General features: G+C 70.4%; 77 protein-coding genes and 2 pseudogenes (1 of these 79 only partly in view). 6 read left to right on the forward strand and 73 right to left on the reverse strand.

Going from position 1 to position 51,249, the window contains the following annotated elements:
- From ABEA26_RS36260 to ABEA26_RS03585, 23 genes are all read right to left on the reverse strand, one after another.
- Positions 1-339: hypothetical protein (locus ABEA26_RS36260; protein WP_425587780.1), on the reverse strand; the 339-nt coding region annotated here is incomplete at its 3' end.
- A gap of 56 nt (positions 340-395) precedes the next feature.
- A complete protein-coding gene (locus ABEA26_RS03480; RefSeq protein ID WP_345589066.1) occupies positions 396-803 on the reverse strand; it encodes a hypothetical protein in 408 nt (135 codons plus the stop codon).
- Complete coding sequence (locus ABEA26_RS03485) at positions 800-1,261, reverse strand: hypothetical protein (protein WP_345589068.1); 462 nt, start codon at positions 1,259-1,261, stop codon at positions 800-802. Before ABEA26_RS03485 ends, ABEA26_RS03480 begins: the two co-directional genes overlap by 4 nt.
- Positions 1,262-1,348: 87 nt before the next feature.
- Positions 1,349-2,188, reverse strand: coding sequence for a helix-turn-helix domain-containing protein (locus ABEA26_RS03490; RefSeq protein ID WP_345589070.1), 840 nt, complete (start codon positions 2,186-2,188; stop codon positions 1,349-1,351).
- A gap of 9 nt (positions 2,189-2,197) precedes the next feature.
- Positions 2,198-2,929: a DUF6879 family protein gene (locus ABEA26_RS03495; RefSeq protein WP_345589072.1), complete on the reverse strand. Its 732-nt coding sequence runs from the start codon at positions 2,927-2,929 to the stop codon at positions 2,198-2,200.
- A 120-nt stretch (positions 2,930-3,049) separates the two neighbouring features.
- Positions 3,050-3,310, reverse strand: a complete 261-nt coding sequence (locus ABEA26_RS03500) for a hypothetical protein (protein WP_345589073.1) — start codon at positions 3,308-3,310, stop codon at positions 3,050-3,052.
- The gene (locus ABEA26_RS03505) at positions 3,310-3,573 is read right to left on the reverse strand and encodes a hypothetical protein (RefSeq protein ID WP_345589075.1); all 264 of its coding nucleotides are present in this window, start codon (positions 3,571-3,573) and stop codon (positions 3,310-3,312) included. The genes ABEA26_RS03500 and ABEA26_RS03505 overlap by 1 nt, the downstream gene beginning before the upstream one ends.
- 16 nt (positions 3,574-3,589) lie before the next feature.
- On the reverse strand, positions 3,590-4,501 hold the full coding sequence (locus ABEA26_RS03510) for an N-acetylmuramoyl-L-alanine amidase (RefSeq protein WP_345589077.1): 912 nt from the start codon (positions 4,499-4,501) through the stop codon (positions 3,590-3,592).
- Positions 4,502-4,565: 64 nt separating this feature from the next.
- Positions 4,566-5,060 (reverse strand): hypothetical protein, encoded by a 495-nt coding sequence (locus tag ABEA26_RS03515; RefSeq protein ID WP_345589080.1) that lies wholly within the window; start codon positions 5,058-5,060, stop codon positions 4,566-4,568.
- A gap of 9 nt (positions 5,061-5,069) precedes the next feature.
- Positions 5,070-8,876 (reverse strand): hypothetical protein, encoded by a 3,807-nt coding sequence (locus tag ABEA26_RS03520; protein WP_345589082.1) that lies wholly within the window; start codon positions 8,874-8,876, stop codon positions 5,070-5,072.
- 3 nt (positions 8,877-8,879) lie between these two features.
- A complete protein-coding gene (locus ABEA26_RS03525; RefSeq protein ID WP_345589084.1) occupies positions 8,880-11,339 on the reverse strand; it encodes a phage tail tape measure protein in 2,460 nt (819 codons plus the stop codon).
- Positions 11,340-11,344: 5 nt separating this feature from the next.
- Complete coding sequence (locus ABEA26_RS03530) at positions 11,345-11,512, reverse strand: hypothetical protein (RefSeq protein WP_345589086.1); 168 nt, start codon at positions 11,510-11,512, stop codon at positions 11,345-11,347.
- A gap of 32 nt (positions 11,513-11,544) precedes the next feature.
- Entirely contained in the window at positions 11,545-12,066 is a 522-nt protein-coding gene (locus tag ABEA26_RS03535) for a DUF7426 family protein (RefSeq protein ID WP_345589088.1), read from the reverse strand.
- 1 nt (position 12,067) lies between these two features.
- Positions 12,068-12,553 carry a phage tail tube protein gene (locus tag ABEA26_RS03540; protein WP_345589090.1) on the reverse strand — a complete coding sequence of 162 codons (486 nt, stop codon included), beginning with the start codon at positions 12,551-12,553 and terminating at the stop codon, positions 12,068-12,070.
- An 11-nt stretch (positions 12,554-12,564) separates the two neighbouring features.
- Positions 12,565-12,999, reverse strand: a complete 435-nt coding sequence (locus ABEA26_RS03545) for a minor capsid protein (RefSeq protein ID WP_345589093.1) — start codon at positions 12,997-12,999, stop codon at positions 12,565-12,567.
- Positions 12,996-13,346, reverse strand: coding sequence for a hypothetical protein (locus ABEA26_RS03550; protein ID WP_345589095.1), 351 nt, complete (start codon positions 13,344-13,346; stop codon positions 12,996-12,998). The genes ABEA26_RS03545 and ABEA26_RS03550 overlap by 4 nt, the downstream gene beginning before the upstream one ends.
- Positions 13,347-13,358: 12 nt before the next feature.
- Positions 13,359-13,676, reverse strand: a complete 318-nt coding sequence (locus tag ABEA26_RS03555) for a hypothetical protein (protein WP_345589096.1) — start codon at positions 13,674-13,676, stop codon at positions 13,359-13,361.
- Positions 13,673-14,368: a hypothetical protein gene (locus ABEA26_RS03560; RefSeq protein ID WP_345589097.1), complete on the reverse strand. Its 696-nt coding sequence runs from the start codon at positions 14,366-14,368 to the stop codon at positions 13,673-13,675. Before ABEA26_RS03560 ends, ABEA26_RS03555 begins: the two co-directional genes overlap by 4 nt.
- Complete coding sequence (locus ABEA26_RS03565; protein ID WP_345589099.1) at positions 14,368-16,221, reverse strand: hypothetical protein; 1,854 nt, start codon at positions 16,219-16,221, stop codon at positions 14,368-14,370. Before ABEA26_RS03565 ends, ABEA26_RS03560 begins: the two co-directional genes overlap by 1 nt.
- A gap of 18 nt (positions 16,222-16,239) precedes the next feature.
- Positions 16,240-16,698: a hypothetical protein gene (locus tag ABEA26_RS03570; protein WP_345589101.1), complete on the reverse strand. Its 459-nt coding sequence runs from the start codon at positions 16,696-16,698 to the stop codon at positions 16,240-16,242.
- Between the two features lie 69 nt (positions 16,699-16,767).
- Entirely contained in the window at positions 16,768-17,148 is a 381-nt protein-coding gene (locus tag ABEA26_RS03575) for a hypothetical protein (protein WP_345589103.1), read from the reverse strand.
- Positions 17,145-18,095 carry a major capsid protein gene (locus ABEA26_RS03580; RefSeq protein ID WP_345589105.1) on the reverse strand — a complete coding sequence of 317 codons (951 nt, stop codon included), beginning with the start codon at positions 18,093-18,095 and terminating at the stop codon, positions 17,145-17,147. The genes ABEA26_RS03575 and ABEA26_RS03580 overlap by 4 nt, the downstream gene beginning before the upstream one ends.
- Before the next feature lie 22 nt (positions 18,096-18,117).
- Positions 18,118-18,906 (reverse strand): hypothetical protein, encoded by a 789-nt coding sequence (locus tag ABEA26_RS03585; RefSeq protein WP_345589107.1) that lies wholly within the window; start codon positions 18,904-18,906, stop codon positions 18,118-18,120.
- A gap of 159 nt (positions 18,907-19,065) precedes the next feature.
- Here ABEA26_RS03585 and ABEA26_RS03590 point away from each other — a divergent pair, with 159 nt between their 5' ends.
- Positions 19,066-19,272, forward strand: coding sequence for a hypothetical protein (locus ABEA26_RS03590; protein ID WP_345589109.1), 207 nt, complete (start codon positions 19,066-19,068; stop codon positions 19,270-19,272).
- Here ABEA26_RS03590 and ABEA26_RS03595 read toward each other — a convergent pair whose 3' ends face one another.
- The 16 genes from ABEA26_RS03595 to ABEA26_RS03670 form a co-directional block, all read right to left on the reverse strand.
- Positions 19,273-20,388, reverse strand: a complete 1,116-nt coding sequence (locus tag ABEA26_RS03595) for a phage minor capsid protein (RefSeq protein ID WP_345589111.1) — start codon at positions 20,386-20,388, stop codon at positions 19,273-19,275. It abuts the gene before it with no gap.
- Between the two features lie 13 nt (positions 20,389-20,401).
- Positions 20,402-21,919 (reverse strand): phage portal protein, encoded by a 1,518-nt coding sequence (locus ABEA26_RS03600; RefSeq protein ID WP_345589113.1) that lies wholly within the window; start codon positions 21,917-21,919, stop codon positions 20,402-20,404.
- Positions 21,919-22,083 carry a hypothetical protein gene (locus ABEA26_RS03605; protein WP_345589115.1) on the reverse strand — a complete coding sequence of 55 codons (165 nt, stop codon included), beginning with the start codon at positions 22,081-22,083 and terminating at the stop codon, positions 21,919-21,921. The genes ABEA26_RS03600 and ABEA26_RS03605 overlap by 1 nt, the downstream gene beginning before the upstream one ends.
- Positions 22,083-23,381, reverse strand: a complete 1,299-nt coding sequence (locus tag ABEA26_RS03610) for a PBSX family phage terminase large subunit (protein ID WP_345589117.1) — start codon at positions 23,379-23,381, stop codon at positions 22,083-22,085. The genes ABEA26_RS03605 and ABEA26_RS03610 overlap by 1 nt, the downstream gene beginning before the upstream one ends.
- 10 nt (positions 23,382-23,391) lie before the next feature.
- Entirely contained in the window at positions 23,392-23,883 is a 492-nt protein-coding gene (locus tag ABEA26_RS03615; RefSeq protein WP_345589118.1) for a helix-turn-helix domain-containing protein, read from the reverse strand.
- 76 nt (positions 23,884-23,959) lie between these two features.
- Positions 23,960-24,376 (reverse strand): hypothetical protein, encoded by a 417-nt coding sequence (locus ABEA26_RS03620; RefSeq protein ID WP_345589120.1) that lies wholly within the window; start codon positions 24,374-24,376, stop codon positions 23,960-23,962.
- A 112-nt stretch (positions 24,377-24,488) separates the two neighbouring features.
- The gene (locus ABEA26_RS03625) at positions 24,489-24,674 is read right to left on the reverse strand and encodes a hypothetical protein (RefSeq protein ID WP_345589121.1); all 186 of its coding nucleotides are present in this window, start codon (positions 24,672-24,674) and stop codon (positions 24,489-24,491) included.
- A 63-nt stretch (positions 24,675-24,737) separates the two neighbouring features.
- Complete coding sequence (locus ABEA26_RS03630; protein ID WP_345589122.1) at positions 24,738-25,559, reverse strand: hypothetical protein; 822 nt, start codon at positions 25,557-25,559, stop codon at positions 24,738-24,740.
- Positions 25,556-26,131 (reverse strand): hypothetical protein, encoded by a 576-nt coding sequence (locus ABEA26_RS03635; RefSeq protein ID WP_345589124.1) that lies wholly within the window; start codon positions 26,129-26,131, stop codon positions 25,556-25,558. Before ABEA26_RS03635 ends, ABEA26_RS03630 begins: the two co-directional genes overlap by 4 nt.
- A complete protein-coding gene (locus ABEA26_RS03640) occupies positions 26,128-26,691 on the reverse strand; it encodes a hypothetical protein (protein WP_345589126.1) in 564 nt (187 codons plus the stop codon). The genes ABEA26_RS03635 and ABEA26_RS03640 overlap by 4 nt, the downstream gene beginning before the upstream one ends.
- Positions 26,688-27,101, reverse strand: a complete 414-nt coding sequence (locus tag ABEA26_RS03645; RefSeq protein ID WP_345589128.1) for a hypothetical protein — start codon at positions 27,099-27,101, stop codon at positions 26,688-26,690. Before ABEA26_RS03645 ends, ABEA26_RS03640 begins: the two co-directional genes overlap by 4 nt.
- Positions 27,102-27,278: 177 nt before the next feature.
- Positions 27,279-28,379 carry an SLC5/6 family protein gene (locus tag ABEA26_RS03650; RefSeq protein WP_345589130.1) on the reverse strand — a complete coding sequence of 367 codons (1,101 nt, stop codon included), beginning with the start codon at positions 28,377-28,379 and terminating at the stop codon, positions 27,279-27,281.
- Positions 28,380-28,448: 69 nt separating this feature from the next.
- Positions 28,449-28,670, reverse strand: coding sequence for a hypothetical protein (locus tag ABEA26_RS03655; protein WP_345589131.1), 222 nt, complete (start codon positions 28,668-28,670; stop codon positions 28,449-28,451).
- Between the two features lie 53 nt (positions 28,671-28,723).
- A complete protein-coding gene (locus tag ABEA26_RS03660; protein ID WP_345589133.1) occupies positions 28,724-28,921 on the reverse strand; it encodes a hypothetical protein in 198 nt (65 codons plus the stop codon).
- Positions 28,921-29,103, reverse strand: a complete 183-nt coding sequence (locus ABEA26_RS03665) for a hypothetical protein (protein ID WP_345589135.1) — start codon at positions 29,101-29,103, stop codon at positions 28,921-28,923. Before ABEA26_RS03665 ends, ABEA26_RS03660 begins: the two co-directional genes overlap by 1 nt.
- 130 nt (positions 29,104-29,233) lie before the next feature.
- Entirely contained in the window at positions 29,234-29,512 is a 279-nt protein-coding gene (locus tag ABEA26_RS03670; RefSeq protein ID WP_345589137.1) for a hypothetical protein, read from the reverse strand.
- Positions 29,513-29,651: 139 nt separating this feature from the next.
- On the opposite strand from ABEA26_RS03670, the gene ABEA26_RS03675 reads away from it, so the two are divergent.
- The 3 genes from ABEA26_RS03675 (at position 29,652) to ABEA26_RS03685 (ending at position 31,278) form a co-directional block, all read left to right on the forward strand.
- On the forward strand, positions 29,652-30,251 hold the full coding sequence (locus tag ABEA26_RS03675) for a hypothetical protein (protein WP_345589139.1): 600 nt from the start codon (positions 29,652-29,654) through the stop codon (positions 30,249-30,251).
- On the forward strand, positions 30,244-30,693 hold the full coding sequence (locus ABEA26_RS03680) for a DUF6221 family protein (protein ID WP_345589141.1): 450 nt from the start codon (positions 30,244-30,246) through the stop codon (positions 30,691-30,693). Before ABEA26_RS03675 ends, ABEA26_RS03680 begins: the two co-directional genes overlap by 8 nt.
- A gap of 180 nt (positions 30,694-30,873) precedes the next feature.
- Positions 30,874-31,278 (forward strand): hypothetical protein, encoded by a 405-nt coding sequence (locus tag ABEA26_RS03685; RefSeq protein ID WP_345589143.1) that lies wholly within the window; start codon positions 30,874-30,876, stop codon positions 31,276-31,278.
- Here the strand turns inward: ABEA26_RS03685 and ABEA26_RS03690 are convergent.
- From ABEA26_RS03690 to ABEA26_RS03845, 32 genes and pseudogenes are all read right to left on the reverse strand, one after another.
- Positions 31,268-31,480: a hypothetical protein gene (locus ABEA26_RS03690; protein WP_345589144.1), complete on the reverse strand. Its 213-nt coding sequence runs from the start codon at positions 31,478-31,480 to the stop codon at positions 31,268-31,270. The genes ABEA26_RS03685 and ABEA26_RS03690 overlap by 11 nt on opposite strands.
- A complete protein-coding gene (locus ABEA26_RS03695) occupies positions 31,477-32,235 on the reverse strand; it encodes a hypothetical protein (protein WP_345589146.1) in 759 nt (252 codons plus the stop codon). The genes ABEA26_RS03690 and ABEA26_RS03695 overlap by 4 nt, the downstream gene beginning before the upstream one ends.
- Positions 32,236-32,328: 93 nt before the next feature.
- On the reverse strand, positions 32,329-32,532 hold the full coding sequence (locus tag ABEA26_RS03700) for a helix-turn-helix transcriptional regulator (RefSeq protein WP_345589148.1): 204 nt from the start codon (positions 32,530-32,532) through the stop codon (positions 32,329-32,331).
- Positions 32,533-32,644: 112 nt separating this feature from the next.
- Positions 32,645-32,866, reverse strand: coding sequence for a helix-turn-helix domain-containing protein (locus ABEA26_RS03705; protein WP_345589231.1), 222 nt, complete (start codon positions 32,864-32,866; stop codon positions 32,645-32,647).
- A gap of 2 nt (positions 32,867-32,868) precedes the next feature.
- Positions 32,869-33,600 carry a hypothetical protein gene (locus tag ABEA26_RS03710; protein ID WP_345589150.1) on the reverse strand — a complete coding sequence of 244 codons (732 nt, stop codon included), beginning with the start codon at positions 33,598-33,600 and terminating at the stop codon, positions 32,869-32,871.
- A 163-nt stretch (positions 33,601-33,763) separates the two neighbouring features.
- Positions 33,764-33,988, reverse strand: coding sequence for a hypothetical protein (locus ABEA26_RS03715; RefSeq protein WP_345589152.1), 225 nt, complete (start codon positions 33,986-33,988; stop codon positions 33,764-33,766).
- Positions 33,985-34,353 (reverse strand): hypothetical protein, encoded by a 369-nt coding sequence (locus ABEA26_RS03720; protein ID WP_345589153.1) that lies wholly within the window; start codon positions 34,351-34,353, stop codon positions 33,985-33,987. Before ABEA26_RS03720 ends, ABEA26_RS03715 begins: the two co-directional genes overlap by 4 nt.
- Positions 34,350-34,709 carry a hypothetical protein gene (locus tag ABEA26_RS03725; RefSeq protein WP_345589155.1) on the reverse strand — a complete coding sequence of 120 codons (360 nt, stop codon included), beginning with the start codon at positions 34,707-34,709 and terminating at the stop codon, positions 34,350-34,352. The genes ABEA26_RS03720 and ABEA26_RS03725 overlap by 4 nt, the downstream gene beginning before the upstream one ends.
- The gene (locus ABEA26_RS03730; RefSeq protein WP_345589156.1) at positions 34,709-34,945 is read right to left on the reverse strand and encodes a hypothetical protein; all 237 of its coding nucleotides are present in this window, start codon (positions 34,943-34,945) and stop codon (positions 34,709-34,711) included. Before ABEA26_RS03730 ends, ABEA26_RS03725 begins: the two co-directional genes overlap by 1 nt.
- Entirely contained in the window at positions 34,942-35,247 is a 306-nt protein-coding gene (locus ABEA26_RS03735; RefSeq protein WP_345589158.1) for a hypothetical protein, read from the reverse strand. Before ABEA26_RS03735 ends, ABEA26_RS03730 begins: the two co-directional genes overlap by 4 nt.
- Positions 35,244-36,155 (reverse strand): hypothetical protein, encoded by a 912-nt coding sequence (locus ABEA26_RS03740; protein ID WP_345589160.1) that lies wholly within the window; start codon positions 36,153-36,155, stop codon positions 35,244-35,246. The genes ABEA26_RS03735 and ABEA26_RS03740 overlap by 4 nt, the downstream gene beginning before the upstream one ends.
- 40 nt (positions 36,156-36,195) lie before the next feature.
- Positions 36,196-36,810, reverse strand: a complete 615-nt coding sequence (locus ABEA26_RS03745) for a hypothetical protein (RefSeq protein WP_345589161.1) — start codon at positions 36,808-36,810, stop codon at positions 36,196-36,198.
- Between the two features lie 54 nt (positions 36,811-36,864).
- Positions 36,865-37,062, reverse strand: a complete 198-nt coding sequence (locus ABEA26_RS03750) for a hypothetical protein (RefSeq protein ID WP_345589162.1) — start codon at positions 37,060-37,062, stop codon at positions 36,865-36,867.
- Complete coding sequence (locus tag ABEA26_RS03755; protein ID WP_345589164.1) at positions 37,059-38,963, reverse strand: AAA family ATPase; 1,905 nt, start codon at positions 38,961-38,963, stop codon at positions 37,059-37,061. The genes ABEA26_RS03750 and ABEA26_RS03755 overlap by 4 nt, the downstream gene beginning before the upstream one ends.
- A 12-nt stretch (positions 38,964-38,975) precedes the next feature.
- On the reverse strand, positions 38,976-39,293 hold the full coding sequence (locus ABEA26_RS03760) for a hypothetical protein (protein WP_345589165.1): 318 nt from the start codon (positions 39,291-39,293) through the stop codon (positions 38,976-38,978).
- Entirely contained in the window at positions 39,290-40,093 is an 804-nt protein-coding gene (locus tag ABEA26_RS03765; RefSeq protein WP_345589167.1) for a DUF2303 family protein, read from the reverse strand. The genes ABEA26_RS03760 and ABEA26_RS03765 overlap by 4 nt, the downstream gene beginning before the upstream one ends.
- A gap of 3 nt (positions 40,094-40,096) precedes the next feature.
- Positions 40,097-40,462, reverse strand: coding sequence for a hypothetical protein (locus ABEA26_RS03770; RefSeq protein WP_345589169.1), 366 nt, complete (start codon positions 40,460-40,462; stop codon positions 40,097-40,099).
- Positions 40,459-40,662, reverse strand: a complete 204-nt coding sequence (locus tag ABEA26_RS03775; protein WP_345589171.1) for a transcription factor WhiB — start codon at positions 40,660-40,662, stop codon at positions 40,459-40,461. Before ABEA26_RS03775 ends, ABEA26_RS03770 begins: the two co-directional genes overlap by 4 nt.
- A gap of 380 nt (positions 40,663-41,042) precedes the next feature.
- A pseudogene (locus ABEA26_RS03780) lies at positions 41,043-41,321 on the reverse strand (WhiB family transcriptional regulator); the annotation flags it as partial.
- Complete coding sequence (locus ABEA26_RS03785) at positions 41,318-41,950, reverse strand: hypothetical protein (protein ID WP_345589173.1); 633 nt, start codon at positions 41,948-41,950, stop codon at positions 41,318-41,320. The gene ABEA26_RS03785 and the pseudogene ABEA26_RS03780, both read right to left, overlap by 4 nt.
- Entirely contained in the window at positions 41,947-42,216 is a 270-nt protein-coding gene (locus ABEA26_RS03790) for a hypothetical protein (protein ID WP_345589175.1), read from the reverse strand. Before ABEA26_RS03790 ends, ABEA26_RS03785 begins: the two co-directional genes overlap by 4 nt.
- Positions 42,213-42,632: a hypothetical protein gene (locus ABEA26_RS03795; protein WP_345589177.1), complete on the reverse strand. Its 420-nt coding sequence runs from the start codon at positions 42,630-42,632 to the stop codon at positions 42,213-42,215. The genes ABEA26_RS03790 and ABEA26_RS03795 overlap by 4 nt, the downstream gene beginning before the upstream one ends.
- Positions 42,632-43,366: a 3'-5' exonuclease gene (locus tag ABEA26_RS03800; RefSeq protein WP_345589179.1), complete on the reverse strand. Its 735-nt coding sequence runs from the start codon at positions 43,364-43,366 to the stop codon at positions 42,632-42,634. Before ABEA26_RS03800 ends, ABEA26_RS03795 begins: the two co-directional genes overlap by 1 nt.
- Positions 43,366-44,520 carry a recombination directionality factor gene (locus tag ABEA26_RS03805; RefSeq protein WP_345589181.1) on the reverse strand — a complete coding sequence of 385 codons (1,155 nt, stop codon included), beginning with the start codon at positions 44,518-44,520 and terminating at the stop codon, positions 43,366-43,368. Before ABEA26_RS03805 ends, ABEA26_RS03800 begins: the two co-directional genes overlap by 1 nt.
- Positions 44,520-45,398 carry a hypothetical protein gene (locus tag ABEA26_RS03810; RefSeq protein ID WP_345589183.1) on the reverse strand — a complete coding sequence of 293 codons (879 nt, stop codon included), beginning with the start codon at positions 45,396-45,398 and terminating at the stop codon, positions 44,520-44,522. Before ABEA26_RS03810 ends, ABEA26_RS03805 begins: the two co-directional genes overlap by 1 nt.
- 59 nt (positions 45,399-45,457) lie before the next feature.
- Complete coding sequence (locus ABEA26_RS03815) at positions 45,458-45,916, reverse strand: hypothetical protein (RefSeq protein WP_345589185.1); 459 nt, start codon at positions 45,914-45,916, stop codon at positions 45,458-45,460.
- Complete coding sequence (locus tag ABEA26_RS03820) at positions 45,913-46,296, reverse strand: hypothetical protein (protein ID WP_345589187.1); 384 nt, start codon at positions 46,294-46,296, stop codon at positions 45,913-45,915. Before ABEA26_RS03820 ends, ABEA26_RS03815 begins: the two co-directional genes overlap by 4 nt.
- Positions 46,293-46,418: a hypothetical protein gene (locus ABEA26_RS03825; RefSeq protein WP_345589189.1), complete on the reverse strand. Its 126-nt coding sequence runs from the start codon at positions 46,416-46,418 to the stop codon at positions 46,293-46,295. Before ABEA26_RS03825 ends, ABEA26_RS03820 begins: the two co-directional genes overlap by 4 nt.
- Positions 46,415-47,353: a hypothetical protein gene (locus tag ABEA26_RS03830; protein WP_345589190.1), complete on the reverse strand. Its 939-nt coding sequence runs from the start codon at positions 47,351-47,353 to the stop codon at positions 46,415-46,417. The genes ABEA26_RS03825 and ABEA26_RS03830 overlap by 4 nt, the downstream gene beginning before the upstream one ends.
- Positions 47,350-47,685 (reverse strand): hypothetical protein, encoded by a 336-nt coding sequence (locus ABEA26_RS03835; RefSeq protein ID WP_345589193.1) that lies wholly within the window; start codon positions 47,683-47,685, stop codon positions 47,350-47,352. The genes ABEA26_RS03830 and ABEA26_RS03835 overlap by 4 nt, the downstream gene beginning before the upstream one ends.
- A gap of 85 nt (positions 47,686-47,770) precedes the next feature.
- Complete coding sequence (locus ABEA26_RS03840; RefSeq protein WP_345589195.1) at positions 47,771-47,962, reverse strand: hypothetical protein; 192 nt, start codon at positions 47,960-47,962, stop codon at positions 47,771-47,773.
- Positions 47,959-48,201, reverse strand: coding sequence for a helix-turn-helix domain-containing protein (locus tag ABEA26_RS03845; protein ID WP_345589196.1), 243 nt, complete (start codon positions 48,199-48,201; stop codon positions 47,959-47,961). The genes ABEA26_RS03840 and ABEA26_RS03845 overlap by 4 nt, the downstream gene beginning before the upstream one ends.
- A 237-nt stretch (positions 48,202-48,438) precedes the next feature.
- Between ABEA26_RS03845 and ABEA26_RS03850 the strand changes: the two genes are divergently transcribed.
- Positions 48,439-48,885: a helix-turn-helix domain-containing protein gene (locus ABEA26_RS03850; RefSeq protein WP_345589197.1), complete on the forward strand. Its 447-nt coding sequence runs from the start codon at positions 48,439-48,441 to the stop codon at positions 48,883-48,885.
- A gap of 147 nt (positions 48,886-49,032) precedes the next feature.
- A complete protein-coding gene (locus tag ABEA26_RS03855; RefSeq protein ID WP_345589199.1) occupies positions 49,033-49,458 on the forward strand; it encodes a hypothetical protein in 426 nt (141 codons plus the stop codon).
- Here ABEA26_RS03855 and ABEA26_RS03860 read toward each other — a convergent pair.
- Positions 49,343-51,022 carry a recombinase family protein gene (locus tag ABEA26_RS03860; RefSeq protein WP_345589200.1) on the reverse strand — a complete coding sequence of 560 codons (1,680 nt, stop codon included), beginning with the start codon at positions 51,020-51,022 and terminating at the stop codon, positions 49,343-49,345. The genes ABEA26_RS03855 and ABEA26_RS03860 overlap by 116 nt on opposite strands.
- Before the next feature lie 41 nt (positions 51,023-51,063).
- Positions 51,064-51,249 (reverse strand): annotated as a pseudogene (locus tag ABEA26_RS03865) (DUF779 domain-containing protein); its annotated part runs 78 nt beyond the window's last position; the annotation flags it as partial.

The following is a 51,249-nucleotide window of genomic DNA, read 5'->3' on the forward strand; positions in this document are numbered from 1 at the left end:
CTGACTTAGGATGATCTTCGTCAGACGGTTTGTCGAGTGCACGCACCCGACGACGACGCTTGGCTTCATGAGCACAGCCGTGTCCTCGGCCAGCGCATCCGCACCGAACGCCGCGCCCGGCGGATGAGTCAGGAGCAACTGCACCTGGGTGCTGGCATCAGCCGGAACGTCCTTCAGAAGATCGAATCCGGCCGTCAGAACCCGACCTACTTCACGCTGCTCCGAATCGCGCGCGTCCTCGACGTGCCCCTCGCCGACCTTGTGCGATGAGCGGCCCGCCCCCGACGGGGAGCGGGGAACGGGCCGCTCGGGGCCACCGGCGTGATCGGCGAACAGCACACGCCGGTGACGGTAGGCCCGCTGGTGCCACGCTCGCCCTGTGGCACCAGCGGGGGTCAGATGCGCTTCCCCACGGCGATCGTCTTGTTCCCATTGACCTTGAGGATGGCCCGCAGGAGGACCATCAGGCGGCGCTCGTCCAGCTTGCGAGCAGCAGACAGGGGATCCATCCCGACACCGAGCAGGGACAGCACGAGCCCGAAGAATGCCCGCTGTTCCTCGTCCAGACCCAGGCCGTACTGGCGGCCGAGCAGCCCTTCCCACCGGCACGTCCATACGCCGTCGTCCTCGGTCAGTAGGCAGCTCCTGACCGAGTTGAGTTCGAGGATGGTCTGTTCCTCGATCAGGGCCTGTGCTACGGCGCGCTCCCGAGGGCCCTTGGCCCCCTTCCGGAGGATCGTGGCTACCGAAGGCTCTGCCGCCTCTTCGGGAACCGGGGCGGTCTCGGGCTCGGTGATCGTCATGCTGGGACCTCCGTAGGTAGTCGGGTCCCACCCGGACCGAACGCGGCGCCGAGCAGGACCGGATCGGTGAGCCGGCCGGTACCGTCCGGCCGCTCCAGCCACGTCCGCCCGCCCAGTAGGGAGAGCACGGGCGGGCACTTGAGGACCCACCCGGCCGGCCGGACGGTGAGCTGACGGATGTCGTCCAGCTCGTCGTCCAGCTGCGAGTGGACGAGCCACCAGGCAAGGTCGGTCTCCGCGTCGGCAAGGACGGGGCCGAGCCGCGCCGACCCGATACGGCGCATGGCGTGGAGCGTCATCAGGAGCGGTGCCTCCACGACGCGCCAGTGGGTGCCCGTATCGAACGGGGCAAGCCGGTCCGCGTTCCAGGCGCGGCGCACGCGGGTGGGCTGGTCAGTGCAGGCGAGGAGCCATTCCTGACCTGCGTCCCGAAGAGATCGAGCGGGCTTGGTGGCCATGACCAGCACGGTAGGAACGAACGAGAATCAACGCCCAGCCTGATTCGCGAATATTCGACTGCCGCCTGCGACGATTCGCCGTGATGCTCAGGGAAGGTCGGCGAAGTGCGCCCGGGCCCGCGCGATCAGGCGCCGCGCCTGGGTGCCGTACACGGCCGACTGCTCGAGGGTCTCCCAGACCCGGCGGTACAAGGCCACGCTGTCAGCGTCGTCCAGCCACAGCTCCGCGTGCCAGTCCTCCACGATCGCCATACGGTTGTCGTACAGCCAGAACGCGTTCGCCGGCGGGATGCCGAGCTGCGCGCCGAACGGCACGATCCCGAGCCGTACCGTGTCGAGGCCGATCACGCTGCCGAGCCGATCGAGTTGCGCGGCGAGGACGTCCGGCGGCGCCACGGCGGCGTGCAGGGCGGCCTCCCACATGACGACGTGGAACGTGCGGCCAGGCTGGTACAGCAGCTCTTGGCGGCGGACGCGGGCCCGCACTGCCTCCTCGATGTCGCGGGGCGCCTGGTGCAGCTCGGCGTAGCGGGCGAACACGGAGCGCGCGTAGTCCGGGGTCTGGAGCATGCCGACGACCATCGCGCCCTCCCACGCTCGCAGCGCGCTGGACCGCTCGTACTCGATGGTGAGGACGTCCTGCACCGGGCGGTGGCCGGCACTGAGCTGGCGACGCCACGACCGGGTGTGGGTCTCCACGCCCTGCAGCCGAGCGACGAGTTCCTCGGTGGCCGCGGGGTGCCCGGTGGCCTTGGCCCACGCCATGGCGTCCTCTGGCGTGGCCGTCTGGCGGCCGGTCTCCAGCTTCGAGACCTTGGCCTGCGGCCAGCCCAGCAGGTCCGCCAGGGCGCGCTGCGTGAGCTGGCCGCGTAGCTCACGCAGCCGCCGTCCGAGTGCCGCGCGGGCCTGCTGGAAGTCCGTGGTCACACAGGGAAGTTACCGCCTGGCCTGGTCGTAAGGCACGGAATGGTGCCAGGCAGCCTCGCGGGCCTGAGCGTAGCGGAGGACTTCCACCGGGTTGGTGATCAGCTCCACGCCAGTCATCTCGTCGTCCTGGTCGAACACGAGGCGGGCGACGACGCGGGTGTCGAAGAGCCAGAAGTCCTCGCGCGGCAGGCGCAGGCCGTCGGCCTGGCTGCGGGTGAGGATGTGGATCTCCTCGCCTGCGGCGGTGTTGCGGCGGGCGTTGTCGAGGAGGTAGCACTGGCCTTCGGTGGGCGGCTCGTCGAGGATTCGGACCCGGCGGAAGGTCTTGCCGAGAGCGGTCTGCTCTCGCCGTTCCTGGCACCAGGGGTCATCGAGGTCCCAGTCGACGCGGTCCTGCTCGAGGAACTCGCGGTACGTGTCCTGCTGTTCGTCCCACGCGTACCGACTGCGGGTCTCCAGGCGCCATGCCGAGTGGCGCAGGCTGGTGAACATGCCGTCGAACTCGTCGAAGCTGATGGTCTGGGGCATGTCGACGGTGTCCTTCGGGCCGAAGTTCGCGAGCAGCTCGTGCGGGACGGTGACGGCGGCTTCTCCATCATCGAGGTCGAGCTGCTTCAGCTCGGCGGGATCGGTGACGGGGTCTCCCTGGACGACGTAGGTGCCGCCGCCGGGCTGGCTGTAGAGGGTGGGGCAGCCGTTGTTTCCCGAGTTCGTGCCGACCTTCCAGAAGCGGCGGGTCATGGTGGTCCCCTTCGGTAGATGTGGGCCGCACCGTAGTCCCCCAGGGCACGGGGGCAACAGGGCGCCCGGACATGACGAAGCGGCCCCGCCCTCCCACGAAGGGGAGGGCGGGGCCGCGGGTTATCGGGCGAAGAGGGCGATGGCGCCGGTGGCGGCGCCGGCCACACCGGCGAGGACGCCGATCGTCGGCATCGGCCAGCGGGCGCGTTCGAGGGTGCGGATCCTGAGTTCGTGGTCGGCGATGTCGGCGCGGATGTCCTTGGTGTCGTCGAGGATGCCGTCGATCTTGGACTCGATCCGGCTGACGGTCTGAGCCAGGTCCCTCACCTCTTGGTACATCTGGCCAGTGCTGATGTACACGCCCGGGTCGGGCGTCGTCATCAGACCCCCTTGGCGAGACTCGCGGAGTTCTTCGTGCCGAACGCCCGGGCCAACATCCCCTTCACCAGGGACCCGGCGGCCGCGATGCCAGCCGCGGCCATGGTCTCCCAGAAGGAGGCGCTGAACATGTCGGCGGGGCCCGCGGCGACGGCGACACCGCCGGCCGCGACGACGGCGGTGGCCAGGGTGCGCTCGGCGAGATCGCGGGCGTAGGCGGTGCCGGTCTTCACGACGGTCTGGCCGTCGAAGTGGAGCTCGGGCATGGGGTGGTCCTTCCGATCAGGAGGTGACGGTGAAGCCGTGGCGGTCGCCGAGGCGTTCGAGGGAGGTGCGGCCGGGGATGCCGTCGGCGTCCTGGCCGCGGTAGCCGAGGCGGCGCTGCCACGCCGCGTAGGCGGTGACGGTGGTGGTGCCGAAGTGGCCGTCGCTGTAGGCCTTGCTGAGCAGGCCCTCGTCGACGAGCGCGGCCTCCACGGTGCGGACGCCGGCGTAGGTGACGGGCTGCCCCTGAGCGGACGGGTTCGAGCGGGCCGCGGCGCGCAGCTGGGACAGGTCGACGACCGGCCGGGACGGTGTCGGCCGCGGCGCGGTGGCCGGCTTCCCGCCGAGGCGCTTCGTGACGCGGGCCTCGATGTCGTCCCAGTCGATCCCGCGCGGGTCGACCTTGCCGGGCTGCCAGTCCAGGTGCCGGAGCGCGCTGCGGGCGTTCCAGCCGTGGTGACGGCAGACGGCGGTGATCGCGCGGACGATGGCCTCGAGCTGGGCGTCCGGCCAGGGGTCGTCGCCGTCGCCGAGGTTCTCGCACTCGAAGCCGTAGAAGTGCCGGTTGCCGTCGGTGCTGGCCTCGTTGTCGCCGGGCAGCTGGCGCTCGGCGATGACCGCGCGGAGGACGTCCGGGTCGCCGAGCCCGGCGTGGTTCGCGCGGCCGTAGCCGACGAGGTGCACGCGGCCGTCCTTGGTGATGACGCCGTGGCAGAGCGGGCCGGGCAGCCCGCTGTAGCCCTTGCGGCAGATGTTGACGGTGTGGGCGGAGTCCCGGGTGACGGTGTGGTGGATCATCACGCCGTGCACCGGGCCCCAGGGGCCCTTGTGGTTGCGGTTGTGGTCGCGCCAGTCGTCGACCTCGACGACGGTCAGGCCCTCTGCTTTCAGTGCCTTGAGGAAGCTGTTCGCGGACATGGGTGAGGCCATGGGCCCTCCAGGCATGAGGAAAGCCCCGGCCGGGATGGCGCGGGGCGGACGAGACGGATGTGGATTACGAGCGCTGGTACTGGCCACTGCCTCGAATGGAGTGGTCAGCGGCCCAGGCCCACGGAGAAACAGCGTCGGCGATACCGCCAGTGGTAACTGCTGACCCGTCAACCTTGCCCGACGAGATCTCCAGAGCGACGTCGCCGGTAGTGACACACCGACCGCGCGCCACCACCCGCACATCCACCGAGGCGTTCAACTCGAAGAAGCCGATACAGGACGGCAGACCGGAGGCGCTCACCGGCAAGCTGAAGAGCCAGTTGTCGCCGCCTCCGCCCCCGCCGAAATTCGTGGTGGCCCCGAAAATGATCTCCATCCGCCAAAACACCGTGCCAGCCGACTCGGCATACGCACAATCGATGGACGCATCTCCGAACGAGGGCAGATGCGCGCCGCTGCTGGTAGTCCAGCTGGGGGTCCAGGCCCGCCACGTCGGCGAGATCGACGCCATCCGGTCGGCGGTCAGGATCATGCCCGGCTGCCAAGGCTCATAGGCCACAGGGTCCTCCTACAGAGCGAGTCGAGTCGGGGTGGCGAGCCGCACGTCCGTGCCCGCGGCGTGAGTCTTGGTGATGCTGTTGACGGACCGCGTGACGGTCATCCGCTGTGGCGTCACCAGCCGTACAGCGTCGAAACGGATCTGCGGGTTGACCACCGTGCTGCTGACGTCGGCGAAGGAGCGGGTACCAAGCTGCCCGTCCCCGATGGCCGAGTCGGTGGCCCCTACCTGCCACACCGTCGGCTCCGAGGCCGAGGCCCGCCAGACCTTCGCCGCCAACGAGGCGCCCTCTGCCCGCAGCCGGACCCGATACCAGGTCCCGGCGGTGTGGGTGAGGCCGCTGGTGTACGTCCCGAGCTGGGTCTCCACGTCGTTTACGCGCCTGCGCAGGGTGAGCACGATGCCGGCCGTGGGGGTGAATTCCAGCCGGGCCATGTAGAACGACGTGTTGCCGTCAGCGCGGACGATCGGCCCGGCGAACAGGCTGCCGCCCGCGGCCAGGACACTCGTCGCGACGTCCACGTACAGATCCACGTCCGGGCCCGGCGCAGGCACCTGGGTGATGTGCGCGATGCCCGTGACCGGATGAGTGACCGCCCCGTACCCGGAGCCGACGCTGAAGTCGGCCGGAGCGCCGCCCAGCGTCCAGTCCTGGCCGGTGTCGGCGGTGCCCCAGCCGCCGACAACGGTCCGCTGGAAGGTATCCAGGACCGCGGGACTTGCGTCAGCCACCCGGACGATCTCCCCGCCGAGACGGAGGTCGTAGGGGAACTCGCGCGCGTACTCCCCCTTCGCGCCGGTGCTGAGGAGGATGACGTCCGCCAGCAGCACGTGTGAGGCGGGCGGTGTGGAGGTCAGCGTGGGCACGATCTCCGCTGTGGCAGCCCCGGCCGGGGCCGTGACGGTGCCGGTGGGCTGTGTCCACGTTCCGGCCGTGACCGGCACGGTGATCGCCGACGTCGTCAAGTACGCGCCGGCGGTGTCGAACCAGTTCACGTTCAGGCCGACTGCCCTGGACACTGCGCAGCGCAGCCATCCGTACGGCACGTAGGTGGCCCCGGCGGTGACCGGTACCGCAGCCGACGACACGTACGCGAGCGCGGCCACCCCGGTGGGGGTGAGCTGCATGCTCCAGTCCCCGCCGAACGGCGCCGGTCTCGGCGTCGGCACACGAGCGAGGGTGCCGCCGGTAGCCGTCCAGCCCGCAAGGTCCGTCTCGAAGTCCGGGTTGGCGGTGAGCCGGTCGAGGGACGTGATCCACGGCCGTGGCGGCAGCGCCCCCTGCGGCGGCGTGTGCACCAGCAGCTCGCCATCAGCCGTACCCGCACCGGCGGCCAGCACAGACCCGTCCGTGTCCACCCGGCCCAGCAGTCCGTCACCGACTGCACCGGTCTGCCAGGGCCCGGCCGGCGTGCAGTCGTAGGTGATAGTCCACGTCCGGGGCAGAAGCGTCTCCTTCAGGCCCATGACCATCAGGTCGACGTCGTCCGGGGCGACCCAGGTCGGCATGTTCTTCAGCTGGATGACGTCGCCCTCGCGCAGGGCCAGCACCGCGGGGATCAGCGCGGGGTGCCGGTGCAAGTTGATCGTGACGTCCGGGTAGCGGGGCTCGTCCCACGTGCCCAGATGCAGCTCCCAGAACGCGCGCGGACCGGTCTGGGTGTCGGTGGCCAGGGACAGGGTGATGGAGTCGTCGTAGACGCCGACGCCGTCGGGCGGGTCCTGCACCGACAGCGAGCCTTCAGCGAGGACGACACGGGCCGAGGATCCCCCCTCCCGGGTGACGGTGACGTCATTGCGGATGCTCGTGTCGTCGTCGACCGGATCCAGCGGCGCGGCGATCTGCCCCAGCGTGTAGTCCAGGACCAGCGCGGGCTCCTGCGAGTACAGCGTCGACCGCGGCCGGTACATGATCCGCAGCGCCGTCTGGTCCTCCGTGAGCAGGCCGCCATCCGCGTCAGCCGCCGTCCGCACCAGGGCGAGCACAGCTGCCATGTCCTGATAGCCCACCGGCTCCGTCGAGGCCGACGGCCCGGTCAGCGTGACAGGAAGGCTTTCCTCGGCGGACAGGCGCAGCATCCGGGCGCCCGCCGTCTCGCCGGTCCAGGCGTTCATGGCGTTGTCGTAGGCGACGGTGTCGTACTCAGTCCACGCGGAGATGTGCCCGATCGCCATGCCGTTGAGGTCGGAGTGGAAACCGCCGGGCGGTGAGCTGACGCCGGTCGGTCTGCCGATGACGCCGGGCAGCGTGTTCTCGTAGTGGATCGCGTCGCCGTTGATGTCCTGCCACACCAGGATGTAGCGGACGTTGCCGCCCTCCTGCTCGATGGAGAACCTGGCTTTGATCCACTTGCCGAAGATGACGTTCGAGGGGGTCAGGATGATCCGGTCGACGAGCGTCTCGCCCTCGTAGCCGAGGCCGAGGAGCCTCGTGTTGTCCGGGCCCATCTGCACGTACCAGTCGCGGACGGTACCCGTGGACCGGATCAGCATGAACGTCCGCCGGGACGCCGGTACCCGCGGCATGTGGTACATCCAGATCACAGACCACACCGGCACGGGCGCCCACGAGAGGTTCCGGATCATGCCGGACATGTGTGAAAGGTTCCCGGTCTGCGCTGCGATCGTGGGCAGCGGCGCGGACGACGGGAGGCTGCTGTCGGCGCCCCACTGCACGTTCGTGAAATACAGCGGGTCCATTCCGGCGATCGGCGTGGACGCTCGGTCGGCATCCTGCCCTTCCTCCATCGGCCAGTACGCCAGAGGCTCGTACGACGGGATGCGGCGACGGAGCGCACTGTCCAAGGCCTTGGTGCCCTGGCCGAGGCGGCGCAGGATGCCAGCGGCCTGCACGGGCACCCACGCGTCCGCGCCCGACGGAACCCATTTCTGCGGCCACTCGCTGATCTCGCCGGTGAATCGCGGGACGCGGTCACTGATCTCGGCGTCTCCTGCCAGCGACCAGGGCAGATCAGTGGCGTCGGCAAAGGCGGTTGTACCTGGCGGCAGGGTGGTGAAGTCGACGTCGGCGACGACGGGGCCGTCGATGCCGTTGCGGAGCTGGAAGCGGTAGACGTCGCCCTCGGGTGAGTCATAACCGATAGTCGCCACATTGCCGACCTCGAGCGGGGCGGACGACTGGTACAGGCTGCCGGTGGTGCCGGGGGTCGACGGGGCTCCGAGGACTGTCCAGGGTCCGTCGATGGTCGGGGCGGTGTAGTGCGTGTAGATGCCAGTGGTGCCGTCCCAGGTGGAGCGCAGTGCGGTGCGTCCGGACGGGGAGCTGTAGATCGGTTCCTGCGAGGTGAATTCCTTGATGCTGACACCGTCGAGGCTGCGTCGGAAGGTGATCCCTCCAGTTGCGGCGATCATCATCAGCCACGAGCGGCCAGCGTTGAGCAGGTCGTACTTTCCGCACAGCTCGACGATCGTGCCGGCGGTCCAGTTGGCGATGTTGACTTCGATACGGACGTCGATGCTGGTTGTGATGTCCAGGGCAGCTGTGTCGGGGGTCCAGGCGCGTCCGGCGCCGCCGTGAGGCAGGAGCATGCGCGGGGTGCCGCCGGGGAGGCTGAGGCGGACGGGGGTGTTGCGGCCGATCTTCCCGTAGTACGGGCTCATCGGATTGCGCGGACTGTACTTGCCGTTCTTGTTGTTGATCGTCATCGGCACGGCCGCCGGGTCAGCGGTCCTGCCCTGGTTGCGGATGCCCCGCTGGTGGGTGATCGGGTCTCGGGTGTATAGGGGAAGCTTCTCCCACTGCCCGTCGACCAGGATCTCTGCGAGCAGCCCCAACGGGTCCTCCGGGAACGCCACCGTCTACCTCCCGAGCACGAATTGAACGTCGCCGCCACTGATGCCGACGCGCTTACGGATAGTGCTGATGATCATGTCGCCCCACTCGTCGCCACCGGTGATGCGTACCGTCGGGATGGAACCCGAGCCAGCTCGCCCACCCGCTCCCACGGCTGAGCCAACGGCGCCGGCGTACGACGCGGACGGAGTCGGCGTGGACACCAGACCGGCCATCGTCCGGTCGACCTCGCCCTGCGTCGACTCGATACCGGCGACGATGCCCCGCGGAATCCACCGGCCGACGGTCTTGGCCATGACTTTGGAGGGGCTCGAGATACTGAGGGCCTTGGCAATCGGCCCCGGGATCATGTTCTTCGCGAAACTGATCAGCCGACCACGGAGCCAGCCACCCATGCTCTGGACACCGCGCAGCAGGCCCCGGACCACGTCCTGTCCCTTGCCGTACAGCAGGGAGCCCACGTTGCCGAAGGCGCCCGCGATCCTGCGCGGCAGGCCCCGCACCCACGACACGACGCCGAGAGCCCGCTGGACGGTCGCGTCCCGGAAGGATCGCCAGGCTGAGACGGCCCGGAGGGTGACCGCCGCACCGAGCCCTGCCAGGGCACGGCTCGCCCGACTGGGCAGCCCCTGCACCGAGGCAATGAACGACGCCCAGGTCCGGGACACGGGCCCGGACACGTACGTCGACCACAGGCCGCCGAACCAGTTGCCGACCGCCGACCCGAGCCGGGGCAGGTTCTCGCCCGCCGAGCTCACCAGCCTCGACACGAAAGCGACCATCATCGTCACAGCGGCCGCGCTGAACGCGAGCGCCACCAGCGCGGGCAGCGCCAGCAGCGCGATGGTGATCGCCGCCGCGATCGCAGTGGCCTTGAAGAGCTGCGTCGGGTTGGCCATCACCCACTCGGCGACCGCCTGCCCAGCCCCCGTGAGCCCCTCCACGATTCTCGGGGCCAGCTCGCGGGCCTTCTGCGCGAGCCGCTGACCCAGGATCGGCAGGAACGCGACCACCCGGTCAGCGAACGCCTGGGTATCCGCAGCCTGCCCGGCCTCCGACCAGATACCGCCGAGCGCCTTCCGGAAGGTGTCGATACCCGGGATCACGACGCCCCCGAGGAAGTCGACGACACCCTGCTGCAAACCCCGCTGGAAAGCCTTCACCTTCGTTCCCGCGTTGTCCCGCAGCGTGTTGCCCAGCTCGTCAGCGGCCCCTGCGGTGTCCCCCATGGCGTTGCGGGCCTCGTGCAGATTCAGCTTGAAAAACGCGGCACCGAGATCCTCACCCGGGCCGCCGAACAAATCCTGAACGGCCTTCTTTGCGACGTTCGACTCCGGCCCTAGCTCCACGATCGCGTCGTGAATCTTCGTCATGGCTTCCTCGCCACGCTGGCCGCCGGCCGACAGAGCTTCGATCATCTCGTCGGCGTTCAGGCCGATCGACTTCAGAGCATCGACCTGCGCCTTTCCACCACCGGTGACGCGCAGCTCCAGCTCCTTGAAGGCGTCCGCGAGCTTGTCGGTGTCCTTCCAACCGGCCTGGATCGCCTGACGCATCAGACCGACCGCTGTACGCCCGGACAGACCGGATTTGGCGAACTGGACGCCGTACTCGCTGATGGTCTCCAGCAGGTCCTCGCCGTCCTTGCCGAGTCCCACCATGCCCTTGGCGATCAGGTCGAACGCCTCGGTGGAATCCTTCGCGAGCCCCGTCTTGACCGCGATACCGGCGGCCTGCGCTGCCTCCGACACATCGACATCGAAGACGTTGGCAAGGTCGGCGGCCTTGGTCGCAATGGACTGAAGCTGCGCGTTCGTCGCCCCCGGCGGGAACAAACCCGCACCGGCCGTCGCCCGGATCGCGTCAGCGGCGCCCTGGAAGTCGTCCGTGATCGCCGAGGAGTACAGCTTGCCTGCGATCTGCCCGTACTTCTTGGCCTCAGCCGGCGTCTTCCCCAGCTGTGCGCCGAGCCGTGCGGTGATCCGGCTCTGGTCCAGGGCCTCGCCGAAGGACGCCATGAGGAGAGCGCCCGCCGCCGCGCCGACCCCGGCCGCGGCCATCTTCAGCGCGCCCAACTTTTCGCCCATGCCGCCAACGGCCTCGTCCGCGCCCTGCGCGCCCGCATCACCGAGCCCGTCACCGACGGCGTCCCCCGCATCGCGGCCGGCCGCCACAAACTGGCCGCGGGCGTTGCGGAGGCGACCGTCGGCACCGCGGACGATGCCGTCGCCGAGTTCCTCCCCGGCCTGACGGCCAGCCCGCGCGGCTTCGTCCTGCACACCGGACAGGCCGTCGGCGACACCGTCACCGAGCTGCTGCCCGGCCCGCTGCCCAGCCCGCTCGGCGTCGTCGCCCATGGTCTGCCCGGCCGTGCGCATGGCGCGTTCGGCCTGGGTGAGACCGCGGGTGACGCCTTCCGCGTCGAGGCTGATGACGCCGGTGAGTTCGCCTACGACGAGAGCCACGGCGGCTACCTCCTACGTTGCTTGGGGGGTGGAGGTGCGAAGTGCCGCGCGATGCGGGAGTCTGCCGAGACGAGGCCGTAGAGGCGGGTCTGGAACCAGCGCCACGATCGGCGTGCGAGCAGCTGCTCGTCGTCGAGGTCGAGGCCGTAGGTGTCCTGGAAGTCCGCCTCCACCAGCGGCCACTGCTCCAGCAGATCGGTGCGGGTTACCCGCTTGCCCTGGGACCGCGCCTGCGACGCTGGCGGGAGCCCGCCCTCGTACCACTCGTAGAGCCCCGTTGCTTCATCGAGCTCGCCGCGGCCGATGCCGAGGGCTGAGACCTCGGCTGCCGACGGGCCGCCCGATTCGGGGCCAAGAGAGAAGGGTCGCCACCGCTGGACCAGAATTTCGCGGCGGTGTCGCGGTCGTTGAGGACCCACACCATCGTGGTCATGGCGACGTGCCGGAATCGGGTCCAGCTGAGGTCGGCGGCGATTTCGTCGTGCACCGGGCCGAGGACGAGGCGGAAGAGGTCCTTCTCCTCGTCGTCGTTGAGCATCTCCGCGTCGGGTTCGACGCCGCCGAGGAAGAGCTGAGCCGCCGCCTTGGTGATGGCCTCGACGCGCAAGCCCGCCTCGGCGGTCGGCGACGGAATCCGGTAGACGCGAGTCTGCCCGTCCCCCACGGAGACGGGCAGTTCCAGGTAGTCGTCGAGGAAGTCCCCGAGCGCTTCGAACTGCGCAGCCATATCAGGGGGTCACCACGAGCGGGTTTTCGATCGCCGTGCGCGGCCCGTCACCCGTGAACGTGATCTCCACCTCGCCCAGCGCGGAGTACTCGCCGCCGGCCGGAGCCCACGTCGGGATGGCCTTGCCCTCGTACGCCTCCGGGAGGCCGTTGCGGTTCATCCATCGCAGGTGCACGAGGTTGGCGTCGCCGTACTCGTCGGAGGCGAGACGAATGGCCTCGTGGACGTCGTTGTACACCTTGGAGGTCTTGTTGGCCTTGCGGCGGATGGTGACCGTGATCTCCCAGGCCTGCGCGGTCTTGGTGTTCCCGGCCCAGCCGTCCGAGTCGTAGTCGCTGGAGTCCTCGATGTTGGGCTCGGCGGACGGCTGGAACTCCCTGACACCAGGGCAGAGCTGCCAGTCTGGGAGCTCAGCCGTGCCGATGTTCACTTCGAGGCGCCACTCACGGGCCAGCTCGTTCTCGTTGGTCTCGACGGGTGTCGACATAGTCCTTCTCCTCAGTCGCTCTGGCGGGGTCCGGTCCGCACGGTCCGGAAGTAGTAGTTGCCGACCAGCTCCATGCGGCCGTGCGTGTCCTGGCCGATCCACGCCTGGCTGTTACGCCAGGAGATTTCCACCCGCACCCCGCGCAGCAGGTAGTTACGGCGGTTGTGGAGGACGTTGAAGACGTCGTCAGCGAGCTGCACCAGGCCAGCCGCGTCCGTGCCCCAGCGCATGCGGGCCTGAATGCCGGTGACCGAGTCGGTGCTGTCGTCGTCGGCGACGGGATACGGGGTGAGGCCCAGCACCCGGTCGGGGCCGTCCGGGCTCTTGCCGAGGACGATGCCGGTGACGTCGGCCGGGAGGACCGCGTCTGGGGCGTAGGTGCCGATGCCCTCTGTGTCGAGGAGCTCGGCGACGCCCTGGAACAGGTCGGCGTCGTGCGTGCTCACCGCAGGGCCCGCCTCATCTCGGCTGCGATGAGCCGCTGTACCGGGCCGCGGTTCGCGTTCAGCGGCTGTTCCAGGTACTTGGCCTGCCTGCCGGGTGCGTGCCGCCAGTCCAGCTCCTCGTGCTGCCGGACGGCGTACGGGCCGTCAAAACTCACGGCGGCGGTGAGGTCGCCTTCGTCTACGGAGGCGGTGCCGGTGGACTGGAGGTATCCCTCGTCGAGCGGGACGACGTCTTGGGCCTCGGTCAGGACGTGCTCTGCGGCGAGGAGCAGGCCGCGAGCGGCGGCGGCGCGGAGCTCCCGCTCGACGCCTGCTCCGTTGAAGTCGAGTCGGAAACGCTGCGCCACGACAGCCTCCTTCTACTGGAGTTGGATTTCCACGTGGTCCGGTGTCGGAAGGCCCCCGCCATCGCGGGGCAGCGCGGCGATCACCGTGGTCTTCCGGCCGGACGGCAGAGTGACCCGGGACAGGGGCGGCGCAGCCGTGCCCGGCCGGGCGTAGGCAGTCGACGAGGACGTCACGTTCTCCCCGCCCGGGGAGACCACCGCGCGGGTCTGCTCGTCCACGAAGGCGCGCACCTCGGCAGGCGGGCCGTAGACCGGGCCCGTGCTGGAGTCGCCCTGGTAGGGCTCGATGGTGATGCGGTGGCGCAGCAGCCACCCGGGGATGGCGCTCACCAGGGCACCGTCACCGCGCCGACGAACAGCTTGTCGTGCAGAGATGGCGCCCTCAGCTCGTCCCACACCTGCGGAGCGATCTGCCGGGCCGCAGCGTCTCCGCCGGATGCCGACGCCGATGCGCTGCCGGTGGTTCGGCCCAGGGCGACGGAGCCGATCGACACGTTGCCGTACCCGGCTCCGGCGGCGCCGGTGTGGTCGCCGATCTCGTCCCACCAGGCGACTTGAGCGCACACCGCTCGGCCGATCGCCGCGGCGACGTCCAGGTCGGTGGGCATGCTGGCGTCGTCCACGTCGTATCGGCAGTACGCGAGGACCATCGTGTCGAGCATCCGTGAGGCGTCCGCCAAGAGGCCGGCCGCATCCAAAGGCGGCGCGGCGCGCAGGTAGTTCGCCAGGTCAGTCGTTGTGGCGTAGGACCGGTACCCCGGCCCGGTCCCTGGGGTGGGGGCCACGGAGACCTGCTCGTTCTCCACCGAGGAGCCCGTGCCCGTCACCGTCCACCGCAGCAGCCACACCCCGGCCGCCGTGTACGTGAGCGGCGCCGTCCACGTCTGCCCGCTATCCACAGTCGCCGTGACCGGTGTGGATGTGGTGCCGTCCGGTGCGGTCACCGTCAGCGTCGCGACCGTCGTCGCGTCGTACGGGGTCACCAGCAGCTGCGCGGTGACCACGTCTCCCACGTCGGGCATCAGCCACCTCCAGTGAATGTTGCGACCAGGCTCGGGCCGACAGTCGAAGCGGTGAGAGTGGGTCCAGCCGACGAGGCCGTCAGCACCGGCCCGGCCGTGCTCGGCGTGAGCTGGTAGGCCGGCCGCCGCTTCTGCCACGGAATCGCGGCCGCTTCCTCGAGGGAGCGCGCGGCGCGAAGGCGGCGGGTCTGGAACGGCTGCCGGATCTGGCCGGCGCCATCCGGGGCCGTCGCCGCCCGAAGGCTGCTGCGCTTCGCCGGCGTGATCGTGCGTGCCTGCTCGGTGCAGCGAGCCACGCCGAGGGAGCGGCCCTTGCCCTGCGCGAGTGGCGCCGCTCGGTCGACCGTATGGGCTGGACCGAGCCGTACGGTGTGCCCTGCTGTCAGTGGGCGGCTGGTCTCTGCAGCGGTTGCGGCGCCGAGGATGCGCCGCTTGCCACCGGTCAGCGGGGCGGCTCCGTCGGTGGTCCAGGCGGCGCCGAGTTCCCCGGCTGCCTGAGCGCGGAGCACGCGGGCTGTGCTCGCGTCGCGAGCCGCGCCCAGGACGTGCCGTTTCCCGCCGGTGAGCGTGCCCGCCTGTGTTCGCTCGTGGGCGCCCGCCACCGGTGCCGTCCGTCCAGCGGTGAACGGCTGAGCCTCTTCCCTCGCTGGGGCTGCCCCGATGGGCTGGTCCTTGGCTGCGGTGACCGGCAGCGCATCGTCCACGGCCGCCGCCTGGCCGGTGGAGGTGGTCTTACTGCCGGTCACCGGGCGCCCGCGGTCCGTGGCGCGGGCGTCTGCGATCCGGGTGTCCCCGGCCGCCATGAAGCTGCCAGCCTGTTCCGCGCTCGCCGTCGTCCCGAGCGCGAGCCGCTTCGCCCCGGCGAGGAGCTGGGCCTCGTCGACGACACGCGCCGAGCCGACCGGTCCGCTCTTCGCAGCGACGACCGCGCCCGCAGCAGCCTGGTCGGAAGCCGTACCGAAGACTGCCGTCCGCGCGCGCCCGATCAGGCCGGCCGCCGACGTCTCGTGCGCCGCCTCCAGCTGGACACTGCGCGCCGCCGTCAGCCCGCCAGCAGCCTCCGCCGACTGAGCCGCGCTCACCGGAGCGGCCTTCGCTGCGGTCCACGGCCCGGCGGCGTCGGCCGTTCCGGCGCCCGCCATGCTGGCCGACCGTGCCACGCCCACCAGGCCAGCAGCGGATGCCTCGCCCGCGGGGCCGAGCGGCACCACGGTGATGATCGGCGTGACGTTGGCGTCGTCGAACTGCGCTACGTCTGGGGTGCCGTCGTCGCGGTGGGCGATGAGCTGGACCTGGAGCGTCGGATCCGACGCCCAGGCGGGTGCGGCCACCGTGCGGCGGACCACCCAGGCGACGCCGTTCGGGCTTGTCTCCCACAGCAGGTCCGTGCCGGTCTGCCGGATCCGGAGGTAGGCGTGGGCGTCCGGGTCGTACGGGATCGCCGTGTAGTCGGGGTCGACGTAGCCGACGCGGAGGGCCATGCCGAGGGTATCGGCGACCGCGTTGTGCTCGATGACGACGTCGGTGCCGGGCGTGGTGGTCTGGATGAGGACCTGCGACCAGCATGCGATCAGGGAGTCGCCGAGCGGTGCCGGGTACATCCGGCAGGAGAACTGGCTGCCGCGCAGGGTGTAGATCGTGGCGGAGGCGTACGCGGCGTAGTCCAGCCCGCACGGCACCTGGGCGCGGCCGCCGGCCTCGGTGATGCCGCCGTACGAGTCGGGCCACAGCACGGTGTCCACGACGTTGTCGTTGAAGTCGTCGGCCAGATCGACGGCCGGTGTGGCGATCCTGCCGGGCAGGGGCGCGGCCGTGGCCGTCTCCGGGGCAGTCCCGAGTGCGATGACGGGCACGACCTCGCCCCCTTCCCCCTATGCGGCGTTCTCGGAGACGGCGATGCCGCCTGCGCCGACGGACGCGGTGATCGACGTACCGTCCGGGGTGACCGCGAAGTCGTGCACGGTCAGCGGGATCAACTGGGCGTCCGTTCCGGCCCCGGTGGAGTCGAAGCAGATGGCGATCTTCCCTGTCGGGTTGCCGGTGGCGTCCGCCCACACCAGGTCCCCGGCCGTCCACGACGCCATGTTGCCGACGTCGTCCACGGTCACCGTGACCCCGGTCAACGCCTTCCGGCCCATCGTCACCTGCTCGTTGCTGGCCCCCGCCAGCAGCGCCGCCAGAGTGTCGTAGTCCTGGAGCGCGTCGTCCGCCTCCAGGCCCGTCGCCTCCAGCACCACCGCCCGCAGCACCGCCCCGCCCGTACCGGCCTCGGCGACGCCGGCGTAGTACACGTGCCGGCCCTTGCCGATGTTCGTCACGAGATCAGCCATGCGGCCTCCCTCCTATGGACATGCGAGAGGGAGGCCACCATGGGGCCTCCCTCGCTCGCGACGAACCGATCAGGTGGCCGGGTTCTCGCCGTACTTCGCGACGAGCACCGACTTGGTCAGGGACGGGATCTCCGTCCGCTCCTCGTCGGACACGGCACGCTTCAGCGCGTACTCCACCCACGTGTCCTTCGACGCGGAGCGGTCCGGCGGGTCCCCGGCGTCCTCCTGCTGCTCCTTGTACTCCTCCTCGACGGCCGCGCGCGGGCCCTCGGTGGAGGTGAGCGCGACGCCCGGGGAGGCCTGCGGCCGCTGGAGGACGCTGTCCGGGGAGGGCGCCTCCGGGGTCTCGTCGCTGTCGAGGCGCTCCCAGTTGGGAAGCATCTCCAGTCGGGCGTCCTCGTGCTCACGCTCGACGACGTCACCCGTGTTGGTGTTGTGGTAGCGGATCATGCGGCAGCAGCTCCCTGGATGAGCACGGCACGGTTGGCGTCGAGCGTCTTCGTCCCGTACAGGCAGTCGACCGAGACGACGGTCTGCTTGTACTTGATGTCGTAGTCGTAGACCACGCGCAGGGCGAACCCCTTGTAGTTCATGATCGTGGCGTCCTGCGCCCCGGGCGGAACCTCCAGCGTGCGGGTCACCAGCGCGAACGCCGTCTTGTGGAAGGCGACGTCGACCTCGGTCGTCGGCTCGCCCGTGGTCGGGACCTCGGCCGGGCCCGCGATGTTCTGCGTCATGTACGGCGTGAAGCCGGACGCCCGGGCGCCGAACTGGGCCTCGGTCAGACCGACCGTGGAGCCGCGCTCGTTGGCCGCGCGCCAGATCTTCTCCGCGACCCACCTGGCCTTCGTGCGCGGGCCGACGACGACGTTGCGGTCCGCCTGCGGCACGTTCTTCGTGTCCAGGACCGCGCCGGCCTCGATGAGGACCCGCGAGTCGGACCACGGGTAGTGGCCGTCGGTGTAGTTGTGGTTCTCGCCGAGCGGGTCCTCGGCGACGGCGCCGACGGTCTGCGTGACGTCGTCGCGCAGCGCCAGCAGGTCGCGGTCGATCTTCTGGGCGATGGCTTCCATGGCCGGGTCGAGGAGCTGCTCGCCGAAGTCCTGGATCTCCAGGTTGAGCTGCTCCGTCGTCACCGTGAAGCTGACGTCGGGCAGGTGGTTGAGGACCACCGGGAAGCCACTCTCGGTAGCGTTCTGCGGGACGATGCCCGTCGCCCGGTTGAACTCGTTGGCGACGAACGTCGCGGGCTTGCGGACGGTGATCGTGTCACCGACGCGGCCCGCGAAGTCGGCCTCGTAGTCGCGGTGGACGAGCTGCGCCATGTGCGTGGTCTCGTACAGCGTGGCCAGGGCCCGGCGGGCGATGGTGTCGGGGGTCAGGAAGGTGTTGGCCATGGGGCCCTCTCTTCTGCGGAGGTCAGCCGCCGCGCGCCTTTCGGCGTGCCTCGCGGTGAGCGTCGATGGAGTCGTCGTTCTTGGGGCGGCCTCCGGAGCTGCCGGAGAAGTCGCCGCTGGTGCGCGCGGGCGCCTGGCTCGCGGCCTTGAGCTTGGGGTTATCCGCGACCGCGGCCTTGATGGCGGCGGACACGGCCTTCGCGAACCCCTCGTCGGACGGGTCGAGGTCGTCGATGGACGTGAGGAAGGACCGAGAGTCGGTCAGGGCCGCAGCGTCCGCGCCGTACTTGCCCGCGCTGCGGAACACGGCCAGCTCGATCGCGGTCTCGCGGTGCGCCTTCTGCGTCCGCTCGATCTCGGCCGTGAGCTTCGCCGGATCCGGTGCCTCGTCCTTGTCGTCCTTGACCAGACCGAGCGCCTTGCCCATCTCCTGGACGAGCTGCGCCTTGGCCTCCTCGGCCGCCTGCTTCTTCGCCCCAGTGCGGGCCTTGGCCGCCTCCGAGTTGGCCTGCTTCAGCTCCTTACGGAGCCGCTCCAACTCGGCCGCCGGGTCCTCGTCCTTCTTCGCGGGCGGCTTCGGCTTGGGCTTGTCGCCCTTGGCCGCGTCGTCGTCCTGGTCGTCGTCGCCGGTCCCGCCGGCATCGTCGTCCTGGTCGTCGTCCGTGCCCGTGTCGTCACCGCTGCCGCCGTTGTCGGATCCGGAGTCGTCTCCGTCCCCGCCGTCGGCGTACAGGTACGGCGCGAAAGGGCCGTGGCCGTAGGGGTGTGCCCAGCCAGCACTGGCCTGCCGGGGAAGGGTTCGCTTCTGCATGCGTGCACTCCTGGTGCGCGTCGGGTGGTGTCGGCCCCGCGCCTGGCGGGGGTTGTGCGATCCGGCCCGCGCCAGGCGGGCGGAAGTCTGTGGTGCCGCTGACCAGCGACAAAGGAGGCAGGGGGAACATCCGCTGCCGAATGGCCTTACGGTCTGCTCATGACTGAGAACAAGAGCGAGCCTCAGCTCGCAGACCAGGTCCGTATCGAACTGCTCAACGCCATCGGTAGCGCTGCAGAAGCTGGCCACGGTGAGAACGCGCGCTACCTCGCCGAGGCTTACGCGATCGTCACCTCGAACGCGCCCACCGAGGCGAAGCCTGGCCCGTCCATCGCAGGCGGGTCGCCCTTGGCTGGGCGCCGGTAGTCAGCGTGCGGTCGTGAGCTGCTCGCGGTGACGCTTGCGAGGCAGGCCCGTCTCCGCGACCAGCTCACGCACCCGCGCCTGATACGCGCGCACCCGCGCCCGCGTCAACGTCCGTCGCGCATCGTCCATGGCTGCGGCCTCCAGCCGCTTCCACTTTCGGATCTGCCGCTCGTAGTACCGCTGCCGCTGCGAGTCCTCGTACGTCCCCCGCGACGGCTGTGCCTTCGGAATCCGCGAGATGCCCGGCAGGTAGGCGGACACCGTGTGCCGGCAGTTCGGGTGCATCAGACCCGCCGATCGGGCCTCCGGCAGCGACCCGGCCACCCTGACGGTGACCATTTCGCCGTCCTCCGTCGCGTGCTCCACCTGCACCGACCGCTTCCCGGGCTGCCCAGTACGAGTGAGGATCTTCCGCTCCCACGGACGACACAGCTCGCACTCCTCCGGCGCCTGCGACACGATCACCAGCACCACGCCGGCCGCGCCGAGCCGATCCGTGTGCGCCTCGACGGCCGCGCGGCCGACAGCGGAGCGCATCGCCATCTCGACGTAGGACCGCAGCTCCCAGGAGCGGCCCCGGGAGTCGACGAAACCCTTCACGCCGCGGCCGGCGAAGTCGTCCAGCGCCGACTGGGCGGCCTGGCGTCGGGTCTGAGCGCCGAGCACGGGCGCAGCGGCGGCCCGGGAGACGACGTCCCGGTAGGCGTCCATCGAGGCCCGAAGCATCCGCAGATAGACGGGGCCGGTGTCGGCGATGACGGCCTGCGCGAGACGGTCGATGACCGGTGCTGTGGGAAGAACGGTCGCAGCGGCGGCGGCCTGGCCGACGCCGAGTGCCCCCAATTCGGCGACGGCCGCCTGCTGCCCACGGTCGTACGCCTCGGCGAGGGCTTGCCCGATCGCACCGGACGCGTCCAGCTGGAGGGCGGCGATCACCTCGTCGATCGCGGCCTGCAAGTTGCCGATGGCGGCGAGCTTCAGCTGCACCCACACCGGAGAGTTGATGCCCTCGGCCAGGGCGCGCCGGATCTTCTCGATCAGCACGCCCTCGGCGGCCTCGTACAGGTCAGCGACGGCCGCGGCGAGGTCTTCGGCCATGGCCGGGGACACAGGCACAGCCGACCACCTCCTACGGCAGCGCGCCGGTCTGCATCGGATCGGGCACCGCGGTGCCGTTCTCCAGCTGAATCCGGCCGACCTCCGCCTGCACCTGGTCGTCGTCCCACTCAGGGTGGGCCATCCGCACCAGCGTGTCCGTCGACGCCGCCTGCGCCCGCCTGAGCACGTCCACGGTGTTCGCCAGCGACAGCGGATCCTCCTGCACGGAGTCCTCAAACTCGACCGTCGGCCGCTGCGGGGTGAGCCCGCCACCGAACGCGTACTGGTCGACAGCGAGGAGCGCCTCCACCAGCTGCGCGAGCGCCGGCCGCCACCGCAAGATCTTCCGGCCGCGCGTCGTCATCGACCGTCGCTCCCGGGCGGTGACCTCCGTCGCGGTGACAGCGACGTCGCCACCGATACCGAACGTCTGCCCGCTGTACCCGGCGGAACGGAGGATCTGGTTGACGAGGTCTTCCGCCGTGTCGTGATGCTCCTGCACGCGGATCGCGAACTGGGCGACCGTGAGCTGCATGCCGCCACTGGCCCCACGGTCGAGCATGCCGACCCCAGCGAACGCCTCCTGATCCGGATTCCAGCTCGCACCGCGCCCCGGCCCGTTGGACTGGAGGTACGTCTCGGGGACGACGATGCGGCCCTTGCCGAGGCGGATATCCCGCATCCAGCTGGAGTAGGTCTCGTCGAGGGCGTCCATGAGCGGCTCGACGCCGTCGAGGTCCGAGCGGCCCCAGTCCTTCAGCGTCTGGTTGCAGCGCCACCGGCGGCTGCTTTGGTTGGGGATGTAGACCACGTCCAGGCCGGCGTACCCGGTCTCGACCGCGCCTTCGTCGTTCACCAGTGAGGCGAACCCGGTGGTCTCGTCCGAGTCCTCCAGCGGGACAGGCCGGCCGAGCTTCTCCTTCGTCCCCTGATAGAGGCCGTGCAGGATGACGCCCGGCTCGTGCCGCTGAAGGTATCGCCAGACCTGGCCGTCCTCTTCCCTGACCACTTTCCAGAAGGTGACGGCGGAGAGGCGGCCCCACTTGAATTCCGGGAGCGCTCGGTCGGCGTGCTCCGCGGTGACCCAGGCTCGATCGGCGACGTCCTTGTCGTAGACCGGCCGCAGGTAGATCCCGCCGAGCGCGGCACCGACCTCGGCCGCGGTCTGGAGGGTGGCAAGCAGGCCGTCGTCGGTGAGGACGTCGAGGCGCTTCTGTGTCGTGTCGTCGTCGACGGTGAACGCTGGCGGCTCGCTGAAGAGGAGGTCGGCGCTCCCGCCGCAGAGGTCGCCGGCGATCGGCACGTGCATCTTCGTGCGCCGCTCGCCCGGGGCGGTCGGTGTACCCCACCACCAGCGGGCCATCCGGCCGACGACTCCGCCGGCGTACTGCAGTCGCTTGGGGTCGGGTCCGCCGCCGGTGCTGCCGCCGTAGAGCTGCTCCAGCCGGTCGGGGTCGCCGGACCACCAGGTGTCCCAGGTGTGCATGGCGTCGAGTGCGGGGCCGAGGTAGGGGGGCGGCCAGGTGGTGTCACCCGTGGGCAGCGGCATCAGACTGCCTCCCGTTCCATCAGCAGGTGCGCAAGGCTCAGCCACGAGGTGGCGAGTTCGTCGAGCCGTTCCATCAGGGCGAGGTTCGTCTCCAGCTCGGCGGCGCGCAGGAGCCGGGCGGCGTTCTCGATCGCGGCGTCCGGGGTGATGGGCTGCTCAGCCATCAGGCGGCTACCTCCAGTCGAGTCGGTAGGTACGGCCGCCACAGGGCCTCGGTCGTACGAACGCCGTAGCGCAAGGCGTCGCAGCTGTGGTCGTTCTCCTTGATTGGCTTGTCATCGCCACGCTCAGCCGCCGCACTGTCCCAGCTGTAGCCCGGGATCTCCTCGATCAGCCCCTGCGCCGACTCGTGCACCATCAGGCCGCCCGTCGAAAACAAACTGCCGACTGTGCGGATACCGTCCATCACCGCGTTGTCCGCCGGCGTCACACCAGACACACCGTCGCGGTGCAACTGCTCGATGTACGAGGCCGCCGACGGGTCCACCACCGTCCACTCCGGCTGAACACCGACCACGTTGCTCTGCGGCTGCGCCACCGATGCCAGCCACCGGCGGCGGCCCTGGCTGTACTCGGCATCCGTCATCTTCCGGCGCTGCACGCGGGAGTCCCACCGGTACTCCGAGACGACGTACAGCCGGTGATCCGAGCCGAGGCCGATCAGAAGGTCGGCGTACGGGTTGGTAGTGCCGTAATCGATGGCGTCGCAGAACCACCGGGTGATCTGCGGCAGTTCCTTGACGACGTGGCGCTGCTTGTCGAATGCGTCGTAAATGACGCCCTCTGCCAGGCACCATTCGCCGAGGATGTACCGCTTGAAGAACAAGCCCTGGTGGGACTTCTTCAGGGACGCAACGTACGCGGCGGGCAAGGCCGGGTTGTCGTCGAGGACGAAGCTGAACCGGGCCACGTCCAGCGCGTCCGGATCCGCGGTCTCGACGAGGGTGCCGTCGCGGCGCAGGTGCAGCCGGGCCCGGTCGAGGATCTGCGTCTTCAACCAGTGGTTCGGGCCCTCGGGGTTGGTCGTGGCGAACCACTGGGCGTCCTCGACGCTGAGTCGGGTCTCCAGCATCTGGAAGAAGTTCTCGGGGTAGGTAGTCAGCTCGTCGCAGTACGCGCCGGCCAGGGTGAGGCCCTTGATCTTGTCGGCGGCCCGCTCGTCGTTCGCGCCGGCCACGTAGATGGTGCGGCCGAAGATGATGACCTCGCCCGCGCCCGCGCGGTAGTCGCAGCGCTTCTTGCCGATCATCTGGACGATGACGTCGATGATGTTCCGCTTCAGCGTCCGCTCGGTCTTCCCGACCATGAGTAGCGCGCCGGGCGGGCCGGTGCGGACGTACCGCAGCCACACCATGATCGAGCCGATCGTCTTGCCCGAGCGGACCGCGCCCTCCCAGAGATTGCCGCGGGCGGCGGCCAGCTGCGTGGCGCGGAGTGCCTTGCCGGCGAGTGGGGTGAACATCGCTGCCCCCTCACTCGCCGCCCGGCATCATCCCCCTCAGCCACTGATCGACTGCGGCCAGTCCCTCCAGGTCCTCGCGCTCCGGCGGGACGAGCTTCAGGCTCTTCTCGATGGCGATACCGGCCGAGGCCATAAGGTCCTTCTTGGCGTCGGCCGGCGGCTCGTCGAGGTTGTGCTCGGTGTACTTGTTCGCTCCACCGCCGATCCGGAAGACCTTGGCGGGCTGCCACATCTGCTCGGTGAGCCGTTCGGCGTCATCCTGGAGAGCCTCGGCGAGCATCGCGCGGCGCTCGGCGAGTTGGGCGACGCGATGGCGGGTGGCCTCTTCGGTCATGGTGACGTCAAAGACGAGGTTCTCCTCGGCGCAGATCAGGGAGATGGTGCGCTGGGCGCGGCCAATGAGCCGGGCGATTTCGTTGCGGCCCTTGCCTTCGCCGTGGAGGCGGATGATCTCGGCGCGTTCCTCGTCGGTGACCTGGCGCATGTCCTTGCGTACGGCCACAGGGCCACCTCCTCGGGGACGTGCGAAGGCCCGGCCGCTCCGGGGGTGTGCGGCCGGGCCAGTCAGTGGTGTGCGGTCAGACGTTGCAGAAGCCGATGCTCTTCAGGGCCTGGTTGATCTGCTTGCCCTGCGCCTCGGTCGTCGTGACGTCCTTGTACGTGAAGCGCTGCGACGCGAGCCAGTCCGGCCGCTTGACGCCCTCACCGAAGGCGCTGCACTGGTTGCGGGCGGCGTCGACGGCCTTGTCCTCGTAGCGGACGACGTCCGGGGCGGCCTTGGCCAGGGCGTCGAGGAGCTGCTGGCGCTTCTCGCCTGTCGGTCTGGGCGGGAGGCCGGTGCCCTTCGCGGCGTCGGCCGTCTCTGCTTGGGTGGGCTCTTGCTCGGTGGCCGGGGCCTTCGGCTTGGTGTCGGCCTCGTCGTCGCTGCTGGAGCAGGCGGTGAGGGCGAGAAGTGCGCCGGCGGCGAGGGCTGCGGCGGCGGTGCGGGTGTTCATGGTCCCCCCTGGGAAGGATGTGAGATACGGGGGGAATGATGCCGCGTGCGGGGCTTCCGGTTCCGGGCATGCCAGATCTGCGGCCTATGGTGCGGCATGATCGGCTGAAACGTCAAGCGAGGTTGAGGTTCTGGCGTTCCTCAACGGTGCGCTGCACGTTGCTGTTGGTCACGTCCTGAACGAGCCCGCACGAGCAGCGGACGGTCGTGACGCCGGTGAGCTCGCGGACCATCCAAAGATTCTCGTCCACGGACTCGCTGAAGTCGGGCTCCCAGCTCATCTCATGCTTCTCGGTCATGCCCTCATCCTCTCGTGCGGAAGGCCCCGCCGTCACGGAACGGCGGGGCCCTTCAACGGTCCTTCAGCGGCCGACGATTCCCCGTCGGCGGTGGGTGTCGGCGAGGTCGTAGATGATCAGCCCGCCATTGGTGCGCCGTACAGCGACCCCCTTCTGAGGCCCCTCCTCGGTCGTGTCGTCGTCGTTGTCGTCGGCGGGGTGACCTGCACCGACGACACCCGGCAAGGGGTCGAGAGGGGCAGGAGAGGGGCACTCGTCCCAGCGCAGCCCCGCCGACGCCGACCGGCCCTGCATGCGCACGTCCTTCACCGGCCACCCCAGCGCGGCCGCTGCGGCACGCACCGCGTCGGTGGTCGTGCCGAGGTGCTCGGCGATCGGTTTCAGCTGGGCGTGCGGGGTGCCGATGTCGCGGACCGTGGCGATCAGCGTAACGGCTGAAACCGGGGGCGGCCCGGCCGAGGCCTGGGCGACGGCGGGCTCGGGGCTCGTGTCGTCTGCCAGCTGCTCGCCGTCGGCCGGCGACTCGGGGACGGACGGCTGTTTCGGTTCCCAGTCGTCCCGGCCGCATCGGTACGAGGCGACCACCCACAGCCCGGCGGCGCCCCACATCAGCCACGGCGCGGCGCCCGCCTCGACGCGGGCATACACCGCTGCAGCGATGGCTATAACGATCTTCCGGAGAAGTGCGGCCGCGGCGATGAGCACGGCCAGGCGCAGTAGCCAGCCGACGCCTGACGCCTCCCTCAGCCAGTCGGCAGCGCGGTGCCAGAGTCGGCGGCCGGCGTGCAGGGCGCGGCTCACGAGGTGGGTGGCGAGCTGCCCGGATCCGGTGGCGATCCGCTGTCCGGCTTGGCGGATCCACTGCATCGTCGAGGGGGCGCTCACGCGATCGTCCCAGTGGCGAGGCCGCCGATAGCCCAGGCGCCCAGGCCGTTGACCCCGGCGATGACCTGCTGCGCAATGACTGCGGCGGTGCCGGTGCTGATGCAGAGGAGCACGCCGACCAGGACGCCCTTCCACCACTTGCCCTTCACGGTCTTTGCGATGGACTTCCGCAGTAGCCACAGCGATACGGTCAGCGCGGCGACGACGATGGCCCCGTACCCGTCGATACGCGGAGCGGCGGCGCTGCCCAACGTCTGGGTTGGGGTGCCGGTGAGCCATCTCATGGCCAGGTCGCCGACGCTGTTGCCGCCCCAGCGCAGGAAGTTGGCGAAGGTCCCGAGGAGACCGGCGGGGCAGGCGATCATCAGGATGCCGCACAGGATGCCGGAGCCCAGGGGGACCAGGGCTTTCGGGTCACGGCCACCGGGCGCGCCCGGGCCTGCGGCCTTACCGCCCCCGCCGCCCTTGTGCCAGCGCCACAGCTCGGTGCCGAGCAGGGCCAGACCGAGGGCGAAACCAGCGGTGCTGATGGTCGTGGTCGTGTACTGACTGGCGGCCACGGTGACGTTCATGCGGGCTTCACTCCGGTGAGGGCGTAGACGAGCGTGGTGATCGGGAGAGTAAGGACAGTGCCAATGACCGCGGTCCACAGCAGGAAGCGGGCCAGAGCAGCGCGCCACTTCGGCGCCCACAGGTCCGGGTCGGCGTGCAGGGCCTCGACTCGGCGGGCGTTGTCGAGGACGGCCAGGACGATCAGCGGGATGACGGCCATGGTCCAGGCGCCGGCCAGGCTCTCCTCGTCGCGGACGGTGGCGAGGAATGCGCCCCACGGTCCGGCGAACGTCAGAGACAGGGCGGCCAAGGCGAGGTTGTAGCCGATCCGGATGCGGGACCACCAGCGCGGCCCAGGCTCCGGGTCCGGGATGGCGGGCGGTCCGCCTGGGGTGATGTCGATGTGGACGTGGACGTCGATGGGTACGGGCGGGGGCGGTCCGGACGGTCCGGATCCGGGCCGCCACCAGTCCGGATCGGCGGGCGGACGGGGCGGTGGAGGTGGCGGGGGGACCGGCGCGGGCAGCGACTGCCCGGCCGGGATGACCCGCGTCGGCGTGATCGGCTGACGGTCGGTCACAACACACCCGCACAGGCGAACGAGACGACGAGCACCACGGCCCACGCGCAGCCGACCCAAACCCGACCCTCGTCGAACGCGCGGACCGCGATGACGACCGAGCAGACGGCGATGACGTAGCCGAGGGGCGGCATGGCGACCATGGCCAGGATCAACAGGCCGGGCAGGGCGAGGGTGACCGCGAGACCGGTCAGGGTCGCGAGGAGCCAGCCCTTTCGGCGCAGGAGCCAGACGGTGGCCAGGCCGGGGGCGAGCCCAGCGAGGCAGATGGCGAGCAGCAGCATGGTGTCCTCGGGCGGGCTGGTGGATGGTGGCGGGACGGGCGGCGCGTGATGGTGGCCGGCGGGATGGACGTCGAGCTGGTGGAGGTAGTGGAGGACGCGTAGCTCGTCGGCGCCCTGGCTGGTCATGAGGCGGTCCTCACGGGTCGGAGAGGGGTAGGGCGGGGTCTGCTTGCCGGGTCTGCACGGGGTCTGCTCGCCGGGTCACTCGCCGTTCCTGGTGGTGCTGGTGACTGCTTCCGGCAGTCGCAGCGAGGGCCAGAACACGGGGTGCTGGCCGTCACTGGTGGTGCCGGACGTCGGGCTCTACTCGCTGACGGGGGCGGCCTCCTCGTGTGCCAGGAGGGCGGCCCAGACGCGGCGGACGCGCTCCTCGCTGCCGACGTATCCGGCGTCACGGAAGTCCTTACGGGCGTGCCGGTAGGAGTTGGGCGGGTCGTCGGTGTAGCGGAGGTGGCGCAGGACGACGTCGATCTGGGCGTCGGTGAGGGGCTCGCCCGGCACGGGGGTCGGCACGCCCGTGACGGTGGCGAGGTCGGTGAGCGTGACGGGCTGTGCCGGGGGCGTGTCGGTCGTGCCGGTGGCGGTCTCGGTGTGGGTGCTGACCTGCGTGCCGGTGTCCGTCACGGGCTGCTGAGCGGCCGTGCCGGGGGCGGTCTCGATGGCCGGAGTCGGGTCGGCGGCGGGACGGTCCGTGCCGGTGGGCAGGGCGGGCGTGCCGGGGGTCGGCACGGCCAGCGTCAGGGACCGTGCCGCGAACGCCTGCGCCTTGGTGCCGTGCCGCTTGTCCGAGCGCTCCAGCCGCTTCTCTGCCTTCGCGCGGGCCTTCGCGATCCGGGCCTCCGCCACGGTGAGGGTCTCGGCGCGGGCAATCTGCCGCTCCATCTCGCCGAGGTGGCCGGCGGTCTCGGTGACGACGTCGGTGACCGCGGTCGAGCGCAGGTGTCGGGCGTCGGCGGCGGCGAGGGCGCGGGCAGCGCGGTCGGCGGCGGCCTGCTCGGCGATCGCGTTGGCGGTGTCTCCGTCGGCGAGGACGTTGCCGGCGAACAGCCTGAGCGCCATGAACGCGGCGGCGGCGAGCGGCACGAACGCGAACACCTTGGCGTGGCCCAAGACGAGCAGGGTGCCGGTGGAGACGCCGAGCGCGGCCACGGACAGGCCGAGCATCACGGCCATGCCGAGGCGGGAGCGCTGCCGGATCGCGACCTCCGACATGCGGAGCGCGCCGATCCAGAGGGCGTCGTAGACGAGGGCGATGGACCAGCCGGCGATCAGGCCGAGGCGGCCGTGGAGGCCGAGCATGGGGCCGAGCTGGCCGCCGACGGTGATGGCGACGAGGGCGAGCGCGGCGAAGACGAGGAGCTTCTCGACGACGGCGAACAGGTCGAGGCGGCGGAGGCGTTCCATCGGGGTCCTTCCGGGTGGGGGCCGCCCGCGCGGGGGGGTCGCGCGGGCGGCCGGTCGGGGTCGGGGTGGCTACTTGGCGCGGCGTTCCTGGGCGATCCGTCCCAGTCCGGTGAGCCTGGCGGGGTCGGAGACGGTGTTGCTCTGCTCGATGTCGAACAGGAGGCGGGCGGCGTCCAGGTGGGCCTGCGCGAGGATGCCCCAGCGCAGTCCCTTCTCGTCGTCCCAGTAGCGGACGGACTCCTCGAGGAGCTCTTCGGCCTTCTCAAAGTGCTCGGCGGCGGTCATGGCCATGGCGGGGTCCTTTCGTCAGATGCCGTCAATGGCGGCGGTCTCGGATCGGTGGGTTAGCGGGCGGGGCGGTACCACTTGCCGCCGCGGCGGTCCTGGGCGCGGTCGCGGTCTTCCCAGGCCTGGCCGTCGTGGGCGGCCTTGCGGGCGCCAGTGGTCTTCGAGCGGCGGAAACGGCCGGCGTCGCCGGTGACAGAGGTGCCGGCGGCCGGGTAGGCGCGGGTCGACTGTGTACGGCGGGAGAAGAGGCCCATCAGGAGCGCCTCCTGACGGCGGTGGACGGCACGGTGTGCACGGCGCCCTGCCGGAGGAGCACGCCGCAGCCGTCGATCTGGACGCGGGCGGTGCTGCCGTCGTCGGTGAGGACGCGGACCGGAACGGTGGTGCCGCACTCGCCGAGCTCCGGGCGGATCTCCTTCTCCTCGACCTGGTGCATCAGCGGGTCCCCCGTCCGTGGCAGGTGCCGCAGGGGCGCCAGACGCTGCTGTGTCCGCCGTCGGGCGTGGGGGTGGTCTCGGTGTGTCCGCCGGCGCCGTGGCAGGTGGTGCAGGTGGGTCCCTGGTAGCTCACGCGGCCACCGCCGGCCGGACCTCGGTGGTGAACACGAAGATGGTGTCGAGCCAGGACGCGTCGGGGATGCGGACGACGCGGAGGGGCTGGCCGGCGCGGTCGGTGGTCTCCCACTCGTCGATCGCAGCGCCGGCGGCGCGCTCCTGGGCGATGAGGGTCTCGGCGTTCTCGGGGGTGTTGGTGCCCCAGCGGCTGCCGTGGTTGTCGTAGGCGATGGCGACGGCGTGCTGCGCCGGGCTGGGCTGTGCCTGGGTGGTGCGGATACCGTTGGGCACGGTCGTTCCTCCTGGTGATGCAGGTGGGATGGCTGGCCCCGGCCGGGCTTCCACACACCGACCGGGGCCGTTCTCGTTGGTGCAGTACGACCGTAGCGACTTGTTGCGTTCAGCGCAACAAGTCTGGGAGGATGAGCCCATGCCCGAACAGACGCCCCAGGGAGAGGAGCAGCGGACGATGCTGTCCTTCACCGAGGCGGCCGAACGGCTCGTCGCAGACGGCATCGCCCAGAGCATGACGGCGGAAGCGCTCCGCAAACTGGCCCGCGATCCGGCGTCCGGCTGGCCGATCGGCCCCGACGACTACCGCGTTGTGGGCAAGACGCGGATGCTCCCGTACGAGCTGCTGGTGCCGTACATGCAGGCGCGGCGGCGCGGCCGGGGGCCGGACAAGACTCAGCAGCGCAGCGTTCCGACCAAGAAGGCCGGCCGCGCGCGGAAGCCGCAAGGAGTACCTGTGACCACGACGACCGATCCCCGGATCGCGATCCTGTCCGCCCTGAACGACCCGCCGTACAACCAGCGTGCGGAGAAGCGTTGCGTCCCGTGGGACGAGGCGGAGAAGCTGCTCGGCGCCTACCGGGCGGCCGTCCTGCGGGAGGCTGCCAACCGCACCCAGGCCAAGATCGCCGGCGTGGAAGACGGCGACGACGACGCGGTCGGTCTGCGCTGTGGCCTTTTCATTGCTGAGGACCTGCTGCGCGGCATGGCCGAGGAGTCGGGGGCGCAGGATGGGTGAGCTGGTGCAGTGGCTGCGCGCGCAGCTCGACGAGGACGAGCGGACCGCGCGGGCGGCGTCGTGGACTGATGACGCGAACGTCTGGCATGCCGAGCCGTCGCCCTTCGATACCCGAGGTGCTGGGCAACGGTGGTACGTCGAGGACGCGATGGAGGACGGAGTGGTTTCCCACGTCGATCCCCGTGCGTCGGACGATGAAGGCGTGGCGCGGCATGTCGCGGAGTGGGACCCGGCGCGGGTGCTGCGCGAGATCGACGCCAAAAGGCAGATGCTCGACCTGCACCGGCCTGTACACCGGCGGTCGACCGGAAGCGGCGGAGAAACCATCGAGGACTGCCAGGTCTGCGGCCACTTCCCGGCGCAATACCCATGCGCCACGCTGCGCATCCTCGCCCTGCCGTACGCGGACCGGCCCGGCTACCGCATGGAGTGGCGGCCGTAACCCCAGGCGCGCGAGAGCCCCCGCACGAGACCTGTGCGGGGGCTCCGTCGTGCCGCCGGCCGGGCCCTGCGGTGCCTTGGGGGCGGGCCGGACGTCTGGGCTCCCTGACGTGGCCTAGGACACACACGGTGTGGGCCTCCGGCGCAGACGACCGACCCCGGCCCGGGACAGCATCGACGCATGACACCCAAGGACGCCTTCACCGACCTGCGCCACCGGGTCTTCATGACCGGCAGCATCTTCCCCACCTGGGCTGTGCCGCCGAGCGCCACCGGCCACCACATCGCGCTCGTCAGCGAGCGGCCGGCTGACCCGCCCTGTCCGTGGGTGGTCGCTCTGGTCGTGCGGGCCGAGACGCTCGCGCCGTTGGTGGACGCGGGCCTGCTCCGGCTCGGCAAGCCGGAGCCCATCCCAGAGTACGAGGGCCGGCGCGGGTTCCGGTGGGAGCCGGGAGCCGGGGGCCGTGGGGTGCAGGATCTGGACGCACTGACCGGGCGGGCCGTACGGTGCGGGTGCGCGCTTCCCAACGGCCGCGGCCCGCCATCCTCTCGGGGATCGGCGGGCCGCGTGCTGTTCAGGACGTGACGGCCACCCACGCCACGACAGCCAGCGCCGCGATCGCCAGCGCCCACCGAGCCAGCCGGACGCCGGATCGCCGCTGCTCCCGGCTCATTCGGCGCTGCGCCTCCATTTCCCTGATGCGCAGTCGCAGGTTGCCTTGCCGCTGGTCGCGGATGCCGAGCGTCTTGCGGATGGTGAAGCGGATACGGACCCAGGCCAGCCTCATGCCGCGATCACCCCGCCCTCCGCCCAGATCCGCCCGCACCCGGTGCAGTGCGCAACAGGTACCCGGCCCTCCCCACCGTGCACATCGACCGCCCCGTCACAGTCCGGGCACGGCGTCGACAGAGTCCGCTGCTGCGCCGCGATGTCCAGCGCCCGCTCGACCCGGTCCGCGGCGCCGGCCGCGATGCTCCCGATCCGCTGCTCCTCCTCCTCGGTGAGGCGCCGGCACGGCCCGGGGGCGCGCTCTATCCGGGCGAGGAGCCAGAGCGCGGCGTGGGGTGCCGTGCGGCGGCCGGTGTACCGCCAGCGGCGCGGGTCGACGATGTCCGCGTGGGCCAGCTGGGTGCGACGCTGCCGGTCGGCGGCGGCGATGTCGGCTTCGCGCTGGGTGAGGTACGGGTGCGTCGCGGTCCGGCGCGCGGTGGGTCCGGCGATGGGTGCGCGCTGGACGTGGTGGGCGATGTCGTCGGCGCACTGGACGAGGGCGGCTTCGACGGCGCGCATGGTGTCGAGGATGTGGAGGCGGACGGGGACGGGCCGCTCGCCGATCTGGAGCGGGTCACGTTCCTGGCTGCGGAGGTGCGCGGCGTGAGCGCGGTCGTAGTTGAACTCGTCGCGGTCGGCGGCGTCGAGGCGGGCGAGGTAGCCGCGGAGGCCGAGACCGAAGGCGCCGATCTGCGCGGGGGCGCCGGCGGCTTCGTGGAGGTCGGTCCAGTGCATCGCGCAGGTGCGGAGGTTCGTGGCGGTGGTGGTCATCGTGCATCCCCTTGGTACATAGGGCGGTACAGTGTGGCCACCGAAGGGGCGCGCCTGGTCTGGGGAGATCGTGGGCGCGCCCCTGCCGTATGTTCAGCGAGAGGACTTGACGGTCTGGGTGTCGAGCCAGTGCTCCACGTCGGTCCAGCGGGCCCGCAGGTGCCGGCCGACCTTGATGAGCTTCGGGCCGCCGCCACGGCTGGACCACTGATAAACCGTGCCGAGCGGAACGCCGCAGTACTCGGCGATCTCTTGCGGGGTAGCGAGCGGGCGGCGAGGCCTGGGCTGGCTGTTCATGGTCTCTCCTCGGGTAGGTGATGGTGCGATGAGGATGGCTGATGCGACCTCTCGGGGTTCGTCCGCGAACCACCCCGCCAAAGCAATGAGTGGCGCGCCCCTTCGTTGTCGGTCAGCGGGCGTTCTGCTCCGCGTCGAGCCTGTCCACGTACTCGCGAAGGGCATCGGCGGGCACCCGTCGCGATCGACTGATCTTGATGCTGCGGATCTGCCCGTTCCCGATCAACGTCTTGGCCGTCGTGATCCCGACGCTCAACAGACGGGCCACTTCCTTGGCGTCGTACAGGAGGCGATCGCCCGTCGTTGGGCTGCTGGTGTAACGCGCGTCGTGCATGGTCACTTCTCCGTGGTCTGGTCGGCGGGCGGGGTGACGTCGTGGACGCAGATGGCGCCGGACGGCTTGCCGCAGCAGGGGGCGGCCTCGGTCGCTTCCGTCGCTGCCGGGGTGGGCTCGCCGAGCGCCTGCACGGTCGGGCACGGCCAGGGCACGAGGTACTGGTAGCCGTCGCCTCCGTCGCAGCTGCACGTCTTGCACTGCTGGCCGTCGGGGTCGGCGGTGCCGTCCGGCTGGGGCTGGTGGAGGGTGCGCACCCGTTCGATGGCGGCCTCGGCCCGCTCGGCGCGCCGCTTCTCGTCCCGCCACTGCCGGTTGCGGAGGCGGATCTGCGCCCACAGGTTCTGAATCTGCGTGGGGTCGGCGCCGTTCGCGCGGAGTCCGGCACGGAGAACGCGCAGCTCGGTCTCGGCGATCCGGGCGCGGTTGGCCTGGGCGTCGGCGTCGCAGGGCTCCAGGGCGCCGTCTGCGGCCACGCGCATCGTGGTGTCGATCAGGTCGACGACGTACTCGGCTGCCAGCTCCTTGCCCTTGGCGCGTGCCAGGCCATACCGGAGCAGGTGGAGGACCTCGCGAAGCTGGTCCCGCTCGGCCTGGGCGCGCTCGAGGTCGGGCACGATCTGCTGGACGTGCCGCCGGTTGCCCGCGGCGACGTGCTCCAGGGTCTCGATGCGGGCGTACAGGGCGTCCAGCTGGTCGCTGGTGATGCTGTCGACGGTGTGGCGGTCGGTCACTGGGTCCTCCGTGCTGCGCGCTTCATCGCGCGTCGTGCGGCTCGGTTCGGTCGGGGGCCGGGTGCGGTGTCGTCCACCAGCTGCTCGACGCGCACCAACTCGGTCTGCCAGGTGACGCCCGGGGCGGGCGTGTGCTCGCCCCGGGGAGTCGACGATGGGGCGGTCACGGCTGGCCCTCGGTCGGCTTCGCCCGCAGCGCGTCGGCCACGGCCAACAGCGCCGAAGCGATCGCCAGGTTCGACCGGGCGGTGAGGACGGCGTTCGTCGTGACGGGGTCGATGGGTCGGCCGTACTCGCCGACTCCGGTCACGCGGTTGGTCTGGTCGCTGACCTCGTTGATCTGGTGCAGGGCGTGGTCGTACGGGGTGTGGGCGGTGGGCTGGTTCATGCTGCGCTCCTGTGGTCGGTGTTGGTGGGGAGCATCTGCTCGTCGGCGGCGGCCGCGGCGTCCAGCGCGGCGTCTCGGACGTCCCACCGTCCCGCCGTGTCGCGGATCGAGGACGCGCCCCACAGCAGGAAGACGGCACCGGCCAGGCCGGGGACGATGAGGAGCGGGTGGTGGAGGGCGGAGTAGCCGGCGCTGGCGGAGGCCAGGAAGGCGCCGGTGTGGCAGGCGGTGATGGTGCGTTGGGCGTGGCTCATGGTGTTCCTTGCGTGGTGGGCGAGGGCCTGCCCTGCCCGGCCGAGGCCGAGCAGGGCGAGGCTGATGAGCGGGAGGGCGACGATGGCGGCGCCCAGGAGGCGGGCGATCACGGCGCGCCCAATGTGAGCTGGCCGGCCGCCTCGACAGCCGCGCGTCGGGTGGCGGCGGCGGTTTCGCGGTGGTGGTCGCGGTCGTAGTGGAGGTGGCAGCCCTGGCACATGGCGCGGAGGTTGGCGGGGTCGCAGTTCTCGGGGGTGTGGTCGAGGTGGGCGACGGTGAGCACGACCTTCGAGCCGGTGCCGTACGCGTGGCCGCCGTTCACGTTGGGGCAGCGGCCAGCGTGGGTGCCGCGGCCGCATTCGCCGTGGCATTCGCAGCGTCCTGCGGCGCGATCGGTGCGGATGCGGAGGCTGATCTGCTTCCAGTCGGCGGGGTACCGGTGGCGGTTCTCTGGGCGGATGGGCATCAGGCCGCCTCCTCGTAGTCGGGGCCACGGCGGGCGTACCGGCGGGCGGCTGCTCGGCTGCGGGCCCAGGTCGGCCGGTTGTGGCCGCGGAGGGCGCGCCAGGTGGCGCGGGCGATGCCGTACAGGCCGAGCACGGCCAGGGTGAGGACGAGGAGGAGGGCGATGGACCCGGTGATGAGCCAGATACCTCCGGCGATTAGGAGGGCCTGGAGGGTGTCGAGGGCTTCGGCGATCACGTGGCGGCTCCGAACAGGTCGAGCTGCTCCTCGGCCGGGTAGCAGGAGGTGCAGGCGCAGCGCTTCTTGCACAGGCGGCCGGCCAGACGGAGGTCGGCGAGCGGTGGCCAGGAGAAGCGGGCGTTGAAGACGTGGCCCTCGTACATGAACGTGAAGCCCTCACAGTCGTCGTGGAGGCCTCCCCAGCAGAGACTGCAGTACCTGGCCGGCCCCTGGCAGCGACAGTTGCCGCCCGCGACGAACGCGTCCGGGGCTCGGTCGAGGACGTTCTCGAAGACCCAGTCGGCCTCGGCGTCGGTCATCGCTGCGCCCCGTCCTGCCGCGCCCCAGCGGCGGACTGCTCGGCGGTCAAGCGGCGCAGCGAGTCGACGGCGGCCTGGTCCTCCTCGGTGAACCCGCCCTCCGACCAGATCCGTTCCTGGGCCTGGTCGAGGGCGTAGCCGAGCATGGTCCGCTCGGCGGGGGTGAGCGCGACGGCCTGCGTCTCGGTGGCTGCCGTCTCGTCGGCCATGCGGCGCAGCTCTTCAGCAGCGAGGAGGTAGTCGTCCTCCGCCAGAGCGGCGGCGGCTTCGCGGAGGACGGCGCCCCGGTCGGCGGGCGCGGGCAGGGCCGGGTGGTAGTGCGAGACGGTGGCCCCGTCCCCGGCCTTCCTCGGCGCCCAGGAGCACGCACCGGCGGGCATGGCGCGCAGCCACTCGGGCGAGCACGGCGACCACGTGGTGGCCTGGTCGGCGGGCGCGGGCAGCACGGCCAGCACCACGTCGGCGATCTGCTCCGGCTCCGCCTCGACCACCACAAGGCGGCCGTGATGCCACGCGACGGGCTGGATGCGCTCCTGGAAGCACTGCTCCTCGGTTTTCCCGCACTTGCCGTCGCACGCGGCGTCTCGGACGGCGGCGGCAATGCGGTTGCGGAGCGCGCCCTGGTCGGCGGGTGTCCGGCTCGCGTCGTAGGCGGCCAGCAGCTCGGCCTTCCCGGCGTAGCCGAGCGGCTCGCAGCGGGTGTCGTCGATCGCGGCGAGCAGCTGCTCACGGACGGCGCCCGGGTGCACGGCCTGGTCGGGAGACGAGGACAGCACGGCCAGGACCGCGTCGATCGCGGCGTCCAGCGCCTGCTCCCACCCGAGCCGGTACTCGTCCGTCCGGCCGGTAGGCGGCGTCTTGGCGTGGATGGCGCGGGTGATCTGCTGCGCCGGGGTCTGGTCGGTCATGACGGTCCTCTCGGGTTCGGGTGGTGGTGTCGGCCTGCGGTCAGACGTGGCCGAACTCGATGTCGGCCAGCTCGGCACGCGCCTCGGCGACAGTCGTCCGACTCATCGCGAGGTCGTAGATCAGACCGACGGCGTGGTACTCGCCGCTGTCGGTGGCATCGCGCAGCTTCGACGCGATCTCGCTGATCAGGTCGAACACCGCCGCGTCCGAGTCGGCCGGTTCGTCGTCCTCGCGCTCGGCTCCGGCCTCGTTGATGGCGTCGCCGATGCCCTGGACGAGATCGGTGCGCATCTCCTCGGGCATGTCGGGTTCGAAGGCGAAGTGGATCCGGGCGATCGGCCGGCCAGCGTTGAGGGTGATCTCGTGCTCGGTGGACGGCTGGAGGTTGTCGGCGCCGAGGTTGACGGCCCACTCGCCCACGGGCGCCGCCGGGATCATCAACTCGTGGATCTGGCGAGCTGCCTCGGTCAGCCCGTCCTGGTCCAGGAGGTCACCCCAGGTGGCCTCGTCGCCGTCGGCGTGCAGGTGCGGGACGTAGGAACTCCGCAGGGAGGTGGTGATCTCGTCGACGGTCGGCAGGTGGACGAGAGCGGAGAGGGCAAGGCCGGCTTCGGCGCGGAGGTCGTCGTCGGTGTACGGGTGTTCGGTGGTCACTGTGTGCTCCCTTGGCTGGATTGCGCGTGGCTGGCTGTAACCGGATGTCCGCGCTCAGGCGGGGCGGGGCTTGTCGCAGCAGGTCTCGCGGTTGGCGTACTTCGGCTCTTTGCAGGTGGGGCAGCGCCAGAGGAATCCGGCTCGGAGGCCGACGCGGGTGAGGGCGTTCATCTCGGTGGTGGTTTCGGCGGAGCCGAGGAGCTGGGCGATGGCGGTGGCGTGCGCTTCGCGCTCGTCCTCTTCGGTGGTCATGCGGTGTGCCTTTCGGTGTGGGTGTGGCCGTGGTCGGGTCGGTCGGGGTGGCTGCCGGTGGCGGGGTCGCATCCGAGGTGGGTGTCGTATCCGCGGTTGGCCCAGTCGGGGTTGATGGGGCGGTCGCAGATGGTGCAGAGAGGGCCTGTGGTGTCTTGGTTGTCGGGGTCCCCCTCCGTACCTCCCCCCGCCTTAGAGGCGGGGCGGGGGGAGGGAGGTCGGGGAGGGACGTCCCCCGGGGGTCCCCCGGGGTTTGGGGGGAGGTTTGACGTGGGGTTTTGCTGGAACTCCCCGGAACTCCCCCCTTGATCGCGGGGGAGGTGGCTTTCAAGATCGCGGGGGAGGTTCGGGGGGAGGTTATTCAGGGGCGAATCGGACACTCCGTGATGCTGTTCGTCACCCGTGTCCGGGTTCGCCCCGAAAGGGGCGCCCGAATTGACATCCCCCGTCCCGTTACGCACCTCGTCGAAGCTGTTCCGCTGCTTCCGGATCCGGACGGCTTCCTCGATCTTGTCCTTGCGCATCTGGATGCCGTACTCCGCGCACCACTTGATGACGCGAGGGCTGCCCCACTTCATCGACACCTGCGCCCGGTCGAGGACGGTGACGAGCCACTCAGGGGTGCCCTTCACCTCGCCAGGGGGCCGCTGGTCGAGGGACTCCAGCACGACGGAGGTGACCGGCCGGCCGTCTGGCTTCGCCTCGCCGTCGAGGGTGACGACCTTCAGGCCGAACTGGATGTCGCCGGACTCCTCGTCGTCCTTCTGCTTGCCGACCTTGACGGTGACGACGATGTTCTTGGCGTTGTCGCCCTTCTTCGACACGTGCAGCTCGGACTGGAGGGCGCCCTTTGCGCTGGAGGCGCCGCGGCCGTGTTCGCCGATGTGGCCGGTGTGGTGGACGACGAGGACGCAGGCCTGCGTGGCGCGGCGCAGCTCCTCGATGCGTTCGATGACGACGCCGACTTCGGTGTTGGAGTTCTCCTCGACGCCGACGGAGACGCGGGCCTGGGTGTCGATGACGATCATCTGCGGCTGGAGGCGGCGCATCGCCTCGGTGAGGGTGTCCCACTCGGGTCCCATGGCCTGGACGGGGCGCGGGAGGAAGAGGACGTTGTCCATCTTCAGTCCGTAGTGCTGTTCCCAGGCGCGGACGCGTTTGCGGATACCGCGGGCGCCTTCGGCGACGAGGTAGACGACGGTGCCCTGGCGGACGTACTGGCCGTGCCACTTCATGCCGGTGCCGACGTGTCCGGCGATGTCGATGGTGACGAAGGACTTCATGTGGCCGGACGGGCCGATGATGCGGGCCAGGGAGTCGAGGTGGAGGAGGTCGCCGACGAGGGGCTCGAGGGCGGGCATGTTGTCGAGGCTGGACGCGTCGAGGAGTTCAGCCAGGAGGGCGTCGGCGGGGTCGCCGGAGCGGCCGGCGGCGCGTTCGGACTGCCGCTTGAGGTAGTCGTCGATGAAGGTGACGGCGCGGCCGGGTTCGGCTTCGGGGGCGGTGGCCTGCTGGACGATGCGGCGGCCGAGGTCGGCTTCGGCCCGGAGGTCGGCGCGGCGGCGGACTTCCGCGGCGTAGTACTGGGGGTCGCCGCCGTAGTTGCCGAGCTGGGCGACGTAGCCGATGTCGCCGGCGCGGCGGAGTTCCTTGCGCTTCTCCAGCTCGATGCGCAGGGAGATGGGGTTGACGGGTTCGCCCTGGTCGTAGAGGTGGCCGAGGACGTCCCAGATCAGTTCGTGGGCGGGGAGGGCGAAGTCGGTGCGGTTGAGGACGCCGCGGATGGCAGGGATTTGCTTGGGCTGGTGCATGCAGCCGCCGAGGACGTACCGCTCTGCGTCGTACTGTTCGGGGCCGTCCTGGTCCGCCGGTTCGCGGGTCATGTGGCGGACGTTGTCCACGGGGCGGTCTCCTCAGAAGAGCGTGGTCGGTTCGGTGGTGCAGGTGTGGCTGGTGAGGTGTTGGTGGGGGCAGTCCGGTGGGTGGCGGGTGTGGGCCCAGCGGAGCCGGAGGGGCCCGTGGCGGGGGCGGGGCAGGCACCAGACGAGGTTCATGTCGGTGGAGCGGGCTTTCGCGGCGGGCCACGGGCGGGACTCGTCCGGGGCCGGGAGGTCGACGATGGCCTTCAGGGCTGCTGTGGTGCCGACCCACTGGATGAGGAGGGGTGCCCGGCACGCGGGGCAGCGGCGGGTGCCGTCGCTACCGCTGCCCCGCGGCCGGGCCCCGGTCACGCCGGCGTGCCGTTCATGACCGGCTGCTCGATGTGTCCGTCGATCGCGTCGACCACGTCACCGAACGCGGTGCGCAGGATGTCGGTGGGGCGTTCCAGCTTGTAGCCCATGCGCAGCCCGCGGTCGGTGATGCGGTACCGGAGGCGGGCGGTGAGCCGGTAGCCCTCGCTGCCCTCGAACGGCACCAGGCCGATGACGAAGGTCTCGGGGACGGTGAGCTGTCCCTTCTGCCCGGCCTTCGTGGTGGTGGTCTCGACGTACTGGAACTGCCGCTGTCCGGAGGAGAGGCGCACGCCGGACTGGAAGTCGACCTTGCTGGCGGCCTGGAGGGACTGGGCGATCTCCAGCATGTCGGCGGAGGATGGCTCCAGGAGCTCGGGGAGGTGGTCCTCGAGGAACTCGGCGAACGCTTCCTGGTCGAGGAGCTGGCCGTCGTTGTGCAGCCACTGCTTCCACGCGTCGGTGGGGCGCAGGGAGAGGACGAGGCGGTGGCCGCCCCAGGAGGGGGTGTCGGCGGCGTGGGCGTCGAGGACGGCGGTGACGGTGAGGCGCTCGCTGTCGGCGTAGACCTCGCTGGCTTCGCTGCTGTGCTTGGTGAAGTACGCGGTCCAGGAGCGGGCGTCGCGGACGGTGGTGGTGCCCGACTTCCGCGGGGGCTGGCCGGTGTGCTCGGGGCCGGTGAGGTTGACCTGGTGGACGCCGTGCGGGGTGTGGAAGGCGTAGACCTTGCCGGGGGTGAGTTCGGCCGGCGGTGCGGCGCGGAGGGCGGTTTCGACGATGGTGAGGGTGTTGTCGGTCATGGGTCAGGCCTTCTTGTAGTCGGTGGTGGAGGGGGCGCTGCGGAACTCGATGGCCATCTGGCGGGGGTCCTCGCGGACGGGGAGGCCCTCGTCGTCGAGGAAGTAGAGGGACTTGACCGGGGTGGGCTTGGGGGCCTTGACCGCGGACTCGACGCCGATGGGGAGCGGGGCGCTGTCGACGCCGTTGGCGGGCGGCTCGACGACGATGGTGATCGTCATCTGGCCCTTCTTGCCGTGGGCGCGGACGGCGTCAAGGAGGGTGTGGAACTCGGTGGAGAGTTCTTCCTCGGTGCGGCCGTTGAGGTGGCTGGCGAGGAAGGCGGCGACGGGGGCCTGCTGGATTTCGCCGGTTTCGGTGTTTGCGGTCATCGCTGGGGGGTGCCTTTCTGGTTGGTCGGGCGGCAGTTGGCCCGGCGGTCGGTGACGGGGTTGGCGCGGACGAAGTCGCGGACCTTGTCGCGGCCGGTGATGCGGCGGTAGGTGCCGCAGGCGGTGCAGAGGAAGTCGGCGACGGGGGTCTGGCCTCGGTCGGTGCGGCTGATCTGGAGGCCGCCGATCCAGCCGGTCACGCTGCGGCCTTGGTGGTGCCGGTGCGGCGCAGTCGGTTGTCGGCGTCGGCGTTCGCCCGGCGGCAGCGCGCGCACGGCTCCTCGCAGTCCTTTAGGTGTCGCTGGTAGCCGGGCCGGGTTCCGCAGTGCGCGCCCTCGTGGCGCATCCGCGCGTCGGTCAGGTGTGTCGGCTCGTAGCAGGCCCGGTCGCAGGTGCGTCGGACGATGCCTTCCGGTTCCCGGCCGTGGCCGAGGAGGAAGGCTGTCCGCAGGGCGCTGTAGATGCCGCCATTGACCTTGAGTTGGGTGGACGCCTTGCCCCATAGGACGTGTCCGTCGTCGGTCGCCTTGATGCGCTGGGCGAACGCTTCGGCGAGCGTCTGAGGCTTGGGCTCTGCGGGCGCGGCCTGGCGGGGCGCCGACTGCTTCTTGCGCCGTCGGAGGTATCGGCGCTCGGCCTCGGTGAGCCCGGCGAAGATGCCGTCCGAGGGCTTGTTCTCCCAGGCCCACTGCGCGCATTGGGCGAAGACGGGGCAGCGTCGGCAGACGGCCTTGGCTTGTTCGACCTGGGGCAGGTAGGGGCCGATGGTGCCCTGGGGGAAGAACAGGTCGGGGTCTTCGGTACGGCAGGCAGCTGCGTCACGCCAGTCCGGGGCACGGTCGAGGGTGGAGATGCTCATCGGGCCACCGCCGGCATGTTCAGCGGCCACGTCACGCCGTCCAGCGCCCGACGGTGCGTGTCCGGGAGGACGACGAGGGGGTAGCCGAGCCAGTGCAGGCCCATCGCGGCGAGGATCGTCGCGTCGGCCTGGTCGTACCGGCCGCGGCCCTCGCACGGCACGCCGTACCGGTCGATGACGGCGTCGCGGACCATGCCCTTGCAGATGGTCTTCCGCTTGCTCGCGGGGTGGTCCTTGGCCGGGTTGGCGACGCCGCAGGCGTAGATGATGCGGTGCTGCGGCGGGCAGATCGCGAAGGGGATCCGGCGGCGCCACAGGTCGTGGCGGATGAGGCCGCGGAGGTAGGTCATCTCCTCGACGCCGGGCCGGTAGCCGAGGGACATGGCCGGGCCCTCGATGACGACGAGGCTGGTCTCCTCAGGGATCCGGTCGCGGACGTTGCGGCGGTGGAACTCGAGCCGGTCGTGTCCGGTGCGGGTGCCGGGGATGAGGGCGCCGGCGGTGGTGCCGTCGCTGATGCCGGTGCAGGTGAGGGAGAGGTCGAGGCCGTAGACGGTGGGGATGGTGAGCGGCCGGGGCCCGGCCGTCACGGGGGCGGCCTGGGCCTCGACGTCGAACAGTGTGGTCACTGAGCAGCCTCCGTCGGGTCGTTGCGGCATTCGGTGCAGCGGACGCCGCCGAGGCGGAGGTTGAGCTGCAGGGTGTCCCGGTCTTCGGCCGGGCAGTACGCCTCGATCTGGTCGAGGGCCTCGACCGGACGGAGCAGTGCGGCGTCGGTGGCCTCGCGGGTGGAGCGGTGCCGGCCGGTCGGGATGGGCCAGGAGCGGGCGATGATGACGGCGCCGATGCCGGTGGTGGTGATGGCTGCGCCGAGGGCGGCGGCGAGCTGGCTCACGTCAGGGCCTCCGGCTTCGGCTTCTGGAAGCCGGGCTGCCACGGCCCGCTGTCCTCGATGTGGCCGCCCTCGGGCATGCCGAGCGCGTCGTCGAGGCGGCCCTGGAGGTGATCGGCACGCTTCCTCTCCGCGGCCAGCTGCTCGCGGACGGCGGCGAGCTGCTTCTCCAGCTCGGCCAGGTAGTCCGGGTCCGACTCCGTCAGGGCGGAGTTCCGCTTGCCCAGTTCCTCGACTCGGCCGGCCAGGCGCCGGTTCGCGGCGTCCAGCTCAGCGTGCTGCCGGGTGATGGTGCGGCGCGCAACGCGTTCGGCCCGCTCGTTCTCCTCTGCGGTCTCGCACCGCTCGCGGAGGGCGTCGTTGTAGTTGCGGACCGCGGCGAGCTCCGCCTCGTGACGGCGGCGGGTGACGAACCACATCAGGCGTCACCGCCCGCACGCTGTGCCGGGATGAACGGCCACTCGGTACGCACGCCGTCCGCCCACGACTCCTTGCCAGGCGTCCGCGCGAAGTAGTCCCGCAGGCTTTCCGCCTGCTGGCGGGCCCACTCGATCTGCTGCTTGTGCAGCTGTCCGAGGGTGGCTTCGCCGATCGGCTTCGTCTTCTTCGCGATCCTCCACGCCACGCGACACGCTGCGATGGCGTCCGCGTCTGCCGAGTGCGCGCCGTCCAGTGCCACGTCGTAGGTGCGGCAGAGGTCTTCGAGCTTCCGGCCGCCCCGCCGGTACGGGTCGACCTTCTTGTCCAACACCCGCGGGTCCACCACGAGGAGGTCATCGCCGACGATGTCCACCAGGGGCTGCACGCCGTAGCGGCGTGCCTCCCGGTCGACGATCGTCAGGTCGAACGACGCGTTCATCGCGACGATCGGCAGTCCGGCCGACACGTTCTCGGCGAGCGCGGCGACCAGCTGCTCGACGACCTCGGCCGCCGGCCGTCCCTCCGCGCGGGCCCGCTCCGTGGTGATGCCGTGGACCTTCGCGGCGCCCTCGGGGATGTCGATGCCGGGGTCGGCGAGCCAGTTGAAGGACTGGGTGGGCTGCTTGCCGCCGCACTGGACGACGCAGGCGGTGACGATGCGGTCGTTCTCGACGTCGACGCCGGTGGTCTCCAGGTCGAAGCCAGCGAGGCGGCCCTCGAACCATGCGGTCATCAGAGTTCACCGCCCTTGAGCGCGGCGAGGAACGTCTCCAGCTGGCCGAGGCTCGCGGACGACGGGTGAAGGCCGCCGTACCGCTGAGCGAATGCGGCCTCCAGCGCCTCGGTGGTCATGCCGCGCGGTCCGGCGGCGGCCATGATCTGGAACCACATCGACTCGGCGGCGGCCGGATCGACGATCTCGGCGTCCACCACGTCATCGCCGCGGTTGAAGACGTCAACCTGCTCCGGGGGCGCGTCGCCGTAGTCGGACGGGTTCAGGGCCCGCTCGGTGTCGTCCGGGTGCGGCCCGTCGGTCGCGCTGGGAACCGGCTTCGCGCGCAGCTCCTCGCCGCGGGCCTTCAGCACCTTGGCGAGATCGTCGTCCATTTGCTTGGCATCGACTGCCTGCTTCCAGAGCTTGCCGACCTCCTCGGCCGTCTTGGCGACCGCAGCGAGCGCCGCATAGTCCGGCCGGCCGGACGTGATCGCCACCCGCTCCGGGCCCGACGCCACCGCCGGGGCCCCGCCGGTGATCTGCCCGGCCATCAGCGCAGCCGGGGTGATCTCCACGTCCAGCGTCGGCACCTTGAAGCGGGCCAGCTGGTCCTTGACGATGGCCGTCTTCTCTTCCATCCCGAGCCACCCGGCGACGTACCCGCCGGCCTGTGACAGCAGTTCGGCGGCCGGGGGCAGGGTGACGGCGGCGTGGTAGCCCTTGGAGATGAGGAGCCACTGGCCGAGCGCCGGAACGTCGCGGAGCATGACGTTGACGCGGGTGGTCATGGCGCAGTCGCGGTTGTCCGGGTCGCACAGGCAGGGCCGGTCGGACTTGTGCTCGGTGACGCCGTCGCAGCGGCGCTGGCACTTCGACCCGGCGTACAGCTCGTACCACTGCGACACCGCATCCGTCGGCGGAATCAGCACGGGGAGCCTGTCGGCTTTCGAGTAGACCTCGAACTCGGCGGGGCCGCCGTTGGCCGGGGTCCACGGCTTGACCTCGCCGCCGTACAGCTTGGCGACCTCGGTGAGGATCTCCCGCGAGGGGCTGGTGAAGCGGAACTTGTCGAGCTTGGCGGGGCGGGTCTTGCCGTTGCGGGTGGGGACGACGTGGCCGAGTCGGATCTCGCCGAGCTGCCGCATGCGGCGCTGGAGGTCGATGATGGGCATCAGGCAGCCCTCTCTTCGCTGTTCGTGGTGGGCAGGGTGAGCGCAGGACGGATGACCGTCTTCGACAGGCCAGACGTCCACTCCGCGTTCCGCTTGACGGTCAGGAACGCGGCGAACACGGCGTCGTCAGCGACCGCGGGGATGAGCCGGTAGCCCTCCGGCCGCAGGTGCAGGACCACGCCGGACCAGAACGTGGAGGGCATCGGGACCTTCGTGCCGTCCCGCAGCCACGCCACCCGGGCCTTGCGGTAGGCAGCCATCTGCAACGACGCCTCCGGGTAGACGCCCTTCACGTCGAGCTCTCCGCCGGTCTTCGTATCGCCGCAGAACACCGTGTCCGCGGAAACCTCGGTGCCGAAGTACTCGGCCAACGCGGCCGCGATGAGCGGGGACCGGAGCAGGTAGTCGAGCGTGCCGGCGTACCCCTCGTCCTCGTTGCCGACGACCATCTCGGAAGCCTCGAAGGTGACCTGCCACTCCTCGACGAAGCGGAGGAAGTGGTCCAGGAACGGCGTGAGTTCCGGGTCGGTGAGCAGCTCGGCGGGCATCGGCGTGCCGAGGACGTGGGACTCGATGAGGCTGTGCACGGCGGAGCCGACGTCCTTGCGCTCGTCCTTCTTGCGGGTGTGGGCGCGGCGGAGCCAGTCGTAGGCCTCGGTGCGCTGCTCCGGGCGGAGGGACGAGCCGACGAGGTACGGGAGGTTGTTCATCGCCGTTTCGGCGGTGATGTTCCCGGCCCAGAAGGTGAGGGCGTCGCCCTTGGAGCAGCCCTGCTCCAGGATCGTGGTGACCCTGCGGAGCTTGAGGTCAGTGCCCTTGACGCGGTACCAGCCCTGGGAGGGGCGGGGGATGCGGTCGGTGCCGGTCGGTGCGCTCACGGTCTTCCGAGAGCGGCGGCCGGCGGCCGGGGCCGAAGCCCCGACCGTCGTGCTCGTACTCACTTGCTGTCCCCCTGGGGCGTGTCGTTGTGGGTGCTGCGCATGGCGGCCGTCTCATCAGCGACGTAGTGGTGCAGCAGCCGCCGCACCTCCGCCACGTCGGCGTCGTCGGGCCGGACGACCACCCGGAGCGTGCGGACGAGGCCGCGGAGCATGGCGAGTTCGCCGTCGTACGCCTCGGGAGTGGCCTCGGCCGCGGGGCGGCTGCTCTTCTCTCCGGTGACGGCCGCACGGGCCACGGATGCCTCCAGGCGGAGGAACCGCAGGACCGTGTTCTTGCTGACGGTGCGGGAGGTACCGGCGGTCAGGCGCTGCTCGGCCTCGGCCGCCAGGTCCGTGATGACCTCGGCGCGGACGAGGCCGTACAGCTCCTCGACGCGGGCGTCGGTCGTCTCCCGGGAGGTCCACATGTCGGCCAGCAGGTGGACGTACTTGCGGAGTTCGGCGCAGGCGTTCATGCGGCGGCACCGCCCTCGTGGCGCTGGGCCGGGATCACCACGGCCGGGGCCGGAGCCAACGCCCGCAGACGGTCCGCCAGAGCACCGACCGCGTCCCCGTACACCGGGACCTCGTAGCCAACCCGGGCGAGGATCTCCTCCAGCAGCAGAGCCTCCGGCGCGTGACCATTGTGAGCGCGCGGCTCGGCCCGGTCGGCCGCGTACTCCAGCAGCAGGCCGAGCAGCTCCTCGTCGTCCACGATCGCGGTGATCGCGGTGGCGATGGGGTGCTCCAGGTCGAGCATCACGCCGGTGGGGATGCGGCGGACGTAGATCCGGGCGGGGCCGGTGATGGCCGGCCGCCGGAGGATGCGGTGGAGGATGAGACGGATGCGGTTCAACGGGCACCCCCGTGGTGGCGGTTGAGCAGGTTGGCGAGGAGGGTGGGCGCGTCGACGAGGAAGAAGGCGAGGATCGCGGCCCAGATGGAGGAGCCCCAGAGGAGCCAGTCGAGGGCGGTCACGACGCCTCACCCGCCTCGGCGTTCGGGCCCGGCGCGGTGTTGTGCGCGTGCTGCGCCTCCGCGATCAGCCGCCACGTGCCGCACGTCTTCTCCACCTCGGCCAGGGCCGTCTCGGCGGGGGCGTGGGTAATCGCGGACGCGGCCAACTCGTCGAGGAAGTCCGTCAGGTCCTCGTGGTCCAACAGAGCGGCCCACGGCAGCGCGGGCGGGTAGCTGTCCCCGGTCGGTGCGGCCAGCAGCTCGGCCCGCAGGTTCGTCAGCAGCAGACCGACCGCCATGTCCGGCCGGGGCAGCCCGTCGTAGTGCGCGAGGAGAACGGCCTGCACCTGGGCGAGGGCGGTCTCCGGAACGTCGGCCGGCCGCTCATACTCGGCGAGCCGGGCCTCCAGCTCGGCGACCCGGGTCCGCAGCTTCAGCAGCTCCTTCGCGTGCGCGTTCCGCTGCTCCAACAGCGTCCGGCCCTGGGCCTGCTCCGTGTAGAGCGCCGCCTCCAGCTCCGTGACCCGATCACCAGCGCGCATCGACTGCCACACGCCAAGCACCGCCCGGACCGCCGTCTCCAGGTAGCCCCAGTCCCAATAACCCTGGAAGAACCCGCCCGACGACAGGCACCGCCCCGGCCACGCGTCGCAGGCACACAGGTCGTCGTGCACCAGGTCGTTCACCGCGCGGTTGCCAGCAGCCGTGAGCTTCTCGATCTGCTCCTCGGTGAGGGACACAGGCCGGGGCGCCTGGGACTCCGGGCCCACCGGCATCGGCAGCACATCCGCCGAGCCGACAATCCCGCGCTCCGCCAACTCCGCCAGCGTCGCCATCACAAACTCCGGGCACGAGCAGACATCTGCCAGCGCGTACAGGGCGACCCCGCCCGACGTCACCGTGCGCCGCGTCCAGCAGGAGCCATCAGTCGTGTTGATCACCAGCGGGGCACTCATGCCGCCACCACCGACGCGACCAGCAGCGACACCGGGCACGACATGACGATCCGAACCCGGACGTCCCGCCAGACCGTTTCCACCGCGCACTCCAGGTTCGGCTCGTCCTCGAACAGGAACTCGGTCTCGATCACCTGCGTGCCGAGGGCGGACGCCCACGCCTCCGCGATCGGACGCGGGTCCTCGGCGCGGGTGTGCGAGCCCTGCAAGTCGCCCGCGAGGTGCTTGTGGGCGGAGATCCGCCACGACAGTGCGGGCAGGGTGGGGTGCTCCTCCAGGAGCTGCACCAGCGCGACAGCCGCGCCGTGCTGAGAGATAGGGTTGGTCTTCAAGGTGACTCTTCCTTGCTTGGTTGGTCGCCGAGTCGATGGGCTGCTCGGGCCTGGCAGTCGGAGCGGCCCTTCGGCGTTTGGTGGGTCAGGCGGCCTTCGCGGCCGGCGGGGCCTCCGCCACGGGCACGGCCTGCGGCACAAGGCCGGCCGGGCGCGTCATGATCCGGCGGAGCTTCTCCACCAGCTCGTCGGTCGGCTCCGGGGCCTGGGCGACGCGCTCGTGGATCTCCGCGATGACGGCGTCGCCGAGGAGCGCGTGGCGCTCTTCGCGGGTCATGCGGCGACTCCGGCGGGCTCGTCTTCCTCGTCGTCGATCAGGTCCATGACGGTGCGAATGTCCAGGTCATATGCCTGCGCGAGCCTGAGCGCCGAGTTCAGGTCAGGTTGTGCGGACCCGTCGACGTATCGATAAGCGGACGAGATGCTCACGCCGGTGCGCTTGGCGATGGCGTAGGGCGTCTTGTCGCCGTGCTGCGCGGCGATGGCGCGGAGGCGAGTGACGTTGAGTCGGTACACGTGGATGTCCCTCCCTTCGCAGGTGGTGGGGTGGTTTCCCTGACGAGGGAAACTAGACCACAGTCATTCCCTCCCTGGCAAGGGAATGTGCGAGATCGGGAAGGATGAAATTGCACTCGTACGTGTGTTCGAACGAGCGCGTGACCTGTGTTGTTGCAGGTCAGTGGCCGGAATGCTGCTTTCCCGGGGGAGGGAATCGTCGACTATTCCCTCTCCAGGGAAGTAGAGTTCCGGGACATGACGGATGCCCCCACCGGACGTGAAGAGCGGTTCTTCGCGCTCGTCTTCCCCGCCCTCGAACGCGCCGGCTACACGGCGTATGGCGCGCAGCAGAAACTCGTGGCCGCCACCGGCATCAACAAGACCACGGTCTCGCGGCTCCTACGCGGGGAGACGGTTCCGCACGTCAAGTTCTTCCCCGCCCTAGCCAAGGCGTTGGGACTGGACCCCGTCGAACTCCTTGTCGCTGCCGAGATCGTGCCACCTGAGTACCTGGAGTCTCAGCAAGCACTGTCCGAAACAGATCGGTCACAGGTAGGCTCAAATCTCACTCCGGAGGAGGTGGCCGATCAGTGGGGCATCCTCGATGACGTAGGACGCTTCACGTTCTTCGCCGTCGTCGACAAGCTCACCACCGACGAAGCCGACGAAGCCGACCCCGGAGACGCGACAGCACAGGCGTAACACCCGGGGGTATGCATGGATCTCACGGCTCGCACCAAAGCCGCGGTCGCAATAGCCGTAGGAATCCTGCTCGCAGGGTTCGCCGTGATCATCCGAAGCGCCTCAGTTCATAACGCAGCAGGCTCCATCGGTGGGGCCTGCCTCGTCATGACCGGCCTGTCTCTCGTCATCCTCATCTTCGTCCGCCGCTGGGTCTGCGACACCCGCGATGAACGACGCGTCCTCGCCGACACACAGCGCCAGGCGCAGGCCGAGCAGACACGTTTCCTCGCCCTCCAGGCTGCACAGGTGAACGAGATGGGCCGCCTCACTCAGGAGCGGGCCGCCGAACGAGCCCGCAACACCGCCACCCTCAAAGCCGAACGCGAGAAGCTCCGCGCAGAGTTCCAAGGCACGCGCGCCAAAGAGCTGTCCGAAGCGTTCCAGACCGGCGCCGAGATGGAACGCGCCGGCGTCTTCAAGAAGCGCCAGCAGCCCAGCCGCGGGAACCTGCTGACGTTCCCGAAGAAGCAGCCCGCGGCCCCGGAAGCCGAGAGGGAGCGGTCGCGGGAGCACGGAGTGGTCGGTCCCTGAACCCGAGCTCCCCCACGAACGAGAGGCGGATCCGGCCCGGCTCCAGCTTGCGCGCGCCGGTCGTCGTCGCCTTGTACAAGCGGACGGTCACCACACTCCGGATCACCTCCCGCTTCTGCTCCAGCGTCAGCCCGGGCAACGCCGACCGTTCCGCCGAGGCGGGGCGGCCGTTCCAGACACTCTCCGGGTCCTCGTTCAGCATCCGCAGCAGCAGCGGCGAGGTCCCGGTGAAGCGCTGCAACTTCTTCCGCTCCGCCTCCAGCTTCGGCTCGATCCGCGCCTCCATGCCTGCAAGAGACGCCGCCGACAGCTTGAACCGGCCCGCTTCCTCGTCGAAGGTCTCGGCGAGATGCCGGGCCTCAGCGAGCTGCTCCTCGTACGAGTTGATCAGCCGCTGTGTGGCGGTCACCGCCTCCTCGACCTTGTCGTCCGCTGGGACAAGGGCGGCCCGAGCCTTCTGCTTGTTGCTGAACCAGGCGAGCAGGGCCTCCTCGACATAGGCGTTGAGGAGGTGCTCAACGATCGATGTGTCCTGCTTCTCCGTGCAGGCCATCGTGGGGTTCTTCCGTCGGCCGGTCGTAGTGAGGTATCGCAGGCGCGCGTGATCGCCGCACTCACCGCACAAGCCGAGGTACGACATCAGGTGCTGGACCTCGGTCCCTCGGTGGGCTGTCCGGGCGGGATCGGTGAGCTTCTCCGTGACGCGGAAGAACATGGCCCTGCCCTGGGGCGTCTCAAGCCCCTTGATCGGGGCCCAGACCGCCTTGATGTACTCGCCTCGGTGGAGGCGTTCGCCGACGTACACGCGGTTCATGACCGTCATGCGGATCAAGTCTTCCGCCCACGGACTTCCATCCAGCCGCGCAGCGTTCGGCTCCGACCTGAGCCAGCGCTTCACCGAGCCGAGGGTGTGGCCGGCGTCCAGGCGGCGCAGCATCTCCAGCACGTAGGGCCCGCGCTCATCTTCCTCCTGCCCGGTACAGCGCTTGCGGCCGTTGACCATGTCATACGTCCGCGTGTACCCGTAGATCGCCTTGCCGTGGGGCATTCCCGCTTTGGCCTGCTGGCTGGCTGTTCGCAGGTTCTGGTCCCGTAGGCCTTCTGCCTCGTCCTCTGCGTCGACGGCGTGCTGAGCGGTGGTCTTACGGTCGTCGCGGCGGGACAGGTCGTAAACCTGGCCGTTGTAGCAGAGCAGGACATTGCCGATCATGCAGGCTTTTCGTAGCCGGACGTAGGCGTCCAAGTCGCGGTAGTACCTGCTGGCGTTGAAGGCGACGACGATGCGGCGGACGCCGGGTGTGGTGGCACCGTCGGTGATGGCGTCGATGAGGGCCTCGAACTCGTCGCGCTTTCTGCTGGTGTGACGGCTGGCGGAGATGTCCGTGTCTTTGAACTCGCGGGTGATGCGCCAGCTGTTCTGCCCGCAGAGCGTGCGGCCCGTGGCTAGTTGGTCTTCAACGGAACTGCCGGATCCGGTGGCGTCGTCGCTGTTACGGCCGTAGAGCAGAGCCTCGAAGGCGACGCCGGGGATGACCAAGTGCAGGTACTCGGGCGCGTAGGGCATGCGGCCATGCTAGCGAAGTAGCGCCATCAGTAAGTGGGTTTGTGGCTCCACGTCTCGTACTGGCTGCGTGACATCCAGAACGCCACCGGCTCCCCGACGCCCTCGACGACCAGTTCGCCGAGCAGGACGTCCGCGGCTCCGGTGTGGAACTCGCCGGCCGGGTAGCACATCGGGGCGCTGCCGTCGCAGCAGCCGCCGGACTGGTGGAACATCAGCGGGCCGTGCGC

Origin of the sequence: Streptomyces marokkonensis (assembly GCF_039539045.1) — a bacterium.
Classification (GTDB): Bacteria; Actinomycetota; Actinomycetes; order Streptomycetales; family Streptomycetaceae; genus Streptomyces; species Streptomyces marokkonensis.

Excerpts from the sequence above, each read along its gene's own strand:
- ABEA26_RS03635 (WP_345589124.1), bottom strand. The coding sequence starts at position 26,131 with ATGAACGTCACCGTGGCCGCCAGTCAGTACACGACCACGACCATCAGC.
- ABEA26_RS03495 (WP_345589072.1), bottom strand. The coding sequence starts at position 2,929 with ATGACCCGCCGCTTCTGGAAGGTCGGCACGAACTCGGGAAACAACGGC.
- ABEA26_RS03690 (WP_345589144.1), bottom strand. The coding sequence starts at position 31,480 with ATGAGGCTGGCCTGGGTCCGTATCCGCTTCACCATCCGCAAGACGCTC.
- ABEA26_RS03590 (WP_345589109.1), top strand. The coding sequence starts at position 19,066 with ATGACTGAGAACAAGAGCGAGCCTCAGCTCGCAGACCAGGTCCGTATC.
- ABEA26_RS03740 (WP_345589160.1), bottom strand. The coding sequence starts at position 36,155 with ATGACCGACCAGACCCCGGCGCAGCAGATCACCCGCGCCATCCACGCC.
- ABEA26_RS03645 (WP_345589128.1), bottom strand. The coding sequence starts at position 27,101 with ATGACCAGCCAGGGCGCCGACGAGCTACGCGTCCTCCACTACCTCCAC.
- ABEA26_RS03800 (WP_345589179.1), bottom strand. The coding sequence starts at position 43,366 with ATGACCGCATGGTTCGAGGGCCGCCTCGCTGGCTTCGACCTGGAGACC.
- ABEA26_RS03855 (WP_345589199.1), top strand. The coding sequence starts at position 49,033 with ATGACCGGCCTGTCTCTCGTCATCCTCATCTTCGTCCGCCGCTGGGTC.
- ABEA26_RS03580 (WP_345589105.1), bottom strand. The coding sequence starts at position 18,095 with ATGGCCAACACCTTCCTGACCCCCGACACCATCGCCCGCCGGGCCCTG.
- ABEA26_RS03620 (WP_345589120.1), bottom strand. The coding sequence starts at position 24,376 with ATGAACACCCGCACCGCCGCCGCAGCCCTCGCCGCCGGCGCACTTCTC.
- ABEA26_RS03685 (WP_345589143.1), top strand. The coding sequence starts at position 30,874 with ATGACACCCAAGGACGCCTTCACCGACCTGCGCCACCGGGTCTTCATG.
- ABEA26_RS03480 (WP_345589066.1), bottom strand. The coding sequence starts at position 803 with ATGACGATCACCGAGCCCGAGACCGCCCCGGTTCCCGAAGAGGCGGCA.
- ABEA26_RS03735 (WP_345589158.1), bottom strand. The coding sequence starts at position 35,247 with ATGACCGACGCCGAGGCCGACTGGGTCTTCGAGAACGTCCTCGACCGA.
- ABEA26_RS03840 (WP_345589195.1), bottom strand. The coding sequence starts at position 47,962 with ATGACCCGCGAAGAGCGCCACGCGCTCCTCGGCGACGCCGTCATCGCG.
- ABEA26_RS03505 (WP_345589075.1), bottom strand. The coding sequence starts at position 3,573 with ATGCCCGAGCTCCACTTCGACGGCCAGACCGTCGTGAAGACCGGCACC.
- ABEA26_RS03700 (WP_345589148.1), bottom strand. The coding sequence starts at position 32,532 with ATGAACAGCCAGCCCAGGCCTCGCCGCCCGCTCGCTACCCCGCAAGAG.
- ABEA26_RS03655 (WP_345589131.1), bottom strand. The coding sequence starts at position 28,670 with ATGGCCATGACCGCCGCCGAGCACTTTGAGAAGGCCGAAGAGCTCCTC.
- ABEA26_RS03770 (WP_345589169.1), bottom strand. The coding sequence starts at position 40,462 with ATGACCGCAAACACCGAAACCGGCGAAATCCAGCAGGCCCCCGTCGCC.
- ABEA26_RS03575 (WP_345589103.1), bottom strand. The coding sequence starts at position 17,148 with ATGATCCGCTACCACAACACCAACACGGGTGACGTCGTCGAGCGTGAG.
- ABEA26_RS03650 (WP_345589130.1), bottom strand. The coding sequence starts at position 28,379 with ATGGAACGCCTCCGCCGCCTCGACCTGTTCGCCGTCGTCGAGAAGCTC.
- ABEA26_RS03540 (WP_345589090.1), bottom strand. The coding sequence starts at position 12,553 with ATGTCGACACCCGTCGAGACCAACGAGAACGAGCTGGCCCGTGAGTGG.
- ABEA26_RS03675 (WP_345589139.1), top strand. The coding sequence starts at position 29,652 with ATGCCCGAACAGACGCCCCAGGGAGAGGAGCAGCGGACGATGCTGTCC.
- ABEA26_RS03750 (WP_345589162.1), bottom strand. The coding sequence starts at position 37,062 with ATGACCACCGAAGAGGACGAGCGCGAAGCGCACGCCACCGCCATCGCC.
- ABEA26_RS03795 (WP_345589177.1), bottom strand. The coding sequence starts at position 42,632 with ATGTGGTTCGTCACCCGCCGCCGTCACGAGGCGGAGCTCGCCGCGGTC.
- ABEA26_RS03695 (WP_345589146.1), bottom strand. The coding sequence starts at position 32,235 with ATGACCACCACCGCCACGAACCTCCGCACCTGCGCGATGCACTGGACC.
- ABEA26_RS03585 (WP_345589107.1), bottom strand. The coding sequence starts at position 18,906 with ATGCAGAAGCGAACCCTTCCCCGGCAGGCCAGTGCTGGCTGGGCACAC.
- ABEA26_RS03485 (WP_345589068.1), bottom strand. The coding sequence starts at position 1,261 with ATGGCCACCAAGCCCGCTCGATCTCTTCGGGACGCAGGTCAGGAATGG.
- ABEA26_RS03815 (WP_345589185.1), bottom strand. The coding sequence starts at position 45,916 with ATGAACGCCTGCGCCGAACTCCGCAAGTACGTCCACCTGCTGGCCGAC.
- ABEA26_RS03665 (WP_345589135.1), bottom strand. The coding sequence starts at position 29,103 with ATGCACCAGGTCGAGGAGAAGGAGATCCGCCCGGAGCTCGGCGAGTGC.
- ABEA26_RS03560 (WP_345589097.1), bottom strand. The coding sequence starts at position 14,368 with ATGCCCGACGTGGGAGACGTGGTCACCGCGCAGCTGCTGGTGACCCCG.
- ABEA26_RS03705 (WP_345589231.1), bottom strand. The coding sequence starts at position 32,866 with ATGCACGACGCGCGTTACACCAGCAGCCCAACGACGGGCGATCGCCTC.
- ABEA26_RS03600 (WP_345589113.1), bottom strand. The coding sequence starts at position 21,919 with ATGCCGCTGCCCACGGGTGACACCACCTGGCCGCCCCCCTACCTCGGC.
- ABEA26_RS03605 (WP_345589115.1), bottom strand. The coding sequence starts at position 22,083 with ATGGCTGAGCAGCCCATCACCCCGGACGCCGCGATCGAGAACGCCGCC.
- ABEA26_RS03625 (WP_345589121.1), bottom strand. The coding sequence starts at position 24,674 with ATGACCGAGAAGCATGAGATGAGCTGGGAGCCCGACTTCAGCGAGTCC.
- ABEA26_RS03535 (WP_345589088.1), bottom strand. The coding sequence starts at position 12,066 with ATGGCTGCGCAGTTCGAAGCGCTCGGGGACTTCCTCGACGACTACCTG.
- ABEA26_RS03860 (WP_345589200.1), bottom strand. The coding sequence starts at position 51,022 with ATGCCCTACGCGCCCGAGTACCTGCACTTGGTCATCCCCGGCGTCGCC.
- ABEA26_RS03510 (WP_345589077.1), bottom strand. The coding sequence starts at position 4,501 with ATGGCCTCACCCATGTCCGCGAACAGCTTCCTCAAGGCACTGAAAGCA.
- ABEA26_RS03725 (WP_345589155.1), bottom strand. The coding sequence starts at position 34,709 with ATGCCCATCCGCCCAGAGAACCGCCACCGGTACCCCGCCGACTGGAAG.
- ABEA26_RS03660 (WP_345589133.1), bottom strand. The coding sequence starts at position 28,921 with ATGGGCCTCTTCTCCCGCCGTACACAGTCGACCCGCGCCTACCCGGCC.
- ABEA26_RS03610 (WP_345589117.1), bottom strand. The coding sequence starts at position 23,381 with ATGTTCACCCCACTCGCCGGCAAGGCACTCCGCGCCACGCAGCTGGCC.
- ABEA26_RS03850 (WP_345589197.1), top strand. The coding sequence starts at position 48,439 with ATGACGGATGCCCCCACCGGACGTGAAGAGCGGTTCTTCGCGCTCGTC.
- ABEA26_RS03680 (WP_345589141.1), top strand. The coding sequence starts at position 30,244 with ATGGGTGAGCTGGTGCAGTGGCTGCGCGCGCAGCTCGACGAGGACGAG.
- ABEA26_RS03500 (WP_345589073.1), bottom strand. The coding sequence starts at position 3,310 with ATGACGACGCCCGACCCGGGCGTGTACATCAGCACTGGCCAGATGTAC.
- ABEA26_RS03570 (WP_345589101.1), bottom strand. The coding sequence starts at position 16,698 with ATGGCTGATCTCGTGACGAACATCGGCAAGGGCCGGCACGTGTACTAC.
- ABEA26_RS03830 (WP_345589190.1), bottom strand. The coding sequence starts at position 47,353 with ATGAGTGCCCCGCTGGTGATCAACACGACTGATGGCTCCTGCTGGACG.
- ABEA26_RS03805 (WP_345589181.1), bottom strand. The coding sequence starts at position 44,520 with ATGCCCATCATCGACCTCCAGCGCCGCATGCGGCAGCTCGGCGAGATC.
- ABEA26_RS03715 (WP_345589152.1), bottom strand. The coding sequence starts at position 33,988 with ATGAACCAGCCCACCGCCCACACCCCGTACGACCACGCCCTGCACCAG.
- ABEA26_RS03765 (WP_345589167.1), bottom strand. The coding sequence starts at position 40,093 with ATGACCGACAACACCCTCACCATCGTCGAAACCGCCCTCCGCGCCGCA.